This is a genomic window from Nocardioides fonticola (assembly GCF_039536805.1).
Lineage (GTDB): Bacteria > Actinomycetota > Actinomycetes > Propionibacteriales > Nocardioidaceae > Nocardioides > Nocardioides fonticola.
On record NZ_BAAAZH010000021.1, the window covers coordinates 1 to 57,671 of the forward strand.

The 57,671-nt window shown below is 71.3% G+C and carries 48 protein-coding genes and 1 tRNA gene (1 of these 49 running past the window's edge); 13 read left to right on the top strand and 36 right to left on the bottom strand.

Annotated elements, in window-relative coordinates; genetic code table 11:
• Positions 1-124: 124 nt before the first annotated feature.
• The 4 genes from ABD671_RS14355 to pdxH form a co-directional block, all read right to left on the bottom strand.
• Positions 125-2,083 carry an ABC transporter ATP-binding protein gene (locus tag ABD671_RS14355; protein WP_344734106.1) on the bottom strand — a complete coding sequence of 653 codons (1,959 nt, stop codon included), beginning with the start codon at positions 2,081-2,083 and terminating at the stop codon, positions 125-127.
• Positions 2,080-3,819 (bottom strand): ABC transporter ATP-binding protein, encoded by a 1,740-nt coding sequence (locus ABD671_RS14360; RefSeq protein ID WP_344734107.1) that lies wholly within the window; start codon positions 3,817-3,819, stop codon positions 2,080-2,082. Before ABD671_RS14360 ends, ABD671_RS14355 begins: the two co-directional genes overlap by 4 nt.
• The gene (locus ABD671_RS14365; protein WP_344734108.1) at positions 3,819-4,427 is read right to left on the bottom strand and encodes a TetR/AcrR family transcriptional regulator; all 609 of its coding nucleotides are present in this window, start codon (positions 4,425-4,427) and stop codon (positions 3,819-3,821) included. Before ABD671_RS14365 ends, ABD671_RS14360 begins: the two co-directional genes overlap by 1 nt.
• 155 nt (positions 4,428-4,582) lie before the next feature.
• Entirely contained in the window at positions 4,583-5,254 is a 672-nt protein-coding gene (gene pdxH, locus ABD671_RS14370) for a pyridoxamine 5'-phosphate oxidase (protein WP_344734109.1), read from the bottom strand.
• Between the two features lie 63 nt (positions 5,255-5,317).
• On the opposite strand from pdxH, the gene ABD671_RS14375 reads away from it, so the two are divergent.
• Positions 5,318-6,421: a citrate synthase 2 gene (locus tag ABD671_RS14375; protein WP_344734110.1), complete on the top strand. Its 1,104-nt coding sequence runs from the start codon at positions 5,318-5,320 to the stop codon at positions 6,419-6,421.
• Between the two features lie 239 nt (positions 6,422-6,660).
• Here ABD671_RS14375 and ABD671_RS14380 read toward each other — a convergent pair whose 3' ends face one another.
• The 3 genes from ABD671_RS14380 to ABD671_RS14390 all read right to left on the bottom strand — a co-directional run bounded on the left by ABD671_RS14380 (position 6,661) and on the right by ABD671_RS14390 (position 8,310).
• Positions 6,661-7,227 (bottom strand): VldE C-terminal domain-containing protein, encoded by a 567-nt coding sequence (locus ABD671_RS14380; RefSeq protein WP_344734111.1) that lies wholly within the window; start codon positions 7,225-7,227, stop codon positions 6,661-6,663.
• Between the two features lie 116 nt (positions 7,228-7,343).
• A complete protein-coding gene (locus tag ABD671_RS14385) occupies positions 7,344-7,880 on the bottom strand; it encodes a GNAT family N-acetyltransferase (protein WP_344734112.1) in 537 nt (178 codons plus the stop codon).
• Positions 7,852-8,310, bottom strand: coding sequence for a zinc-ribbon domain-containing protein (locus ABD671_RS14390; protein WP_344734113.1), 459 nt, complete (start codon positions 8,308-8,310; stop codon positions 7,852-7,854). The genes ABD671_RS14385 and ABD671_RS14390 overlap by 29 nt, the downstream gene beginning before the upstream one ends.
• An 82-nt stretch (positions 8,311-8,392) precedes the next feature.
• On the opposite strand from ABD671_RS14390, the gene serC reads away from it, so the two are divergent.
• A complete protein-coding gene (serC, locus tag ABD671_RS14395; RefSeq protein ID WP_344734114.1) occupies positions 8,393-9,517 on the top strand; it encodes a phosphoserine transaminase in 1,125 nt (374 codons plus the stop codon).
• Between the two features lie 105 nt (positions 9,518-9,622).
• Here the strand turns inward: serC and ABD671_RS14400 are convergent, their stop codons facing one another.
• From ABD671_RS14400 to ABD671_RS14420, 5 genes are all read right to left on the bottom strand, one after another.
• Positions 9,623-10,633, bottom strand: a complete 1,011-nt coding sequence (locus tag ABD671_RS14400) for a DNA topoisomerase IB (RefSeq protein WP_344734115.1) — start codon at positions 10,631-10,633, stop codon at positions 9,623-9,625.
• A gap of 69 nt (positions 10,634-10,702) precedes the next feature.
• The gene (locus tag ABD671_RS14405; protein ID WP_344734116.1) at positions 10,703-11,701 is read right to left on the bottom strand and encodes a hypothetical protein; all 999 of its coding nucleotides are present in this window, start codon (positions 11,699-11,701) and stop codon (positions 10,703-10,705) included.
• A gap of 1 nt (position 11,702) precedes the next feature.
• The gene (locus ABD671_RS14410; RefSeq protein WP_344734117.1) at positions 11,703-12,914 is read right to left on the bottom strand and encodes a class I SAM-dependent methyltransferase; all 1,212 of its coding nucleotides are present in this window, start codon (positions 12,912-12,914) and stop codon (positions 11,703-11,705) included.
• A gap of 116 nt (positions 12,915-13,030) precedes the next feature.
• A complete protein-coding gene (locus tag ABD671_RS14415; RefSeq protein ID WP_344734118.1) occupies positions 13,031-15,934 on the bottom strand; it encodes an FAD-binding and (Fe-S)-binding domain-containing protein in 2,904 nt (967 codons plus the stop codon).
• Between the two features lie 160 nt (positions 15,935-16,094).
• A complete protein-coding gene (locus ABD671_RS14420; RefSeq protein ID WP_344734119.1) occupies positions 16,095-17,375 on the bottom strand; it encodes a hydroxyacid-oxoacid transhydrogenase in 1,281 nt (426 codons plus the stop codon).
• 127 nt (positions 17,376-17,502) lie between these two features.
• Here ABD671_RS14420 and ABD671_RS14425 point away from each other — a divergent pair, with 127 nt between their 5' ends.
• The 8 genes from ABD671_RS14425 to ABD671_RS14460 all read left to right on the top strand — a co-directional run bounded on the left by ABD671_RS14425 (position 17,503) and on the right by ABD671_RS14460 (position 27,138).
• Positions 17,503-18,684 (top strand): glycoside hydrolase family 5 protein, encoded by a 1,182-nt coding sequence (locus ABD671_RS14425; RefSeq protein ID WP_344734120.1) that lies wholly within the window; start codon positions 17,503-17,505, stop codon positions 18,682-18,684.
• A gap of 216 nt (positions 18,685-18,900) precedes the next feature.
• Entirely contained in the window at positions 18,901-19,137 is a 237-nt protein-coding gene (locus ABD671_RS14430) for a hypothetical protein (RefSeq protein ID WP_344734121.1), read from the top strand.
• Positions 19,134-21,083 carry a glycosyltransferase gene (locus tag ABD671_RS14435; protein ID WP_344734122.1) on the top strand — a complete coding sequence of 650 codons (1,950 nt, stop codon included), beginning with the start codon at positions 19,134-19,136 and terminating at the stop codon, positions 21,081-21,083. Before ABD671_RS14430 ends, ABD671_RS14435 begins: the two co-directional genes overlap by 4 nt.
• The gene (locus ABD671_RS14440; RefSeq protein ID WP_344734123.1) at positions 21,080-22,765 is read left to right on the top strand and encodes a hypothetical protein; all 1,686 of its coding nucleotides are present in this window, start codon (positions 21,080-21,082) and stop codon (positions 22,763-22,765) included. Before ABD671_RS14435 ends, ABD671_RS14440 begins: the two co-directional genes overlap by 4 nt.
• Complete coding sequence (locus tag ABD671_RS14445; protein WP_344734124.1) at positions 22,762-23,487, top strand: hypothetical protein; 726 nt, start codon at positions 22,762-22,764, stop codon at positions 23,485-23,487. Before ABD671_RS14440 ends, ABD671_RS14445 begins: the two co-directional genes overlap by 4 nt.
• Positions 23,484-24,605, top strand: a complete 1,122-nt coding sequence (locus ABD671_RS14450; protein ID WP_344734125.1) for a hypothetical protein — start codon at positions 23,484-23,486, stop codon at positions 24,603-24,605. Before ABD671_RS14445 ends, ABD671_RS14450 begins: the two co-directional genes overlap by 4 nt.
• Positions 24,602-26,107 (top strand): PstS family phosphate ABC transporter substrate-binding protein, encoded by a 1,506-nt coding sequence (locus ABD671_RS14455; protein WP_344734126.1) that lies wholly within the window; start codon positions 24,602-24,604, stop codon positions 26,105-26,107. Before ABD671_RS14450 ends, ABD671_RS14455 begins: the two co-directional genes overlap by 4 nt.
• On the top strand, positions 26,104-27,138 hold the full coding sequence (locus tag ABD671_RS14460) for a hypothetical protein (protein ID WP_344734127.1): 1,035 nt from the start codon (positions 26,104-26,106) through the stop codon (positions 27,136-27,138). Before ABD671_RS14455 ends, ABD671_RS14460 begins: the two co-directional genes overlap by 4 nt.
• Before the next feature lie 8 nt (positions 27,139-27,146).
• Here the strand turns inward: ABD671_RS14460 and ABD671_RS14465 are convergent, their stop codons facing one another.
• From ABD671_RS14465 to rplJ, 19 genes are all read right to left on the bottom strand, one after another.
• On the bottom strand, positions 27,147-28,049 hold the full coding sequence (locus ABD671_RS14465; RefSeq protein ID WP_344734128.1) for an NUDIX hydrolase: 903 nt from the start codon (positions 28,047-28,049) through the stop codon (positions 27,147-27,149).
• A 4-nt stretch (positions 28,050-28,053) separates the two neighbouring features.
• Positions 28,054-28,854 (bottom strand): lysophospholipid acyltransferase family protein, encoded by an 801-nt coding sequence (locus tag ABD671_RS14470; RefSeq protein WP_344734129.1) that lies wholly within the window; start codon positions 28,852-28,854, stop codon positions 28,054-28,056.
• 28 nt (positions 28,855-28,882) lie between these two features.
• A complete protein-coding gene (locus tag ABD671_RS14475) occupies positions 28,883-30,154 on the bottom strand; it encodes a geranylgeranyl reductase family protein (RefSeq protein WP_344734130.1) in 1,272 nt (423 codons plus the stop codon).
• Between the two features lie 48 nt (positions 30,155-30,202).
• Positions 30,203-30,787: a DUF4232 domain-containing protein gene (locus tag ABD671_RS14480; RefSeq protein ID WP_344734131.1), complete on the bottom strand. Its 585-nt coding sequence runs from the start codon at positions 30,785-30,787 to the stop codon at positions 30,203-30,205.
• 390 nt (positions 30,788-31,177) lie between these two features.
• Positions 31,178-34,999 (bottom strand): DNA-directed RNA polymerase subunit beta', encoded by a 3,822-nt coding sequence (locus ABD671_RS14485; RefSeq protein ID WP_344734132.1) that lies wholly within the window; start codon positions 34,997-34,999, stop codon positions 31,178-31,180.
• A gap of 135 nt (positions 35,000-35,134) precedes the next feature.
• On the bottom strand, positions 35,135-38,617 hold the full coding sequence (gene rpoB / locus ABD671_RS14490; protein WP_344734133.1) for a DNA-directed RNA polymerase subunit beta: 3,483 nt from the start codon (positions 38,615-38,617) through the stop codon (positions 35,135-35,137).
• A 292-nt stretch (positions 38,618-38,909) separates the two neighbouring features.
• A complete protein-coding gene (locus ABD671_RS14495; RefSeq protein ID WP_344734134.1) occupies positions 38,910-39,737 on the bottom strand; it encodes a DnaJ domain-containing protein in 828 nt (275 codons plus the stop codon).
• Complete coding sequence (locus ABD671_RS14500; protein ID WP_344734135.1) at positions 39,734-40,327, bottom strand: hypothetical protein; 594 nt, start codon at positions 40,325-40,327, stop codon at positions 39,734-39,736. The genes ABD671_RS14495 and ABD671_RS14500 overlap by 4 nt, the downstream gene beginning before the upstream one ends.
• 59 nt (positions 40,328-40,386) lie before the next feature.
• Entirely contained in the window at positions 40,387-41,685 is a 1,299-nt protein-coding gene (locus ABD671_RS14505; protein WP_344734136.1) for an MCE family protein, read from the bottom strand.
• Complete coding sequence (locus ABD671_RS14510; protein ID WP_344734137.1) at positions 41,682-43,142, bottom strand: MCE family protein; 1,461 nt, start codon at positions 43,140-43,142, stop codon at positions 41,682-41,684. Before ABD671_RS14510 ends, ABD671_RS14505 begins: the two co-directional genes overlap by 4 nt.
• Entirely contained in the window at positions 43,139-44,284 is a 1,146-nt protein-coding gene (locus ABD671_RS14515) for an MCE family protein (protein ID WP_344734138.1), read from the bottom strand. Before ABD671_RS14515 ends, ABD671_RS14510 begins: the two co-directional genes overlap by 4 nt.
• The gene (locus ABD671_RS14520) at positions 44,281-45,261 is read right to left on the bottom strand and encodes an MCE family protein (RefSeq protein WP_344734139.1); all 981 of its coding nucleotides are present in this window, start codon (positions 45,259-45,261) and stop codon (positions 44,281-44,283) included. The genes ABD671_RS14515 and ABD671_RS14520 overlap by 4 nt, the downstream gene beginning before the upstream one ends.
• Before the next feature lie 55 nt (positions 45,262-45,316).
• Positions 45,317-46,375, bottom strand: a complete 1,059-nt coding sequence (locus ABD671_RS14525) for an MCE family protein (RefSeq protein ID WP_344734140.1) — start codon at positions 46,373-46,375, stop codon at positions 45,317-45,319.
• Positions 46,376-46,439: 64 nt separating this feature from the next.
• Entirely contained in the window at positions 46,440-47,738 is a 1,299-nt protein-coding gene (locus ABD671_RS14530; RefSeq protein ID WP_344734179.1) for an MCE family protein, read from the bottom strand.
• Positions 47,739-47,740: 2 nt separating this feature from the next.
• Positions 47,741-48,568: an MlaE family ABC transporter permease gene (locus tag ABD671_RS14535; RefSeq protein WP_344734141.1), complete on the bottom strand. Its 828-nt coding sequence runs from the start codon at positions 48,566-48,568 to the stop codon at positions 47,741-47,743.
• Positions 48,569-48,571: 3 nt separating this feature from the next.
• Positions 48,572-49,357: an MlaE family ABC transporter permease gene (locus tag ABD671_RS14540; RefSeq protein WP_344734142.1), complete on the bottom strand. Its 786-nt coding sequence runs from the start codon at positions 49,355-49,357 to the stop codon at positions 48,572-48,574.
• Positions 49,358-49,370: 13 nt separating this feature from the next.
• Positions 49,371-50,327: an ABC transporter ATP-binding protein gene (locus tag ABD671_RS14545; RefSeq protein WP_344734143.1), complete on the bottom strand. Its 957-nt coding sequence runs from the start codon at positions 50,325-50,327 to the stop codon at positions 49,371-49,373.
• A 333-nt stretch (positions 50,328-50,660) separates the two neighbouring features.
• Entirely contained in the window at positions 50,661-51,053 is a 393-nt protein-coding gene (rplL, locus tag ABD671_RS14550) for a 50S ribosomal protein L7/L12 (protein WP_344734144.1), read from the bottom strand.
• Between the two features lie 90 nt (positions 51,054-51,143).
• Positions 51,144-51,830 (bottom strand): 50S ribosomal protein L10, encoded by a 687-nt coding sequence (gene rplJ / locus ABD671_RS14555; RefSeq protein WP_344734145.1) that lies wholly within the window; start codon positions 51,828-51,830, stop codon positions 51,144-51,146.
• A 314-nt stretch (positions 51,831-52,144) separates the two neighbouring features.
• Here rplJ and ABD671_RS14560 point away from each other — a divergent pair, with 314 nt between their 5' ends.
• Positions 52,145-53,431, top strand: a complete 1,287-nt coding sequence (locus ABD671_RS14560; RefSeq protein WP_344734146.1) for an aspartate aminotransferase type Ic — start codon at positions 52,145-52,147, stop codon at positions 53,429-53,431.
• A gap of 125 nt (positions 53,432-53,556) precedes the next feature.
• On the opposite strand, the gene rplA is transcribed toward ABD671_RS14560, so the two are convergent.
• The 5 genes from rplA to ABD671_RS14585 all read right to left on the bottom strand — a co-directional run bounded on the left by rplA (position 53,557) and on the right by ABD671_RS14585 (position 56,312).
• Entirely contained in the window at positions 53,557-54,276 is a 720-nt protein-coding gene (gene rplA, locus ABD671_RS14565; RefSeq protein ID WP_344734147.1) for a 50S ribosomal protein L1, read from the bottom strand.
• An 83-nt stretch (positions 54,277-54,359) separates the two neighbouring features.
• Entirely contained in the window at positions 54,360-54,791 is a 432-nt protein-coding gene (rplK, locus tag ABD671_RS14570; protein ID WP_344734148.1) for a 50S ribosomal protein L11, read from the bottom strand.
• Between the two features lie 189 nt (positions 54,792-54,980).
• Positions 54,981-55,820 carry a transcription termination/antitermination protein NusG gene (nusG, locus tag ABD671_RS14575; protein ID WP_344734149.1) on the bottom strand — a complete coding sequence of 280 codons (840 nt, stop codon included), beginning with the start codon at positions 55,818-55,820 and terminating at the stop codon, positions 54,981-54,983.
• 67 nt (positions 55,821-55,887) lie between these two features.
• Complete coding sequence (secE, locus tag ABD671_RS14580) at positions 55,888-56,142, bottom strand: preprotein translocase subunit SecE (RefSeq protein ID WP_344734150.1); 255 nt, start codon at positions 56,140-56,142, stop codon at positions 55,888-55,890.
• 97 nt (positions 56,143-56,239) lie between these two features.
• Positions 56,240-56,312 (bottom strand) — tRNA-Trp (locus ABD671_RS14585).
• Positions 56,313-56,436: 124 nt separating this feature from the next.
• Between ABD671_RS14585 and ABD671_RS14590 the strand changes: the two genes are divergently transcribed.
• Both ABD671_RS14590 and ABD671_RS14595 read left to right on the top strand, forming a co-directional pair.
• Complete coding sequence (locus tag ABD671_RS14590) at positions 56,437-57,492, top strand: adenosine deaminase (RefSeq protein ID WP_344734151.1); 1,056 nt, start codon at positions 56,437-56,439, stop codon at positions 57,490-57,492.
• Positions 57,489-57,671 carry the 5' portion of a DUF4190 domain-containing protein gene (locus ABD671_RS14595; protein WP_344734152.1) on the top strand. Its footprint extends 396 nt past the window's final position, so 183 of the gene's 579 nt are visible here — the first part of the coding sequence; the start codon lies at positions 57,489-57,491; its stop codon lies beyond the right edge, outside the window. The genes ABD671_RS14590 and ABD671_RS14595 overlap by 4 nt, the downstream gene beginning before the upstream one ends.

Consider the following 57,671-nt stretch of genomic DNA (forward strand, 5'->3'; position numbering starts at 1 on the left):
TACCTTCGACCCTCAGAGGTCATCACCGACCTCCTGTTGCACTGACCGCCCGAAAGCGCCCCGGTGCACCGGTGATTCCTGCAGCCACCCCGGCCCGATCCCGTCCACCCCGCGAGACACCCCGCTACGCGGCCTCCACCGCCGCGAACTGGCTGCGGTAGAGCCGGGCGTAGGCGCCGTCGGCGCGCAGCAGCTCGTCGTGGGTGCCCTGCTCGACGATCGCACCCGACTCCATCACCAGGATGAGGTCGGCGTCGCGGATGGTGGAGAGCCGGTGGGCGATCACGAACGAGGTGCGGTCGGCGCGCAGCGCGGCCATCGCCTGCTGCACCAGCAGCTCGGTGCGGGTGTCGACCGAGGAGGTCGCCTCGTCGAGGATCAGCAGCGCCGGGTCGGTGAGGAACGCCCGGGCGATGGTGAGCAGCTGGCGCTCACCGGCCGAGAGGTTCGAGCCCTCCTCGTCGACGATCGTGTCGTAGCCGTCGGGCAGGGAGTGCACGAACCGGTCGACGAAGGTGGCCCGCGCGGCGGCGCGCACCTCCTCGTCGGTGGCGCCGGGACGTCCGTAGGCGATGTTGTCGCGGATCGTGCCGCCGAAGAGCCAGGTGTCCTGGAGCACCATGCCGATGCGGCTGCGCAGCGCCTCGCGGGAGAGCGTGGCGATGTCGACGCCGTCGAGGGTGATGCGGCCGCCGTCGAGGTCGTAGAAGCGCATCACGAGGTTGACCAGGGTGGTCTTGCCGGCGCCGGTCGGGCCGACGATCGCGACGGTCTGGCCCGGGCGCGCGATCAGCGAGAGATCGGTGATGAGCGGCCGGTCGGGGTCGTAGGAGAAGGCCACATGCTCGAAGGCGACCTCGCCACCGCCGTCCCGCTGGGGCACGTCGAGTCCCGTGACGGGCTCCTCCTCGGCGTCCAGGAGTTCGAAGACCCGCTCGGCCGAGGCGACGCCCGACTGCAGCAGGTTGCTCATCGAGGCCACCGTGGTCAGCGGCTGGTTGAACTGGCGGGTGTACTGCACGAAGGCCTGGACGTCGCCGACCGAGAGCTGGCCCGAGGCGACGCGCAGACCGCCGACGACCGCGACGACGACGTAGTTGAGGTTCCCGATGAACATCATCGTCGGCATGATCAGGCCGCTGATGAACTGCGCCTTGAAGCTGACGCCGTACAGGCCCTGGTTGTGCTCGGCGAAGACGTCCTCGACCTCGCCCTGACGGCCGAAGACCTTGACCAGCGCGTGCCCGGAGAAGGACTCCTCGATGTGGGCGTTGAGCTGGCCGGTGCGCCGCCACTGGGCGACGAACTGACCCTGCGAGCGCTTCATGATGGTGCGCGTGACGACCAGCGAGAGCGGCACCGAGATCAGCGCGATCACGGCCAGCAGCGGGCTGATCCAGAACATCATCGCCAGCACGGCGAAGACGGTCATGATCGAGGTGAGCAGCTGGCTCATCGTCTGCTGCAGGGTCTGGCTGACGTTGTCGATGTCGTTGGTGACCCGGCTCAGCACCTCGCCGCGCGGCGAGCGGTCGAAGTATCCCAGCGGCAGCCGGTGGATCTTCTCCTCCACCTCCTGGCGCATGCGCTGCACCGTGCGCTGGACGACGCCGTTGAGCACGTAACCGGCCAACCAGCCGAAGAACGCCGCCACGACGTAGACGGCCAGCGTCAGCGCCAGCCAGTGGCCGACGGCGGTGAAGTCGACGCCCACGCCCGGCACGACGCCCTGGGCCTTCGCGGCGTCGGGCAGCTGGTCGGACGGGATGTCGGCCAACCGGCGTCCGAGGAAACCCCGGAAGACCAGGTCGGTGGCGTGGCCGAGCAGGCGCGGACCGATGGACATGAGGACGACGCTGATCACCGAGAGCGCGACGACCAGCAGGGCCGGTGCGGCCTCGGGACGCATGCGGCGCACCATCCGCTTCGCCGACGGCCCGAAGGTCATCGCCTTCTGGGCGACCATGCCGCCGACCATCGGGCCGCGGCCGGGGCCGCCTCCCTGCGGGCTCTCGATGCGCTCGGTGGCCGCGAAGCCCTGGGGCTTGGCGGGCGCTCCGGTGCGGGGCTGGGTGTCGGTCATGCCAGGGCCTCCTCGGCGCTGAGCTGGGAGTCGACGATCTCGCGGTAGGTCGGGCAGCCGTCGAGCAGCTCGAGGTGGCTGCCGCGTCCGACGATGCGGCCGTCCTCGAGCACCACGATGAGGTCGGCGTCGCGGATCGTGGAGACGCGTTGGGCGACCACCACGACCGTCGCGTCGGCAGTGACCGGACGCAGCGCGGCGCGCAGCCGCGCGTCGGTGGCCAGGTCGAGGGCGGAGAAGGAGTCGTCGAAGAGGTAGATGCCCGGACGCCGGACGACGGCGCGGGCGATGGCGAGCCGTTGACGCTGGCCGCCGGAGAAGTTGGTGCCGCCCTGGGCGACCGGTGCGTCGAGCCCCTCGGGCAGCGCCTCGACGAAGTCGCGGGCCTGGGCGATCTCCAGCGCCGCCCACATGGCGGCGTCGTCGGCGTCCGGGGCGCCGTGGGCGAGGTTGGAGCGCACGGTGCCGCTGAACAGGTAGGCCTTCTGGGGCACCAGGCCGATCTGCGCCCACAGCAGCTCGGGGTCGAGGTCGCGGACGTCGACGCCGGCGACCCGCACCGTGCCGGCCGTGGCGTCGAAGAGCCGCGGCACGAGGTTGACCAGCGTCGACTTGCCGGCGCCGGTGGAGCCGATGACCGCGATGGTCTGGCCGGGTCGCGCGACGAGGTCGATCTCGTGCAGCACAGGCGACTCGGCGCCCGGGTAGGAGAACGTGACGCCCTCGAGGTCGAGGTGGCCGCGGCGGGCCGGGTCGGGCGCCACCGGTTGCGTGGGCGGGACGACGGAGGACTCGGTGTCGAGCACCTCGGCGATGCGGTCGGCGCAGACCGCCGAGCGCGGCACCTGCATGAGCATGAAGGTCGCCATCATCACCGACATGAGGATCTGCATGAGGTAGGCCAGGAACGCCGTCAGCGCACCCACCTGCATCTGCCCGTCGTCGACGCGGTGCCCGCCGAACCAGATGACCGCGACGCTGGAGACGTTCACGACCAGCATCACCAGCGGGAACATCGTGGCCATCCAGCGGCCCGCGCGCATGGCGACGTCGGTGAGCTCGTCGTTGGCGACGGCGAAGCGCTCCTCCTCGTGGCGCTCGCGCACGAACGCGCGCACCACCCGGATGCCGGTGATCTGCTCGCGCAGCACCCGATTGACCTCGTCGATGCGGGTCTGCATCTGCCGGAAGCTCGGAACCATGCGGCTGATCACGAAGCCCACCGAGACGAACAGGGCGGGGACGACGATCGCGAGGATCCAGCCCAGGCCGACGTCCTCGCGCAGCGCCATCAGCACGCCGCCGACCATCATGATCGGGGAGGAGACGGCGATGAGGCAGGCCATCACCACCAGCATCTGCACCTGCTGGACGTCGTTGGTGGTGCGGGTGATGAGGGACGGCGCCCCGAACTGCTGCACCTCGCGGGTCGAGAAGGTGCCGACCCGATGGAAGAGGTCGCGGCGCAGGTCGCGGCCCAGCGCCATCGCGGTACGCGAACCGAAGTAGGCCGCGCCGAGGCTGCAGACGATCTGGGCGACCGAGACGGCGAGCATGATCGCGCCGAGGCGCCAGATGGTGCCGGTGTCGCCGGTGACCACGCCCTCGTCGATGATGCGCGCGTTGAGGCTGGGCAGGTAGAGCATCGCGATGACGCCGGCGCTCTGGAGCACCAGGACGGCGATCAGCCAGGTGCGGAAGGGCACCAGGCGTTCGCGGAGCAGGCGGAGGAGCATCAGGGGTTCCTTTGCAGTCCGTGCAGCAGGGTCTCGACGATCTCCTCGGGGGTGAGGAGGTGACCGTCGGAGATGTGCGGATGGGTGCCGGCGAAGGTGAGCAGCCGCAGCCGGTGGGCGAACTGCTCGGGACTCACGGCGAGGCGGGCGGCGTCCGGTGCGATGACGCCGACGATGAGGGCGAGGAGTTGGGCGCGGGCGTCGTCGGCGCGGGCCTCGTCGTGGCGGGGCGGACGCACCAACCCGACGCGCTGCATGAGCCAGAAGGTGGCGCGCCAGCGCTGTTGGAGGATCGCGACGAGCGTGAGGAGGCGATCGGCGAGCGGCAGGTCGGGGTCGATCTCGAGGATGCGCTCGACGATCGCGCCGGGTTCGAAGGCCCGGTCGATGGCGAGGTCGACGAGCTCCTCCTTGGACTCCACGACCCGGAAGATCGTGCCCTCGGCGACGCCGGCCGCCTCGGCGATCTGCTTGGTCGTCACCTCGCGCCCGTGCTCGCGCAGCAGCTGGAGGGTGACGTCGATGAGGTGCTTGCGCCGCTCCTCGGGGGCCATCGGCCGCGCCCGGGTGCGGGTGCTCGTGCTGGTGCCGGACGTCGCGGGGGTCACGGGCTCGACTGTAAGTGAGTGAGCACTCACTCACAAGTGGGTTTCGTGGGGTCGTGAAGATTCAGCGGGTACCCGCCGAATCTTTCGCTTCACCGCCGAAGGTTCGGACGCGAACCGAAAGTTTCAGCGGGTACCCGCCGAAACTTTCGGACCCCCTACGGCGCCAACCGCTCCGTCACCCAGCCACCCGACCCGTCGGCCCGGTAGACCAGCCGGTCGTGCAGGCGGCCGGTGCGGCCCTGCCAGAACTCCACGGCCGAGGGACGCACCAGGTAGCCGCCCCACTCCTCGGGCACCGGCACCTCGCCGCCCTCGAAGCGGGCCTCGGCCTCGACGTAGGCGGCCTCGAGATCGGCCCGCGAGCCGACGACCGTCGACTGGTGGGAGGCCCAGGCGCCGAGCTGCGAGGAGCGGGGTCGGACGGCGAAGTACGCGGCGACCGTGTCCCGATCGAGCAGCTCTGCGACGCCGTCCACCCGCACCTGCCGCTCGAGGGGATGCCAGGGGAAGAGCAGCGAGCAGCGCGCCTCGTGCGCCAGGGCCGCACCCTTGCGGGAGCCGTGGTTGGTGTAGAAGACGAAGCCCTCGGGCGTGAGCTCCTTGAGCAGCACGATGCGCGCCGACGGCGCCCCGTCGGGGTCGACCGTGGCGACCACCATCGCGTTCGGTTCGTGGATGCCGCCGGCCACCGCGTCGTCGAACCAGCGGCCGAACATGGCCAGCGGATCGGGGGCCAGATCGGCCTCCGCGAGGCCCGCGCGGGCGTAGTCCTCGCGCAGTCCGGCGAGGTCGCGATGGATCGGATGCGCACTATCAGCGGACGCCATGACGACGACGGTAGAGGGTGGTGCAGAATGCGGCGGACAGCACACTGAGAAGGAGACACGCCCATGGCCGAGGTACACCACGGACTGGAAGGCGTCGTCGCCTTCGAGACGCAGATCGCCGAGCCCGACAAGGAGGGCTCCGCGCTGCGCTACCGAGGTGTCGACATCGAGGACATCGTCGGCCGCGTTCCGTTCGAGAACGTCTGGGGCCTGCTCATCGACGGCTCCTACACCCCCGGCCTGCCGGCCGCCGAGGCCTTCAACCTCCCCGTCCACACCGGCGACGTCCGCGTCGACGTCCAGGCCGCGATCGCGATGCTCGCGCCGGCCTTCGGCTTCGGCCAGACCTACGACATCAGCGACGAGCAGGCGCGTGCCGACCTCGCCCGCGTCGCGGTCATGGTGCTCTCCTACGCCGCCCAGTCGGCCCGCGGCCTGCAGGCGCCCGTCGTCCCGCAGCGCATCGTCGACGAGGGCGCCACCCTGGCCGAGCGCTTCCTCATCCGCTGGAAGGGCGAGGCCGACCCCAAGCACGTCAAGGCGATCGACGCCTACTGGAGCAGCGCGGCCGAGCACGGCATGAACGCCTCCACCTTCACCGCCCGCGTCATCACCTCCACCGGTGCCGACGTCGCCGCGGCCTTCTCCGGCGCCATCGGCGCGATGAGCGGCCCGCTGCACGGCGGCGCGCCCTCGCGCGTGCTCGGCATGATCGAGGACGTCGAGCGCACCGGCGACGCCGAGGCCTACGTCAAGCAGCTCCTCGACTCCGGCGAGCGCCTCATGGGCTTCGGCCACCGCGTCTACCGCGCCGAGGACCCGCGCGCCCGCGTGCTGCGTCGCACCGCGCGCGAGCTCGGCGCCCCGCGCTACGAGGTCGCCGAGGCGCTGGAGAAGGCGGCGCTCGCCGAGCTCCGCGCCCGCCGTCCCGACCGCGTGCTCGAGACCAACGTGGAGTTCTGGGCCGCGATCGTGCTCGACTTCGCCGAGGTGCCGGCCAACATGTTCACCTCGATGTTCACCTGCGCCCGCACCGGCGGCTGGTCGGCGCACATCCTGGAGCAGAAGAAGACCGGGCGCCTGATCCGCCCCTCGGCCATCTACACCGGCCCGGCCGCGCGTCCGGCCGACGCCGTCGAGGGCTGGCAGGCCTCCTGGGCCGACTGACGGGCTCGAGCACCAGCACCGTGCCGTGAGGGACGGCGTCCGATCGGACGCCGTCCCTCATGGCGTTCCGGGGTGTACGACGGGGACGACCGGGGCAGCACCGTCCGCCATGCGAGCCGACTTCTCAGGGGGAACTGGCACTGATCGGGCGAAGTTTTCCCTGAGAAGTGCAGGAGTCACCGGTGCACCGGGGATTCCTGCACGCCCCACCCGCCCGACCCGTCCATCCACCGGACACCTCACAGCCGTCCGACGAACCAGCTGGTCAGTCCCTTGCCCCCCGCCCGGGTGAGCGAGAGGTGCACGTGGTCGCGGTGCCGCAGGGTCGGCGAGCACCGCTTGAGCTTCTTCCCGCGACAGGCGGCGTTGCGGTACTTCTCGGCCTCGAAACCGCGGTAGGAGCTGTAGATGTGGTCGTCCCAGATCACGTACATGACGCCGAGCCGCCGAGCCCGCGCGTCCTCATCGCCGGCGTGGTCGGTCGCGAAGAGCCAGGTGAAGAGCCGATCGGCGGCCGCACGACCGCGCGCGGTGCGGGCGTCGACCATCCAGTCGATCGCGCGGCCCTCGTGGTGCTCGGAGACGGTGCCGTCGCAGCGGGCGCCGATGCGTCCGGGCGCGCCGCCGAAGCGCGCGACGATGAACCGCTGCAGCAGCACCGCGCCGGGCTTGGCGTGCGGGCGGCACTTCGTGGCCGGCTGGTAGGGCGCGTAGTCCTCGATGGGCGCGGGCTGAGCCGCCGCCGGCACCGTGAGCGCGAGGCACAGCAGGGGCAGGGTCAGGCAGAGCAGGGCGATCCGTCGCATGGGTCCTCCGAGAGAGCGGCCCGGGACCTCCGCCCGCGCCGGCCATCGACGCTACGTCGATGCGCGCGACGCCGTCCTGTCGATGCTGACACGCTGACCGAACGGTCAGACCCCGCTCACGGATGGAGCAATTTGGCGAAAGACCGCGACGACGGCGAGTCGGCGTAGTAGCCGAAGCCGGGGATCGGCGTGTACCCCGAGGAGAGGTAGAGCTCGATCGCCTCGGGCTGCTGGTCGCCGGTTTCGAGGACGACGAGCCGCGCGCCGGACGCCGCGGCATCGGCCTCGAGGTGGGACAGCATGCGGCGGGCCAGACCGCGCCGCCAGAATGCCGGACGCACGTACATGCGCTTGATCTCGACCGCCGCACCGCTGCCCGGCTCGACACCCAGGGCTCCAGCCGGGGAGCGCCGCCACGCCCCCGAGGCCGCCGGGACGCCGTCGAGGTACCCGACGAAGAACGAACCCTCGGGCGGGTCGAACATCAGCGGGTCGAGCGGAGTGGCGTCGGGGCCGCCGTAGCGCTCGACGTAGATCTCCTGGACCTCCTCGGTCAGCGCGACGGCGTCCGGGTCGCCGTAGGCGACATGCCGCACGCTCCAGCCCGGTGCCGCCTCGTCGGGCTCAGGCGAGCGATGCCCCACATCGGTCACAGAACCGTGCCTCCTGGTCGTTGCGCGTGCCGCAGGAGCGACAGTACGGCCCGCTCACGGCGGCGGCACCACCGGTGCCGGGAGCGGCGTCGTCGACCGTGCGACCGACGCCCAGGAGGCCTTCGCCGTCGGTGAGGTAGGCGGCCGACTGCTTGAGGGTCGGCATGGTCTCGCCGGCCACGTAGCGGCTCTGCGCGCCGAGGGTGCCGGCGCTCAGCGCGCCCAGGCCGAAGACCACGCAGAATCCGCCGGCGGCCAGGAGCAGGATGGCGCTGAACCCGGAGCCGGCGTCCATCGACTCCGAGGTGGCGCTGCGCACGAAGGAGATGCCGCCGACGATCGAGAGCGCGAGACCGGCCACGAGGAGGACGGCGGCGAGGATCCGCAGCGTCGTGCGGGTGGCGCCGGTATCAGGGAGTTGGTTCGCCATGCCGCCATGCTTCCCGACGGGGCCGGGTCCACACCTCAACCTCGACACCGGTCCAGGCCGGTGCGGCTGGGATGATGACGTCGTGAGCACGCCGGACCTGCACCTCCCCGCCGATCTGCTGCCCCGCGACGGTCGGTTCGGGTCCGGACCCTCGCGCATCCCGGTCGAGCGGCTCGAGCGGCTCGCGGCCAGCGGCGCCTCCCTCATGGGCACCTCCCACCGGCAGGCGCCGGTCAAGGCGCTGGTCGGCCGCATCCGCGCCGGTCTCGCCGACCTGTTCTCCCTGCCCGAGGGCTACGAGATCCTGCTCGGCCTCGGCGGCTCGACGGCCTTCTGGGACGTCGCCACCTACGGCCTGATCGAGCAGCGCAGCCAGCACCTGGTCTTCGGCGAGTTCACCTCGAAGTTCGCCACCGCTGCAGCCGACGCGCCCTGGCTGGCCGAGCCGCAGGTCATCTCCTGCGAGCCGGGGTCGCGGGTCGAGGCGGTGGCCGCGGACGACGTCGACGTCTACGCGTGGGCGCACAACGAGACCTCCACCGGCGTGATGGCGCCCGTCGTGCGTCCGGCCGGCGCACGCCCCGACCAGCTCGTCGTCATCGACGCCACCTCCGGTGCCGGCGGACTCCCCGTCGACATGAGCCAGGCCGACGTCTACTACTTCGCGCCCCAGAAGGGCTTCGCCTCCGACGGCGGCCTGTGGTTCGGCGCCTTCTCGCCGGCCGCGCTCGAACGCATCGCGCGCATCGCCGCGTCGGGGCGCCACATCCCGGCGTTCTTCGACCTCACCACGGCAATCACCCAGTCGCGGCTCGACCAGACCTACAACACCCCGGCCGTGGCCACGCTGTTCCTCATGGCCGAGCAGGTCGAGTGGATGAACGCCGAGGGCGGCCTGGCGGCGATGGTCGCGCGGACGACGGCGTCCAGCACCGCGCTGTACGGCTGGGCCGAGGCCGCCTCCTTCGCGCGCCCCTACGTCGCCGACCCCGCGCACCGCTCGCTCGTCGTAGGCACCGTCGACTTCGACGGCGCCGTTTCAGCCGACACCGTGGCCGCGGTGCTGCGTGCCAACGGCGTCGTCGACACCGAGCCCTACCGCAAGCTGGGCCGCAACCAGCTGCGGGTGGCGATGTTCCCGGCCACCGACCCGGCCGACGTCGAGGCGCTCACCGCGTGCATCGACTGGGTGGTCGAGCGGCTCTGAGCCGGGAGGAGTTTCCCCGGTCAGCCGGGGAAACTCCTCCTGGTCAGGCAATGCTTGCTGTGCCAAGCGGGAGTTTCCCCTGACAAGTCGGCCCCCAGGACGCCGTCAGGAGGCGTGCCGGGCCAGCAGCCGCAGCGTCGCCCGCTCCAGCGCCGCCTGACGCAGGTCGGGGCTGTCGTGACGGCGCCGCGTCGTGCCCGCGATGGTGACGCCGCGCTCGTAGGCCTCGATCACCCGGGGGTCGACGTAGGAGCTGCGGGCGAGGGTGGGGGTGTTGCCGAGGAACGAGGCGACGTCCTTCATCGCCGCTGCCACGGCCCGCTTGCGCGAGGCCGCCGTGCCGCCGTGCTCGGAGGTCTCGGCCAACGCCGTCGCGGCGATGACCGTGGCGTGCCAGGTGCGGAAGTCCTTCGCCGTGGCCTGGAGCCCGGTGCTGTCGCGGATGTACTCGTTGACCAGCTCGGGCAGCATCGACCGCCAGCGCCGCGCCTCCTGGTAGGAGAGCAGGCGGACGTCGTCCCCGCGGCGACGGCGCATCACCTCGATCGCCTCGACCACCACGGCGTCGTCGATCTCGATGCGGTGCGAGACCCCCGACTTCCCGACGAAGGAGAACACCAGCACCTCGCGACGACGCCGCACGTGGCGCCGTTCGAGGGTGGTCAGGCCGAAGGAGCCGTTGGCGTCGGCGTACACGTCGTTGCCGATGCGGAAGTAGCCGAGGTCGAGGAGCCGGACGGCGGCCGCGCACGCGCGTTCGAGGGGCATCCCCGTCGAGCCGAGATCGGCTGCCATCCGCTCCCGCGCGCGGGCGAGGCTGCGGCCGAAGAGCAGCATGCGCTCGAACTTCTCCGCGTCGCGCCGCTCACGCCAGGCGGGGTGGTAGAGGTACTGACGGCGTCCGGCGGCGTCGGTGCCCACCGCCTGGAGGTGCCCGTTGGGGTGCGGCGTGATCCAGACGTCCTGCCAGGCGGGCGGGATCACCAGCGAGCGCACCCGCTCGACGTCCGCCGGCTCCAGCCGATCGCCGTCACCGTCGAGGTAGACGAAGCCGCGGCCCGCGCGGCGTCGCGTCCAGCCCGGCTGATCAGGCGAGGTGCGGCGCAGACGGGGCATGCGCGGAGCCTAGGTCGGCGTCCGACGACCGGCCTCGTCCGAGGGCAGGGTGCAACCGGCCCGCGCGACCTACTTCGGCTTGAGCGCGCGCACCAGCACCACGACCATGCCGGTGAACAGGAAGCCCCAGAACACCCACACCCCCCAGCCGTCGATGCCGAAACCGGGGCTCAGCTCCTGCGGGCCGGACGGCGTCACGGCGGCGTCCTGGACGGCGGGGGTCGCGGCCGAGAAGACCGCGGCGCGCACCGACCGCGGCAGGTCGACGCGCAGGATCGGCGAGACCTGGCCCTCGGAGTCGATGTAGACCCTGCCGGCCTCGTCGACGGCGACGCCCTCGCCCTGCTGCTGGTCGGGCAGGTCGAAGGTGCCGAGCTGGCGCATGGAGGGGAACTCGTAGACGGTCGCGGAGTCGTAGTCGCGCAGGATGAGGTGGCGTCCGTCGGGGAAGAAGGAGCCGTCGGTGACGATGGCCCCGACGTCGGCGATCGGCGTCAGCCGGTTCGACGCATCGGCGCGCAACCGCTGCGGCGCCTCGTAGAGCATGCCGCCGAGGAAGCCCTTGGTGGCCACGTAGAGCCGGCCCGACGTGGGGTCGCTCAGCAGGGTCTCGGCGTCATGGGCGCCGTCGGGATAGACGAGGTCGTAGGTCGTCGGTTCGACCGTGCGGGTGCCGCGTCCGACCGGGATGCGCGCCACCTGCACCGAGGAGCGCACCGACCGGTTGTCGCCGATGTCGCCGACCCACACGTGGCCACGCCCGGCGGGGGCGAGGGCCTCGACGTCGACGGCGTCGGGGTTCCAGTAGGTGACGCCGACGGTGCGCCCCGACCCGTCGACGGTGAAGACGCGGCCGACGTCGCCGGAGTCGTTGGTGGTCTCGAAGAGCCCGTCGCGCACGACGAGCGCGCTCGCCTCGACGATCTGGGGGTCCTGGAAGACCAGCACCTGGTGCCCGGTCGCGGTCGGCGCGAGGCCCGGGCCGATCACCGTGCCCACGACGAACGGCACCACCGAGAGCGCGCCGAGCACCTTGTCGGCGGCCATCGGGAGCAGGGAGCCGAGCACCTCAGGCCTCCAGCAGCGTGGCGAGCCGCGGGGTCAGGGCCCAGGTGTCGACGAGATCGTCGTACTCGGCACGCACGCTGCCGCCGGTGACCGGGCCGCCGGTGCGGATGCACCGCAGCAGGGTGTTGCGCGGCGTGTGCTGGCTCTCGACGAACTGCACGACCTCGACCTTGTAGCCATGCAACCGCATGAGGCCGGCGCGGACGCCGTCGGTGAGGGTGTCGGCCAACCGCTCGCGCAGGATGCCGTGGCGGGTGAGCATCGCGTACGGGGACGGCGTCGGCGAGCGCCGCATCTGGGCGGCGATGTCGTGGTGGCAGCAGGGCGCGGCCAGCACGACCGGTGCACCCCAGCCGACGGCTCGGGCCAGCGCGTCGTCGGTGGCGGTGTCGCAGGCGTGCAGGGCGAGGACGACGTCGGGCGCCGGATCGAGGACGACGTCCTGGATCGACCCGACGACGAACTCCATCGACGCCTCGATGCCCAGACGCTCGGCGACCGCGGTGTTGTGCTCGCGCGACTGCTCCTTCACGTCGGCGCCGATCACGTGCACCGGGAGACCCCGCTCGCCGGTGAGGAAGCGGTGGGCGGCGAAGGTCAGGTAGGCGTTGCCGCAGCCGAGGTCGACGATGCGCAGCGGCTCCTCGGGCGTGGGACGCCGCAGCCGGCCGCGCTCGATCGCGTCGGCGATCGTGGTTTCGAGGTGGCGCAGGAACTCCTCGACCTGACGGAACTTCGCCTGCCGGGACGGCTTGATGCGGCCCTCGGCGTCGCTGATGCCGAGCTCGCGGAAGACCTGGTCGTCGGCTGCCAGCAGCCGCTGCTTGTCGCGGTCGTGACCGCGTTCGATCGCCACCGGCTGGGCGCGTTCGGCGGTGTGGACGACCGCCTCCAGCTTCTTGGTGACCCGCACCTGGTGCGACTCGGTGGTGGTCTCGACGTGCCAGTTGGCGAACGGCTGATCGAGCAGGTCGTCGACGGCATCGCGGGCGGCCTCGCCGACCGCGTGGTTGCTCGTGTGCGCCTGGGTCTGGTCGTAGGCGGTGATCTGCAGGTGCCGACCGCCCTTGAGGTCGACGTAGCGGAACTCGACGCGCCGGTACTGCGGCGTCGTCCCCTTCTGGCGGCCCGACGCGACGGCGCGCACCAGAGCGTCGGGGTCGAGCAGGTGACCGCGCATGCGGGCCAGCACCCGCAGCAGGGGTTCAGACATCGCCGCGCTCCCCCGCCCTCACGAGTGGCTCAGGGCGTTGACGGCCGAGGCGATCAACACGATGAGGAGCAGCATCGTCAGGGCCGCGGGGATGACCCACCGCCGCTGCCGCGGGCTCACGCGCGGCCTCCGCGCTGCTCGAGGAGCTTCTCGGCGAACAGCTCCGCCAGGTGCAGCGCGCGCACGTCGGCGAGGTCGTCGAGCTGGATCTTGCAGCTCATGCCGTCGGCGAGCACCACGGCGTCCGGGTGCGAGCGGACGGCGGGCAGCAGCTGGGTCTCGGCCACCGCGACCGACACCTCGTAGTGGCCCTGCTCGACGCCGAAGTTGCCGGCCAGACCACAGCAGCCGCCGACCTTCACCACGCTCGCACCGGCCCGCTTCAGCAGCGCCTCGTCGGCCGCCCAGCCGAGCACCGAGGCGTGGTGGCAGTGCGGTTGGGCGACCACCTCGACGCCGGTCAGGTCGGGCAGCGGGAGGTCGAGGCGGGTGATGAGCTCGGCGAGGGTGAGCATGCCGCCGGCCACGACGTCGGCGGCCTCACCGAGCAGTTCGCGGGCGTCGGTGCGCAGCGCGGCCAGGCAGGAGGGTTCGATGCCGACGACCGGCACCCCCGAGGCGACGTACGGCGTCAGCGTGGCGACCGCCCTGCCCACGATGCGCTCGGCGGCGTCGAGCTGACCGGTGGTGATCCAGGTCAGGCCGCAGCAGGCCTTCTCGTCGATGACGCGCACTGTGAGCCCGCACGCCTCGAGGTAGCGGATCGCCGCCAGGCCCGAGCCGGTCTGGAAGTGGTCGGTGAAGGAGTCGGCCCAGATCCACACGTCGGGCGTGCCGGTGGAGGCGGTGGCGGCCACCGAGGCCCGCCGCGCCTCCTTGCGCAGCGTGCGCGAGGCGAAGGCGGGGATGCTGCGGCGCTGGTCGATGCCGGCGGTGCGCCGCGCGAGCGAGGCGATCGGCTTGGCCTTCAGCGACGCGTTCGCGACCCCGGCGACCGGCGCCGTGAGGCGCGCCCACATCGGCAGCCGGCCCAGCACGTAGTGACTGCGGGGGCGACGGCGTCCGCGGTAGGTCTGGTGCAGCGCCTCGGACTTGTAGGTGGCCATGTCGATGCCGGTGGGGCAGTCGCGGGCGCAGCCCTTGCAGGCCAGGCAGAGGTCGAGCGCGTCGTGGACGGCGGGATCGGCCAGGCCCTGCACGAGCGAACCGTCGAGGGCCTCCTGGAGCACCCGGGCACGGCCGCGGGTGGCGTCCTTCTCGTCGCGGGTGGCGGCGTAGGAGGGGCACATGACGCCGGGCCCCGGGCCGGCCACGCACTTGCCGACGCCGGTGCACCGGTGCACGGCGTTGGCCATCGAGCCGTCGTCGTGGAGGAAGCGCAGCTTGATCGGCGGCTCGTGGCGCGGCCGGTCGGCACGCAGGTGGGCGTCGAACGGGTCGGGCCGCACCAGCACGCCGGGGTTGAGCAGGTCGTCGGGGTCGCAGATCGCCTTGACCGCCTCGAAGAGCCGCACCGAGGTCTCGTCGTACATGGTGGAGAGCAGCTCCGAGCGGGCCCGACCATCGCCGTGCTCGCCCGACAGCGAACCGCCGTAGGTGGTGAGCGCCTGCGCCGAGGCCTCCATGAACGCCCGGAAGGTGCGCTGCGCGCCGGCCTCGGAGACCAGCGGGAAGTCGATGCGCACGTGCACGCAGCCGTCGCCGAAGTGCCCGTACGGGACGCCGTCGAGGCCGAACTCGCGCAGCAGTGCGTCGAAGTCGCGCAGCCACGCGCCGAGGTGCTCGGGCGGGACGGCGGCGTCCTCCCAACCGCTGTACGCGGGGGTCTTCAGCGAGCGGGCGGCGAGGCCGGCGCCGTCCTCGCGGATGCGCCACAGGGCCGCGGCCTCGCCGGTGTCGAGCACGACGCGGTGCTCGAGCGCGCCGGCGTCGGCGACGATGCGCGCCGCGATCGCCTGGGTCTCGGCGACGCTGGCGCCGGCGACCTCGGCGAAGAGCCATCCGCCGCCGCGCGGCAGGTCGGGCACCGGCTTGCCGGAGGCGCGCACGATGTCGACGATGCGGGCGTCGAGGCCCTCGCAGGCCACGAGCGGATGCGCGAGCAGCGCGGGGACGGCGTCGGCGGCCTGCGCCATGTCGGGGTAGCTCAGCACGATCATGGTGCGGACGGCCGGCTCGCGCACGAGCCGCACCTCGGCCTCGAGGATCAGGCCGAGGGTGCCCTCGGTGCCGGAGAGGAACCGGTCGAGGTGGCGGCCGTTCTCGGGCAGCAGGTGCTCGAGGGAGTAGCCGGAGACCTGGCGCCCGAAGCGGCCGAACGTGGTGCGCACGTGGGCGAGGTGGGCGTCGGTGAGCTCGGCGAGCGCGGTGCCTGCGGCGCCGTACGGCTCGGCTCCGCCGGTGAGGCCGCCGACGATCTCGCCGGTGCCGAGCACCGAGCGCATCGCCACGACGTTGTCGGCGGCCCGGCCGTAGCCCAGGGCCCGCGACCCGCAGGCGTTGTTGCCGATCATGCCGCCGACGGTGCAGCGGGTGTGGGTGGAGGGGTCGGGGCCGTAGCGCAGCCCGTGCGGCGCGGCCGCGGCCTGCAGCCGGGCGTGGACGACGCCGGGCTCGATGCGCGCGGTCTCGCGCTCGGGGTCGATCGCGAGCACCCGGTTGAGGTGCTTGACGGTGTCGACGACGATGCCCGGGCCGACCGCGTTGCCGGCCACCGAGGTGCCCGCACCGCGCATGGTGATCGGGACGCCGGTCTCGCGGGCGACGTCGTGGATCGCCAGGATCTCCTCGGTCGCCCGCGGGCGCACGACGACCTCGGGGAGGATGCGGTAGAGCGAGGCGTCGGTGGAGTACAGCGCCCGCACCAGCGGGGAGTCGTCGACGTCGCTGATGCCGCGTCGGCGCAGCGCGGCGACCAGGTCGGCCCGGCTCGCACCGGCCGCGGCACCGGACGGCGTCCCGCCCGCCTGCGCGGGGTCTGCGGATGCTCGGGTGGTCACCGACGCCGACGAATCAGTCACCGCTCCAGTGTCCCATCCCGCTGGTCGGCCTCCGGCCGGCGTCCGGTGTGACGGATCTTGCGTCGGGGACGGCGCAGCTGTAACGCGGAGTTAGGGGAACTTCCCACCCCTCCTGAAGGGTGCTCAGTGACCGTAACTCCGCGTTACAAGCGAACGCGGCTCACCAGTGCTCGAGCGAATCCGCGAAGATCCGGGCCAGATCGGCGTCGGCGGGGGTCTTGGGGGCGGTGGCGAGCAGGCGCTGCTGCTTGAGCGATCCCTCGACGAGGTCGTCGACGTCGCTGGAGCTGTAGCCGACCTCCGCCAGACCGTTGGGGATGCCGATGTCGCGCATGAGACGGCGCAGGACGTCGGGCAGCGCGTCGTCGCCGCGGGCGGCGTCGGCGCCGGCCGGGTCGAGCAGGCGCGCGGCGGTGAGGTGGCGCTCGGGAGCGGCGTCGAAGGTGAAGCGGAACGCCTCGGGCGCGGTGAGCGAGACGGCCATGCCGTGCGGCACGATCGCCTCGTCCTGCGGGTAGCCGGCGGGCCGGTAGTCGCGCACCCGGCCGGCGATCGGGTAGGCGTTGGCGTGCGGGATGTGGACGCCGGCGTTGCCGAAGCCCAGGCCGGCGAAGGTGGCGGCGAGCGCCATCTGCTCGCGCGCCAGCATGTCGGTGCCGTCGGCCACGGCCTGCCGGAAGGCGCCGGCGAGCAGGCTCATCGCCTTCTCCGACCACAGGTCGGCGATCGGGTTGGAGCCGCAGTAGGGCACCCGCTGCTCGGGTCGCTTGGCGTCGAAGTCGCCGTACCACTTGGCGGTGTAGCTCTCCAGGGCGTGGCAGAGGATGTCCATCCCGGCCGCCGCGGTCACGAGCGCCGGCTGGCCGAGGGTGAGCTGCGGGTCGACGACCGCGAGGGTCGGACGCAGCGCCTGGTGGCTGATGCCGGTCTTCACCTTCAGCGAGAGCACGTCGAGCACGCAGATGGTGGTGCTCTCCGAGCCCGTGCCCGTGGTTGTCGGGACGGCGACCAGCGGCAGCAGCCGGTTGACCGGCGCGAGCGCCCGCCCGACCGGCGCGTTCAGGTAGTCCATCAGGTCGCCGGGGTTGGTGGTGAGCAGGTTGACGGCCTTGGCGGTGTCGATGGCCGACCCGCCGCCGACCGCCACGATGGCGTCGAACGGACCGGCGTCGCGGGCGAAACCGATGGCGTGCTCCATCGAGGCGTCGGTCGGCTCGACGTGGACGCCGTCGAAGACGACGACCTCGATGTCGTAGCCGGCGATCTGCTCGGCGATGCGCGCCGGGTGCCCGGTGGCGGCGACGCCGGGGTCGGTCACCAGCAGCACGCGCCGCGCACCGTAGCCGCGCAGGTCGTGGCCGATCTCGGCGCTGGCGCCCGACCCGAACTTCAGCGCGGGCGCGGCGTAGGTGAACACGGTCTCGGTGGTCGGTGCGGTCACGCGGCCGACAGTAGTCCGCAGCGACCCGTCGAGGGAGGCCGTCCGTACGCTGCTCGGTGTGAGGCTGGGCGGGGGACGACGCGGCACCGCGGCGGCGGGACGATCGGCCGTGCGCGGAACAGGCCGCGTGTCCCGACCGGCCGCGGCACTGGCGGTGGCGGTCCTCCTCCTGCTCGCCGCCTGCGGCGGCGGAGCCGACGACCCGCCGAGCACCGGCGGCGATACGACGGCGTCCGCACGCCCCGAGGGCCCGGCCCCGCAACCGGTGGTCGACGGCGCCCGCCTGCTCGACGCCCGCACCGGGCAGCCGTGGCTGCCGCGCGGGGTGAACTGGAGCGGCTTCGAGTACGCGTGCGCCCAGGGCTGGGGCTACTCCCCGCTGGAGGGCCGCGGCACCGATCCGGCCGCCGCGCAGGCCGCGCTGCTGGCCGCCGCCGGCATCGACGCCGTCCGGCTCCCGCTCAACCAGGACTGCTGGCTGGGCACCCGCGGAGCGCCCGCGGGCATCGCCGCCGACGGGTCCGCCCGCACCCCCGAGGGCTATCGGGCCGAGGTGGCGGCCTTCGTCACGGCGCTGCACGCCCGCGGGATGGCGGTCGTGCTCGACCTCCAGAGCCGCAAGCGCGAGGGGCAGCAGGAGTTCGGCAACGTGGCGATGCCCGACGCCGACAGCCTGCGGTTCTGGTCGCAGGTCGCCGCCGCCTACGCGAACGACCCCTCGGTGCTCTTCGACGCCTTCAACGAGCCCTACGCCCGCTACGACGCCGCCGGCCGCCTGGTCTTCGAGCTCACCTGGTCGTGCTGGCGCGACGGCGGGTGCACCCCGCCGGTGCGCGACGACCGGGAGGCCCCGACCAACGCCACCTACCCGGCGGTGGGCATGGCCGCGGTGGTCGCCGCGATCCGCGACGCCGGCGCCCGGCAGCCGATCGTGCTCGGCGGCCTCGACTACGCGAACGACCTGCGCGGCTGGCTCGAGCACCGACCCGACGACGACCAGCTCGTCGCCGCCGTGCACGCCTACGACTTCAAGCGCTGCGCCGACGAGTCCTGCTGGGACGCCGAGTGGGCGCCGGTGGCCGCGCAGGCTCCGCTGCTGCTCGGGGAGGTCGGGGCCACCGACCCGGCCGCGGGCGACTTCGTGCCGCGGGTGCTGGGCTGGGCCGCCGACCACGGATCGGGGGCACTGCTGTGGGTCTGGTCGGCCACCGACGACCCGATGTCGCTCACCACCGGCCTCGACGGGACGCCGTCCGGCTACGGCCGGGAGGCCGCCGGCTGGCTGCGCACCGGCCGCTGGGAGGGCTGAGCACCACCCGGACGGGCCATGCGCCGGGGGCCGATCGGACCGCTCCGCACGCCGACGCGCGCCTTGTTGCCAAACGGTGGAGCTGCTGTTCCCACCCTGTCTCCGCCTCCCGCTTTGAATCGTCGAGGCGAGCGCGGCGGGGAGGCCGCGCGCCGACGAGGGAGAGGCACGAGCGTGACGGTGCAGGGCAGGTCCGCGAGCGGACGTGAACGGTCGATGGCGGTCAGCATGGCCCGGGTCGTGGTGACGCTGGCGATGTTCGTCGTGATGTTCATCGGGTTCCTCATCGCCCCGCTCATCGCCCTCGGCGCGACCTTCGCCGGGTACGCCGCCACGCGCGGCGGCCGACGCGGACGGCCCGCCGCCGCACCCGCGGCCGGCGGCTCGACGGCCGCCGTCCTGGCACCCGCGGGTTCGCCGCGCGGCGAGTTCGGGTCGGGTGCCGGCCGATGACCTCGCTCCTGCCCGGGGACGACGTCCGTACCCGCCTGCGCACCGTGACGGCGCCGGCCGAGGCGCCCGAGGCGCCCGCCGTCGTCCACGCGACCCCCGACCCCGAGGGCACCCGTCTGGTCACCTTGCTGCTCGCCGCGGAGGCGGTCACCGAGGAGCAGGTCGAGGCCGCCCTCGTCGAGCACCTGCGCACCGGCGACGCCGTCGGCGACATCCTCGTGGCCCACCGCGCCCTCGCCGAGGAGTACCTCGTCGCCGCGCTCTCCCAGCTCCACCAGCTCCAGCGCGTGAGCCTGCGCGGCTACACGCCCGACGCCGCGATCGCGCAGCGCCTGCCCGAGCGGCTCGCCCGGCGCCTGCAGGCGGTCCCGATCGCCGAGGCGGACGGCGTCGTCCTGCTCGCGGTCGCGCGTCCGTTGGACGACGAGGACCTGCTGCGGGTCGAGGAGTCGATCGGCCGGTCGGTGCGCCAACTGCTGGCCGACCGCCGCGAGATCGACCAGCTGCTCCAGCGCGTGCACCGCGACCACTACGCCGACCTGGCCACCCAGCACCTGATGCGCACCCAGCCGCAGATGTCGGCGCACGTCGTCATCACCACCGCGCAGAAGGCCGGGCTGATCGCCGTCCTGCTCGCCGTCGTGGTGTGCGCGGTCGTGCGGCCCGGCGCCACGATGGTCGGCCTCGTCGGCGCGGCCAGCCTGCTCTACCTGGCGGTCTCGGTCTACCGGCTGCGACTGACCCTGCGGGCGCTCGGCGCCTCGCTGGAGACCGACGTCACCGACGCCGAGGTCGCCGCGCTCGACGACCGCGACCTGCCCATGTACACGATCCTCGTGCCGCTCTACAAGGAGGCCGGCATCGTGCGCCGGCTTGTGCGCGACATCGACGACCTCGACTACCCGCGCACCCGCCTGGACGTGAAGCTGCTGTGCGAGGAGGACGACGTCGAGACCATCGAGGTCATCGAGTCCCTCGACCTGCCGCCGCACTTCCACCTGGTCGTCGTCCCCGACAGCCAGCCCAAGACCAAGCCGAAGGCCTGCAACTACGGCCTCCAGCTGGCGACCGGCCGCTACTGCGTCATCTTCGACGCCGAGGACCGGCCCGACCCCGACCAGCTGAAGAAGGCGATCGTGGCCTTCCGCAACGCGCCCGGCAACGTCGCGTGCGTGCAGGCGAAGCTCAACTTCTTCAACCAGGACCAGAACCTGCTCACCGCCTGGTTCGCCGGCGAGTACTCGATGCACTTCGAGCTCGTGCTGCCCGCGATGGGTGCCGCCGAGGCGCCGATCCCGCTGGGCGGCACCTCCAACCACTTCGTCACGGCGACACTGCGCGAGCTCGGCGCCTGGGACCCCTTCAACGTCACCGAGGACGCCGACCTGGGGCTGCGGCTGCACCGCGAGGGCTACCGCACCGCGATGATCGACTCGATCACCCTGGAGGAGGCCAACTCCCAGGTGGGCAACTGGATCCGGCAGCGCAGCCGCTGGAACAAGGGCTACCTGCAGACCTGGCTGGTGCACATGCGGCACCCGCTGCGCCTGATCGGCGAGATCGGCGTCCGCGACTTCGTGAGCTTCAACCTCACCCTCGGCAGTGCCTTCGTGCTGCTGATGAACCCGATCTTCTGGACGCTGACGACGATGTACGCGCTCACCCGCGCCGGCTTCATCGAGCAGCTCTTCCCCGGCGTCGTCTTCTACGCCGCCAGCGCGATGCTCGTCGTCGGCAACTTCGTCTTCACCTACCTCAACGTCGCCGGCAGCCTGCAGCGCGGCCAGTTCGGCATCACCCGCACGGCTCTCATGTCCCCGATCTACTGGGGCCTGATGAGCTGGGCCTGCTGGAAGGGCTTCCTGCAGTTGTTCACGAACCCGTTCTACTGGGAGAAGACCGAGCACGGCCTCGACGCCGGACACGAGGGCGAGGTCGCGGCATGACCGAGGTGATGCCCCAGCCGATCCGCCGCCGCGACCGCGAGGCGCAGGCGGTCCAGGCCGTCGGACGCCGTCCCTCCGACATCGAGCGCCGGCCGTGGGAGAGCGCCGCGGTGTTCGCGCTCTTCGCCCTCGCCTACACCGCGATCGGCGGCTGGCTGGTCGTGCAGCGCCACGTCGTGGGCTTCGAGGCGCTCGATCGCCTCAACCGCACCCTCATGGTCTGGCACAACGACCCGCCCAAGCTGGCCGCGGTCGGCTTCGACCACGCGCCGCTCTCGACGCTGCTGCTCGCACCGCTCACCGTCGTCCCGGCGCTCGCGCGGTCGCTGTGGGTCGTCCCGCTCGCCTCGGCGCTCTTCGCCGCGGGCACGATGACGAGCCTCAACACCCTGCTGCGGCGGGCGCTCCTGCCCGCGCCGCTGCGCGCCGGCGTCCTGCTGGCGCTCGGCGCCAACCCGCTGGTCGTCTGGTACGCCGCCTCGGGTGCGCGCGAGTTCGTCTGGCTCTCCTTCGCCGTCGCCGGCATCGGGGCCCTCGTCGCCTGGTACGTCACCGCCGACGTCCGCTTCGTGATGATCGCGGGCCTGTGCTTCGCGGTCGGCACCCTCACCGGCTACGGCACGCTCGCCTTCTTCGGCATCGGGGTCGCCCTGGTCGCCGGCGTGCTCGGCCGGCTCGGCGCAGGCAGCGACGAGGTCGAGGGCACCACCGTCGGCTTCGCGACGCCCGCGGTCTACGTCGTGGCTCTCTGGACGGCGTTCAACCTGCTGCTGCTCGGCGACCCGATCGCCTGGGTGACCGGGCAGCACCAGAGCACCGGCCTCCCGGCCGGCGAGATCCTCGGAGCCACCCTGCGCCTCGTCGTGGACGGCGCCCCGCTCGCCCTCGTGGTCCTGCCCGCCCTCGTGGTGGTCGGCGTCGCGCGCCGCAACGCGCTGGCCCTCGGTCTGGCCGGCATGCTCGCCGTCGCGATCGCCGCGCCTGCGGTCGCGGCTTGGCTGCACCTGACCGACGAGCCGCTGCACCTGCGCAACGCCGTCGCCGTCCTGCTGCTGGCCGTGGTCGGCGGCGTCTGGCTGGCCCGCGCACTGGAGGAGCAGGGCCGGCTGGTGGCCGGCGGACTGGTCGCGGCGCTGCTCGTCAGCATCCCGTGGACCTTCCACACCATGCGCACCTACCCTTACCAGGACCTCGAGTCGGTCGCGGTCGCCGCCGTCACCGACGGCGATCAGGAGGGCGCGACCGCGATGTCCGGTGCCGCCGTCGGCATCGCCGACGAGCAGGAGATGGCCGCCTGGATCCGGGCGCACGTCACCCGGCGCGGCTCGATCCTCACCGACAACGCCCAGACCTTCGGCGTCATGCTGCTGACGGGTCGGCCCGACCTGTTCGACGACCGCGTCGACGCCGGCGACGCGGCCTGGTCGGCTGCCGCGCACGACCCGGCCGGCCACGTCGACCTCCTGCTGCTCAGCCGCGACACCTCGCGCGACCTGCTCAGCCGCCTCTACCCCGCGGCCGCCGCCGGCACCGACCCGGCGCTCGTCCCGGTGATGACCACCGACCGCTACGTGCTGGTCGGCGTCCCCGCCACCTACGTGCGCCCCGACGACGCACCCGTCCTCGACACCACCGCGGCCGACGCCGCCTCGACCGCATCGACCGCCGGAGCCACCTCATGACCGACCAGCAGCAGCACCCGCAGTTCGCACCCGCGCCGAGCGTGGAGTCGCTCCTCGGCTCGGGCCTGTCCGGACGCGTGCCGTTCCCGACCCCCGACCCGACGCCCGACCCGGCACTGGGCCAGCCCCTGGGCCAGCCCCTGGGCCAGACCCCGGGCCAGACCCCGGGCCCGGCACAGCAGGCCGAGCCGACGGCCGCCGTCCCTCCCGCCGTGCCCTCCGCGGCCCCGGGGGCCGAGGACGCCGCTGCCGAGCTCCCCGAGCCCGTCGAGGTCGTCGAGCCCGTCCAGGCGGTGGAGCCGATCGTCACCGACCTCGGCGTCGCCACCGACCACGAGGTCCCCTTCCTCCAGATGACCGTCGAGGCCGTCGCCGCCTCGCTCATCACCAAGCTGCACGCCGCCGAGGCCGCGGCCCGTGAGCACCTGGCCGCCATGGAGGCCGAGGCGGCGCGGCGCTGCGAGCTGCTGACGGCCCAGGCCGAGCTCGACGCCGAGCTGATCCGCCTCTACGCGCGCCGGGAGTCGCACGCGATCCTCGCCGCCGCGCGCGCGACGATCGCACCCGAGGCGTCCACCCCGGCCGCCGACGCCGAGGCCGGGCTCGAAGCCGTCGGGGAGGCCGTGCTGCGCGGCGTCGAGGCGCTCGACGCCCACCTCCAGCGGTTGCACACCTTCCGCAGCGGCAGCACCGACCTCCCGGGCACCGAGGCGCCGGCATGACCCGCCGTACCCGGCTGATCGCCGGCGGCCTGGGCCTGCTCGCCCTGACCGGGCTCACCGCCTGCGGCAGCGACGCGCCGTCCGGCCGCACCCCCGCCGACGACCTGACCCCGGCCGCCGCCTCGGCCGGCGCGTCCGGCGAGTCCGGGCTGCCGACCGTCGAGGCGCCGCTGTTCAGCGCCGACTCGCCCTGGAACTCCCGCGTCGACGCCCTGCCGGTCGACCCCGACTCCGCCAGCATGCTGCGCCTCGCGCAGCGCTCGGTCGGGGTCGTCGAGCGGGCCGGCGTCGTCCGCACCGAGACCGTCGTGGCCGACGACCCGCTCTACATCAACACCTCCGCATGGACCGTCCCGGTCGTGCAGGGCGGGGAGCCGACCCAGGTCGTGTGCCGCCAGCTGGTGTGCGGCGACGGCGATCAGGCGCATCCGCTGACCCTCGACGTGCCCGCCGACGTCGACCCCGACCCGCGCTACGACGGCTGGTTCACCGTGCTCGACGACGACGGCACCACCGCCTACGACCTGTGGCGCGCGCGCCGCGAGGACGACGGCACCCTCAGCTACCAGTACCTGCGCACGTGGGACCTCTCCGGGCCCGGGTACGGCGAGCCGGGCCAGACCTCGGCGCGCGGCTCCGGCCTGCCGCTCGCGGCCGGCCTGATCCGCCCCGGAGAGCTCCAGAACGGCCTGATCGACCACGCGCTGGCCATCAGCGTGCCCGGACCGGCCGCCGGCAGCTACGTCGAGCCCGCATCGAGCACCGACGGCACCGGCAGCGCCCGCTCCCTGCCCGAGGGTGCTCGCATCCGGCTGCGCGCCGACGTCACCATCCCGGTGCCGCGCGACCCGCGCACCGGCGAGCGGATCCGGCTCACCGCCCAGCAGCAGCGCCTCGCCGACGCGATCGTCGCGGCCCTGCGCACCTACGGCGCGATCGTCGTCGACCGCGCCACCGTGCCGACGCTCTACGCCCAGGCCGGGGTCACCTCCGGCCTGCTGAGCGGCAACGAACTCCAGGGGCTGCACCTCTCGGACTTCGAGGTCGTCACCCTCGGCACCCGGCACCGTGCCGGCGACCCGACCGCAGCCACGCCCGACGCGGAGGCCACCCGATGACGTCCACCCGACCCCACTCCGGCCCGCGCACCGGCTCGCGGCTCGCCCGCTCCGTCGGCGTCCTGACCGCGGTGGCCGCCCTGAGCGGGCTGGCCGCCTGCGGTGCCCAGCAGGCCGGCGACGCCGACGCTCCCGACACCGACGCCCGCACCCTCGTGGCCGCCGCCCAGCAGCAGCAGGCCGCACGCAGCAGCGCGGACGACGCCCGGCGCACCGCCGCCCTCGACGCGCTGCCCCAGCCGGTCGCCGGCACCGTGACGGTCGTCGGCGCGGGCGCCACCGGAGGCGACCTGCTCACCCCGGCCAGCGTCGCCGCGTACCGCCGCGGCGCCTCGACCGACCGCATCGAGACGTCGTTCGCCGGCGAGGACGCCGGCGTCGCCGCCCTGTGCGCCGGCACGGCGGACGTCGTCTCCACGACGCGTCCGCTCACCGCCGATGAGCTGGCGGCCTGCCAGGCCGTCGGGCTCGACGTGGTGACCTTCCGCCTCGGCGCCGACGCCCTCGTGCTCGCGACCCGCGGCGGCACCGACGTGGGCGGCGACTGCCTGGGCACCGACCAGGTGCGCGATCTCTACCGCGCGGGCTCGCCCTACATGCGCTGGAGCCAGCTCGGCGGCGGCTTCGACGACGTCGCCCTGCGCGTGGGCGGCCCGGCCGTCGACGCCAGCAGCTTCGCGACCCTCAGCCGGCTCGTGCTCGGCAGCGCTGCGCCGTCGGCTGCGACGGTGCGCTCGGACTACGTCGCCGCTCCCGACGGCGCCGACGCCGACCGCACCTTCCTGGTGGGCAGCACCCGCGACGCGACCCTCGCAGCCTCGCTCCGCGACCGGCAGCGCACCCAGGCGCAGTGGGCCGACCAGGCCCGCGGCCAGCGGCAGGTGCTCGCCGACGCACGCGCCGAGCAGCGCATCGCCCTGGCCGAGGTGGCCAAGGGCATCCGCACCGGACGTCCCGCCGCCCAACAGGCCGCCGACGCCGCTCGTGCCGACGCCGCCGCGGCCGCCGTCCGCTCGGCCGTCGCGCGCCTGACCCGCTATGAGACCGCCCGCGACCGGGCCACGGTCGCGGTGCGCGACGCCTCGGCGGCCGCGCGGCGGGTCGCCGCCCTCACCGGACGGCTCGGGATCTTCCGCTACAGCTACTACCGGCTCTTCGCCGACCAGCTGCGCGCCTTCGAGATCACCGCGCCCGGCGCCGGGGACTGCGTGTTCCCCAGCGACGCCACCGTCACCAGCGGCGCCTACCCGCTGAGCTCCCCGCTGCTGCTCAGCACCACCACCCGCTCGCTCGACCGCGGCGAGGTGCAGGCCTTCCTCACCGACGCCGTCCAGCACGCCCCGGCCCGCGCCCAGGCCGCCGGCCTGGTCGGCCTGGACGCCGCGACCCGCGCGACCGAACTGGCCTGGCTCGACGGCACGGCCACGCCGGTCATCGTCCGCGCCGCCGCCACGCCGACAGCGGGTGCCGCGACCGAGGCGCCCGCCGCGCCGGCACGGTGAGGACGCCCGCGCGGGCGGCGTCCCTGCTGCCGCTCCTGCTGCTCCTCACCGCACCGGCGAGCCTGCTGACAGCGCCGTCCTCGCTCGCTGCGGGCACGGTCGCGCGCACCGACGACGGCGTCCTCACCCAGCAGGTCACGCTGTCGTGGGACGGCGACCGCCGCCGACGCGTCATGCAGCGCTCGGCCGTCGTCCCGGGCATCGGCACCCTCACCTTGGTGTGCCGCCCCGACAGCACCCTCGTGCGACTGCGGCCCACCGACCGCACCGCCGAGACCCAGCTGTGGATGGCGAAGTACGAGAGCAAGGACGACCGCCCGGTCGTCTCGGTGAAGACGGCGCGGGTCTACCGGTTCGCCACGGCCACCGACACCGGGCGCGGGGGCACCGGTCCGGTGACGCATGAGGGCCTCAACCAGCAGGCCACCATCGAGGACTGGCAGTCGGGCTACCTGCACGGCGTCATCAGCCAGCGACCGGCCCGCAACCGGGCCGGCGCATCGATGGCCGTGCCGCCGACGACGTCCCTCGAGCTCACCTGGTGGTGGACCGGCTTCCGGCACCCCCGTGACTGGCAGTCGTGCCGCATGGACGCCACCCTGCGCACCGACCTCTCCCAGCGACCGCAGCTGACCTGGCACGGCGACGCGGACGCCGCAGGCAACGACACCCGCACGATCGACCTGCCCGGCCTGGGGACCATGACGCTCGCCTGCGCCGCCGACCCCACGACGACCCCCTCGTTGGCCCTCGCGCCGGGCACCGAGGACTCCTCGCTCTACGTCGAGACCATCAGCGGCGAGGGCCTGGTCGACGACCACGTCGACAGCGACGACCTGGTGCGCGACCCGGTGACCGGCCTGCTCGGGCCCGTGCCGCTGCCCGAGAACGGCATGCTGCGCGTCTTCGCCACGGTCGGCGGCGTCGAGCGCGCCTTCACCGTCTCCTCCTACTGGGTGCGCAACGACGCCGAGCACCCCGAGCAGGACCTCTGCGAGGTCGCGGTCGCCGAGGTCGGGGCCCAGGCCTAGGCCGAGGCCTAGGTCGAGGGCTGGCGTCCGTCGGCGGCCAGCGCGACGGTGACGACGTCGGCGACCTCGATCGCACCGGACTCGATCGCACCCACCCGCACCCACGCGGCGGCGTCGGTCGTGCCGCCCTGCTCGACGACCTCGGGCACGGCGTCGTCGGGCAGCCTGACTGCGAAGACCAGCTGCACGGCGTGGTAGTCCTCGTGGCGCCCGCTGGGCGCGGTGCCGTGGAAGTGCGTGTCGGCGACGGTGACCAGTGCCCCGACCTCGCCGGTCAGCCCGGTCTCCTCGGCGAGTTCGCGTGCCACCGTCGCGGCCGGCGTCTCGCCGTGGTCGACGCCGCCGCCGGGCAGGGTCCAGCGTCCGGGGTGGGCGCCGAGCGCGGAGATGCGGGTGAGCAGCACCTCGGCGTCCTCCCCGGTGCCGCGCACCGCCAGCGCGGACGCCGTCAGGCGCTGCACCTGCACCGGCTCGTAGGCCCGCAGCTCCTCGCGGGCCAGCGGCACGAGCGGCACCCGGCCCGCGACGACGTCGGTGAGCGAGATCCAGCGCGCCTCGGCCGTCGTGCCGTCGACCTCGACGACCCGCGGAGCCGGGGCGTCGGCGGCGACGTGACCGTCGTAGACCAGTCGCACGGAGTGGTAGTCCCACAGCCCGTCGCGCTCGAAGTTCTGCTGGTGCACCGAGTGCACCCGGGCGGTCTCGCCGACGCTGACCTGGAGGCCGGTCTCCTCGTAGACCTCGCGCACGACGGCGTCGCGGGGGTGCTCACCGTGCTCGACGCCGCCCCCGGGCAGGGTCCACAGCTCGGTGTCGGCGACGCGCTCGGAGAGCCGGCACAGCAGCACCTGGTGGTCGCGCACCACGACGACGTACGCCGCGAGGCGCTGCGCCCGGGGTGCCGTTGCCATGCCGTCAGGCTATCGGCCACGGACCCCAGGTCGGCGGCACGGCACCGAAGGGCAGGTCCTCCAGCGTGGTGGCGCTGATCACCGGGTCGGGCGCGTGGCCGCCGAGGTGCGCCGGGTACCACCACGCGTGCTCCCCCGGTGCGGGCCGGTGGTGCTCGGTCGACTGCAGACGCTCGAGCATGCCGGTCAGCACATGACCGAGATGCGTCGTGGTCGCGCGGACGTCGGCGTCCGGGGCGACGATGAAGGACTCCCCCACCAGGACGTCGACGCGGCGTCCCGGTGTGAGGTCGGGGCGGGGCAGCCGACCCTCGACCTTCGGCCCGGCCGCCCAGATCCGGTTGCCGCCCCACAGCGCCACCGGCACGATCGGGGCGCCCGTCTCGCGGGCCAGCGCGACCGCACCCGGCATCAGATGGCGCACCGTGGAGGAGAAGGCCACGCCGCCCTCGGGGAAGATGCCGACGGCCTCGCCCTCACGCAGCAGCCGACGTGCCCGCAGGTAGGCGGCGGCCGGTGCCGCGCGGTCGACCGGCACGTGGCGCATCGCGTCCATCGCCGTGCGCACGACCGGCGCGTTCCAGATGTCGTGGCGGGTGAGGAAGCGGACGTAGCGCCCGCGCGTCAGACCGGCCTGCCCGACGAAGAGGAAGTCGAGGAAGGAGGAGTGCGTGCTGGCGAGCACCACGGGGCCGTGCACGGGCACCGCCCGCGCGCCCTCGATGCGCAGATCGAGGTGCAACCGGTCGAAGAGCCGCTCCCCCGCACGGATGCTGCGGTGGTACCAGCGTTCGGGAGGGGCCATGGGCGCGCTGCGATCCGGACCGCGCGGCCTAGGCGAACGGCGGACGGGCGTCGCGGGCGATCGACCGGCGTCCGGCCCATCGCCACACCCGGGCCGCACGGTCGCGGTCGGCGTCGGTGACCAGGTTGCCCATCCAGCGCAGGGCGAGGGTCATCAGGAGGTCCGAGCGCATGCCGGCCGGTCCGAGGGTCGCCAGCAGGCCGGGCACCGTGACCAGGCCGGCCAATCGACGGGCGATGGAGAACGACTCGCCGTAGTGCTCGCGCAGCAGGGCCGGCCAGATCTCGTCGAGCTCCCGGGTCGGCTGGGAGGTCATCAGCTCGGCGATCATGCGGCCGGTCTCGAGGCCGTAGTCGATGCCCTCGCCGTTGAGCGGGTTCACGCAGCCGGCGGCGTCGCCGATGAGCGCCCAGTTGGGGCCGGAGACCCCGGAGACCGCTCCGCCCATCGGCAGCAGCGCGGACGCGGGCGCCCGCAGCTCCCCGGAGAGGCCGAACTCCTCGCGGCGCTGGTCGGCGTAGTGCTGCATGAGCGGCCGGACGGCGATGTCGGCCGGGCGCTTGGCCGTGGCCAGCGTGCCGACACCGAGGTTCACCTCGCCGGTGCCGAGCGGGAAGATCCAGCCGTAGCCGGAGAGGATCTCGCCGTCCTCGCCGCGCAGCTCGAGGTGCGAGCTGATCCAGGGGTCGTCGCTCATCGTGGAGGTGACGTAGGAGCGGCCGGCGACCCCGTAGACGGTGTCGCGGTGCCACTCCCGGCCGAGGACCTTGCCGAGCGGGGAGCGGACGCCGTCGGCGACCACGAGGCGTCGGCAGGCGATCTCGACGGTCTCGGCGTCCTTGCCACGGCGGCCCTCGGCGCGCTGTTCGAAGACGACGGCCTCGACCCGTCCCGCCTTCATGCGCACGTCGACCGCTCGCAGGCCGTCGTGGGCGGTGGCGCCGGACTTGATGGCGGTGGTGCGCAGGTGGTCGTCGAGCTCGGTGCGGGCCACGGCGCTGCCCCACTCCGGCAGCGTGCCGCCCGGCCAGGGCAGCAGCAGGGTCTGGCCGAAGCCGTGGGCCCGCAGGCCCTGGTTGACGGTGTGGGCCCGCAGCCAGTCCTCGAGGCCGAGGCGTCCGAGCTCATGCACGGCCCGGGGCGTCAGACCGTCGCCGCAGGTCTTGTCGCGCGGGAAGACCGCGGCATCGGCCAGTACCACGTCGGCGCCGCCGCGGGCGGCCCAGGCGGCGGCCGCCGAGCCCGCCGGGCCGGCACCGACCACCAGCACGTCGGTCGAGGTCGATGTCACCGGTGTCACGTGGCCATTCTGACACCGGTCACCGAACCCCGACCGGCGTGCCCGGTGTCAGTGGCCGACGACCTTGCGGAACGGCTTGTGCGCCAGCAGGTGCACCGCGTCGTTGCGGCACCCGGTGGTGCGGTGCTTCACGAACTGCGAGGCGGTGGCGCCGGGCACGTAGACGCGGAACCCGTCGACCTTCGTCGGCCGGCACTTCTTCTTCGAGTACGGTCCGGTGCTCGTCTCCTCCACGACGCTCACGGCCTTCTCGCCCGAGGCGAGCACGACGGTGCGGACCTTGCCCGGCGTCCGGTCGGCCGCGGCGCCGATCTGGGTGCCGTCGCCGCCGCCCACGTAGGACAGGCCGCCGTAGCCGTGGATGGAGCAGGCGCCGGCACTGGTGTTGGTGAGCACGAGACGGCCGTAGACGTGGCTCATCCCGGCGTCGGTGACGCGGTAGGACGCCGTCACGTCGTCGTTGCCGCAGGCGGCGACCGACGAGGCGGCGCTCGAGGCCCCCGCGGGGGCGGCCTGGGCGGGCGAGAGCACGGAGGTCGCCGAGGTCGCGGCAGCGGCGGTGAGTCCCGCGGCGGTCACTCCTGCGGCCAGGAAGCGCACGGGGCGGGACACGGTCGGGAACAGGGTGGACATGAGGTGGTTCTCCTCGGTCTGCGAGGGCGCCTCTCGCCCTCGTCGACCCTCAGACGGACGGCGGCCCGACGATGTTGTCGGACTCGTCCTGAGAATCTCCTGACCGTTCCGGCACCCGTGACCCGGCTGCAGCGGAGCCGGAGCGAGCGGTCGAGGCGCGAGCGAAGCGAGCCCGCCCGGTCACTGAGGTGCGAGCGAAGCGAGCCTCGAAGTGCCCGCACCCGAACGCCCACCCGTGCCGACGGACGTCCGGCTCACCGGGCCTCGCGGCTCGTCGCTGGCGCTCCTCGCTCCTCGACCACCGACGAGCACCACCGGGGAACGCCGACGGGGCGGCGACCCGCAGGTCGCCGCCCCGTCAGTGGGACTGCTCGAGGGACTTCCCCGACGTCAGCTCTGGTACGAACCGAAGTCGAAGTCGTCCAGGGCGACGGCCTGGCCGGCCGTGCCGAACTCGTAGTCGTAGCTGTCGTAGCCCGTGACGGCGTACGCCGCGGCGCGCGCCTCCTCGGTGGGCTCGACCCGGATGTTGCGGTACCGCTCGAGGCCGGTGCCCGCCGGGATCAGCTTGCCGATGATCACGTTCTCCTTCAGACCGCGCAGGCTGTCGGAGCGGCCGTTGATGGCGGCGTCGGTGAGCACGCGGGTGGTCTCCTGGAAGGAGGCCGCCGAGAGCCACGACTCGGTCGCCAGCGAGGCCTTCGTGATGCCCATGAGCACCGGACGACCCGAGGCCGGCTTGCCGCCCTCGGAGACGACCCGACGGTTCTCCTCCTCGAAGATCACACGGTCCACGAGGTCGGAGGGCAGCAGGTTGGTGTCACCGGACTCGATGACCGTCACGCGACGCAGCATCTGCCGCACGATGATCTCGATGTGCTTGTCGTGGATCGACACACCCTGCGACCGGTACACGTTCTGCACCTCGTCGACCAGGTGCTCCTGGGCGCGACGCACGCCGAGGATGCGCAGGACGTCCTGGGGGTCCTCGGTACCGACCGTGATCTTCTGGCCGACCTCGATGTGGTCGCCGTCGGCGACCAGCAGGCGCGCACGCTTGGAGACCGGGTACTCCTGGACCTCCGAGCCGTCGTCCGGGGTGACCAGGACCTTGCGGGCCTTGTCGGTCTCCTCGATGGTGACGCGACCGGCGGCCTCCGAGATCGGGGTACGACCCTTCGGCGAGCGAGCCTCGAAGAGCTCGACCACACGGGGCAGACCCTGGGTGATGTCGTCGGCCGAGGCCACACCACCGGTGTGGAAGGTACGCATGGTCAGCTGCGTGCCGGGCTCGCCGATCGACTGGGCGGCGATGATGCCGACGGCCTCGCCGATGTCGACCAGCTTGCCGGTGGCCAGCGAGCGGCCGTAGCACTTCGCGCAGGTACCGGTGCGAGCCTCGCAGGTCAGGACCGAGCGGACCTTGACCTCCTCGATCTCGGCCTCGATGAGCTCGGCGATCTTGACGTCGCCGAGGTCCTCGCCGGCCACGGCCAGCACCTCGCCCGTCTTCGGGTGGACGACGTCGACGGCGGCCGAACGCGCGTACGCGGCGGTCTCGACGTTCTCGTACTTGACGACCGAGCCGTCCTCCTGACGCACCGCGATGCGCTTGGGCAGGCCACGCTCGGTGCCGCAGTCGTCCTCACGGATGATGACGTCCTGCGACACGTCGACCAGACGACGGGTCAGGTAGCCGGAGTCGGCCGTCCGCAGCGCGGTGTCGGCCAGACCCTTGCGGGCACCGTGGGTCGAGATGAAGTACTCCAGCACCGAGAGGCCCTCACGGAAGTTGGCCTTGATCGGACGCGGGATGATCTCGCCCTTCGGGTTGGCCACCAGGCCTCGCATGGCGCCGACCTGACGGATCTGGTTCATGTTTCCGGACGCACCCGAGTCGACCATCATGAAGATCGGGTTGGCGCGGTCGTAGGCCTTCTCCATGGCCTCACCGACCTTGCGGCTGGCGTCGGTCCAGATCTCGACGAGCTCCTGGCGGCGCTCCTCCTCCGTCATCAGACCACGCTCGTAGTCCTTCTGGATCTTGGCGGCCTGCTTCTCGTAGCCCGACAGGATCTCGGCCTTGTCGGCCGGCGTGGTGACGTCGTCGATGGAGACGGTGACGCCGGAGAAGGTCGCCCAGCGGAAGCCGGCGTCCTTCAGCGCGTCGAGCGAGGCGGCGACCTCGACCTTGCCGTAACGCTCGGCGAGGTCGTTGACGATGGCGCCGAGCTGCTTCTTGCCGACCGCGTAGTTCACGAACGGGTAGTCCGCGGGGAGCGTGTCGTTGAAGAGCGTGCGACCCAGGGTGGTCTCGACGAGCTCGCCGTCGAGGCGCACCTTGATGTTGGTCTGGACGCTGATCTCGCCGCGGTCGAAGGCCATGATGGCCTCGGCCTGCGAGGAGAACGCCCGGCCCTCGCCCGGAGCACCCTCGCGCGCGGTGGTGAGGAAGAACAGACCCACGATCATGTCCTGGGTCGGCATCGTCACCGGGCGGCCGTCGGACGGCTTGAGGATGTTGTTGGTCGAGAGCATCAGGATGCGCGCCTCGGCCTGGGCCTCCGCCGACAGGGGCAGGTGGACGGCCATCTGGTCGCCGTCGAAGTCCGCGTTGAACGCGGTGCAGACGAGCGGGTGGATCTGGATGGCCTTGCCCTCGATGAGCTGCGGCTCGAAGGCCTGGATGCCCAGACGGTGCAGGGTGGGAGCACGGTTGAGCAGCACCGGGTGCTCGGTGATGACCTCTTCGAGGACATCCCACACGACCGGACGGGCGCGCTCGACCATGCGCTTGGCCGACTTGATGTTCTGCGCGTGCGAGAGGTCGACGAGGCGCTTCATCACGAACGGCTTGAACAGCTCCAGCGCCATCTGCTTGGGCAGACCGCACTGGTGCAGCTTCAGCTGCGGGCCGGAGACGATGACCGAACGACCCGAGTAGTCGACGCGCTTGCCGAGCAGGTTCTGACGGAAGCGACCCTGCTTGCCCTTGAGCATGTCGGAGAGCGACTTCAGCGGCCGGTTGCCCGGGCCGGTGACGGGGCGACCACGGCGGCCGTTGTCGAACAGCGAGTCGACGGCCTCCTGGAGCATCCGCTTCTCGTTGTTGACGATGATCTCCGGCGCGCCGAGGTCGAGCAGCCGCTTGAGGCGGTTGTTCCGGTTGATGACGCGGCGGTAGAGGTCGTTGAGGTCGGAGGTCGCGAAGCGGCCACCGTCGAGCTGCACCATCGGGCGCAGGTCCGGCGGGATGACCGGGACGGCGTCCAGCACCATGCCCTGCGGCTCGTTGCCGGTCTTGCGGAAGGCGTCGACGACCTTGAGGCGCTTGAGCGCCCGGACCTTCTTCTGGCCCTTGCCGGTCGCGATGGTCTCGCGCAGGCTCTCGACCTCGGCGGCGATGTCGAAGTCCTGGAGGCGCTTCTGGATCGCCGTGGCGCCCATGTGGCCCTCGAAGTACTTGCCGAACCAGTTCTTCATCTCGCGGTAGAGGAGCTCATCGCCCATGAGGTCTTGGACCTTGAGGCTCTTGAAGGTGTCCCAGACCTCCTCGAGACGGTCGATCTCGCGCTGCGAACGGTCGCGCAGCTGCTTCATCTCCCGCTCGGCGGCGTCGCGCACCTTGCGACGGGCGTCGGCCTTGGCGCCCTCGGCCTCGAGGGCGGCGAGGTCCTCCTCGAGCTTCTTGGCACGGTCCTCGACCGCCTGGTCGCGACGACGCTCGAGGCGCTCGCGCTCCAGGCCGACCTTGCCCTCGAGCATCGAGAGGTCGCGGTGACGCGCGTCCTCGTCGACGGAGGTGATCATGTAGGCCGCGAAGTAGATGACCTTCTCGAGGTCCTTCGGGGCCAGGTCGAGCAGGTAGCCCAGCCGGCTGGGCACACCCTTGAAGTACCAGATGTGGGTGACCGGGGCGGCGAGCTCGATGTGGCCCATCCGCTCGCGGCGCACCTTGGAGCGGGTCACCTCGACGCCGCAGCGCTCGCAGATGATGCCCTTGAAGCGCACGCGCTTGTACTTGCCGCAGTAGCACTCCCAGTCCCGCGTGGGGCCGAAGATCTTCTCGCAGAAGAGGCCGTCGCGCTCGGGCTTGAGGGTGCGGTAGTTGATGGTCTCCGGCTTCTTGACCTCGCCGTGGCTCCACTGACGGATGTCGTCAGCGGTGGCGAGACCGATGCGGAGCTGGTCGAAGAAGTTCACGTCGAGCACGGTGGCTTGAGTCCTTCGGTTAGTTCTGAGAGTTCAAAGGCTGTGTGATCCGATCCCCCGACCCGGCGGCATCAGCCACCGGATCGGGGTCCCGGCGAAGTTCTCGAGCGAAGCGATGAGAACTTCGGGGGGTGATCAGACCTCTTCGACCGAGCTGGGCTCGCGGCGGGACAGGTCGATGCCGAGCTCCTCGGCGGCGCGGAAGACGTCCTCCTCCGCGTCGCGCAGCTCGATGCTCGAACCGTCCTGGGAGAGGACCTCCACGTTCAGGCAGAGCGACTGCATCTCCTTGACGAGCACCTTGAACGACTCGGGGATGCCCGAGTCGGGGATGTTCTCGCCCTTGACGATGGCCTCGTAGACCTTGACGCGTCCGGGGACGTCGTCGGACTTGATGGTGAGCAGCTCCTGCAGGGCGTAGGCGGCGCCGTAGGCCTCCATCGCCCACACCTCCATCTCACCGAAGCGCTGGCCACCGAACTGCGCCTTACCGCCCAGCGGCTGCTGGGTGATCATCGAGTACGGGCCGGTGCTGCGGGCGTGGATCTTGTCGTCCACCAGGTGGTGCAGCTTGAGGATGTACATGTAGCCGACCGAGACCGGGTCCGGGAACGGCTCGCCGGAGCGACCGTCGAAGAGCCGGGCCTTGCCGTCCTCGCCGACGACGCGGACGCCGTCGCGGTTCGGGATGGTCGCACCGAGCAGACCGGTGAGCTCGTCCTCGCGGGCGCCGTCGAAGACCGGGGTCGCCACCTTGGTGTCGGGGGCGGCCTTGTCGGCACCGATCTTGATGAGGCGCTGCTTCCACTCGGCGTCGTTCGGGTCGCCGCTGAGGTTGAGGTCCCAGCCCTGCTTGGCCAGCCAGCCCAGGTGCAGCTCGAGGATCTGGCCGATGTTCATGCGTCGCGGCACGCCCAGCGGGTTGAGGATCACGTCGACCGGGGTGCCGTCCTCCATGAACGGCATGTCCTCGATGGGGAGGATCTTGGCGATGACACCCTTGTTGCCGTGGCGGCCGGCGAGCTTGTCGCCCACCGAGATCTTGCGCTTCTGCGCCACGTAGACGCGCACCAGCTGGTTGACGCCCGGCGGCAGCTCGTCGCCGTCCTCGCGGTCGAAGACCCGGACGCCGATGACGGTGCCGGACTCGCCGTGGGGGACCTTCATCGAGGTGTCGCGCACCTCGCGCGCCTTCTCACCGAAGATCGCGCGGAGCAGGCGCTCCTCGGGGGTCAGCTCGGTCTCGCCCTTGGGGGTCACCTTGCCGACGAGGATGTCACCGGTGGTGACCTCGGCGCCGATGCGGATGATGCCGCGCTCGTCGAGGTCGGCCAGCATCTCCTCGGAGACGTTCGGGATGTCCCGGGTGATCTCCTCGGGGCCCAGCTTGGTGTCGCGGGCGTCGACCTCGTGCTCCTCGATGTGGATCGAGGTGAGGATGTCCTCCTGCACCAGGCGCTGGCTGAGGATGATGGCGTCCTCGTAGTTGTGACCCTGCCACGGCATGAACGCCACGAGCAGGTTGGTGCCCAGGGCGATCTCGGCGTCGTCGGTGCACGGGCCGTCGGCGATCGGCGAACCGACCTCGAGACGGTCGCCCTCGCTGACCAGCGGACGCTGGTTGATGCACGTGCCCTGGTTCGACCGGCGGAACTTCGCCAGGCGGTAGGAGGAGTACGTGCCGTCGTCGTTCATCGTCTCCACGACGTCGGCCGAGACCGACTTGACCACACCGGCGGTGTGGGCGACGACGACGTCGCCGGCGTCGACCGCGGCGCGGTACTCGATGCCGGTGCCGACCAGCGGGCTGTCGCTCGTGATGAGCGGGACGGCCTGACGCTGCATGTTCGCGCCCATGAGCGCGCGGTTGGCGTCGTCGTGCTCGAGGAACGGGATGAGGGCGGTGGCCACCGAGACCATCTGGCGCGGCGAGACGTCGATGTAGTCGACCTCGTCGGCCGGGACCTCGGAGACCTCGCCGTCGCGCTGGCGCACCAGCACCCGCTCGTCGGTGAAGTTGCCCTGCTCGTCGACGACCGCGTTGGCCTGCGCGATGACGAAGCGGTCCTCGTCGTCGGCGGTGAGGTAGTCGATCTGGTCGGTGACCCGACCGGCCTCGACCTTGCGGTACGGGGTCTCGATGAAGCCGAACGGGTTGATGCGACCGAAGGAGGCCAGCGAGCCGATCAGACCGATGTTCGGGCCTTCGGGGGTCTCGATGGGGCACATGCGGCCGTAGTGCGACGGGTGGACGTCGCGGACCTCCATGCCGGCGCGGTCGCGGGAGAGACCACCGGGGCCGAGCGCGTTGAGGCGACGCTTGTGCGTCAGACCCGCGATCGGGTTGGTCTGGTCCATGAACTGCGAGAGCTGCGAGGTGCCGAAGAACTCCTTCAGCGCCGCGACGACCGGGCGGATGTTGATCAGGGACTGCGGCGTGATGGCCTCGACGTCCTGGGTCGTCATGCGCTCGCGGACGACACGCTCCATGCGGGCCAGACCCGTGCGGAGCTGGTTCTGGATCAGCTCGCCCACCGTGCGGATGCGACGGTTGCCGAAGTGGTCGATGTCGTCGGCCAGGATCGGGTGCATCGCGTCGACGGCCTCGGCGGCCGCCAGGGGCAGCTCCTCGCGACCGTCGTGCAGCGCCACGATGTACTTGATCGCCGCGACGATGTCGTCGACGGTCAGCGTCTGCTGGTCGAAGGGCTGGGCCAGGCCCAGCTTCTTGTTGATCTTGTGGCGACCGACCTTGGCGAGGTCGTAGCGCTTGGGGTTGAAGTAGTAGTTGTTCAGCAGCGTCTGCGCGGCCTCGCGCGTGGGCGGCTCGCCCGGGCGCAGCTTGCGGTAGATGTCGAGCAGCGCGTCGTCCTGGCCCTGGGTGTGGTCCTTCTCCAGGGTCAGCATCATCGACTCGTACTCGCCGAACTCCTCGCGGATCTGCTCGTTGGTCCAGCCGAGGGCCTTGAGCAGCACGGTGACGTTCTGCTTGCGCTTGCGGTCGAGGCGGACGCCGACCATGTCGCGCTTGTCGATCTCGAACTCCAGCCACGCGCCACGGCTCGGGATGAGCTTGGCGGTGTAGATGTCCTTGTCGGAGGTCTTGTCGGCGGTGCGCTCGAAGTAGACGCCCGGGCTGCGGACCAGCTGGGAGACGACGACGCGCTCGGTGCCGTTGATGACGAAGGTGCCCTTGTCGGTCATGAGCGGGAAGTCGCCCATGAAGACCGTCTGGCCCTTGATCTCGCCGGTGTCGTTGTTGGTGAACTCGGCGGAGACGTAGAGGGGGGCGGAGTAGGTGAAGTCCTTCTCCTTGCACTCCTCCACGGTGTACTTCGGGTCGTAGAAGACCGGGTTCTCGAAGGAGAGCGACATGGTCTCGGAGAAGTCCTCGATCGGGGAGATCTCCTCGAAGATCTCCTGCAGACCGGACTTGTCGGAGACGTCCTCACCCTCGGAGCGACGGCGCTCGACCTCGGCGGCCCAGCGGTCGTTGCCGATCAGCCAGTCGAAACTGGCGGTCTGCAGGGAGAGGAGCTGCGGGAGCTCGAGCGGCTCGGTGATCTTCGCGAACGAGATGCGTCGTGGGTTGTTACCAGGGGCGGTGCGCGCGGCCAAGAGGGATCCTTCGGCGAGTCAGCTCATCGACGGCGTCGCCCCCCACACCGGAGCCACCGGTCGGCTACGGGCATCTGAGGGCAGACGCAAAGCGCCACGGTACCCGAGATCCGGGCACGCATCAACCTCAGCCCCGAAGGGTTGCGACGATGATGACCCCCGGGCGGGCCCGGGTCAAGCACTTCCGCACAGGTGGCGCCCGGGCGGATGTCACACCGGCGCGGGTGCGCGACGGCTCGGCCGCCGCCCGCAGCACGGGCTCAGGCCGGGCCCAGCACCGGCCAGCACGGGTTCAGGAGGTCGCGAGGTCGTCGACGAGCCAGTCGCCGCCCTCGCGGACCATCGTCACCGTGACCTGGTCCTTGAACACCACGGGGGCGCTGGTGCGCTTGTTGGAGGTGGGGCGGTTGACGAAGACGAGCACCTCGACGCGGTCGGGACCGGTGCGCACGATGCCGGCGTCGATCACCTCGGCGCTCACCACCGCCTTCAGGCCGGGGGCGTTCTCCTTGACCACGGCGAAGGTCTGGTCGTACTGCTTCTGGTAGCTCGCCGTCATGTAGGTGCGGGCGGCCGCGGCGTCCTCGTCGAGGTGGCGGTAGTCGTAGCTCAGCACCGGGGCGATGGCGCGGACGGCGGCCTGCTCGGCCTGGTCGGCCGCGGCGTCGTCGATCGTGTTCGAGGAGCCGCCGGTGAAACCGAGGACGACCGCGGTCACGAAGAGGGCGATCGCCGCCACCCCGGCCACGAGCAGGGCCCAGGTGGGGACGCCGCGGCTGCGCACGACCGACGGCGCGTCCGCGCCCGGGTCGTCGATGCCGGTGCCGGCACGCGGGGCGGCGACGGCGACCGGCGGGGCCTCCTTCGCGGGGACGGCGGCGGCGTCCTCGTCGGCCTGGCCCGGCTCGGCAGCAAGGTCGTAAGCGAGGTCCGCAGCGAGGGCGGCGTCGTGCTGCGCGCGTCGGTCGGGGTCGAGGAGCACCTCGGCCGCCTGGTTGAGCGCGCGGAAGCGGCGGTCACCGGGATCGAGGTCGGCGATGGCCGTGCGCCAGGCGGCCCGGATCTCCTCGGCGTCGGCGCTCGGCTCGACGCCCAGGACGTCGTACCAGCTCGGGGTCACTGGCCGGCCCCCTGCGAGGCGGGTGCCGACGAGGCGGGCAGGGACGGGGAGGCGGGCGCCGACGGCGAGGTGCCGGTGGACCCGTCGTCGGCGACCCCGGTCACCGGGGAGAAGTCGTCGACGATCCACTTGCCGCCGATCTTCACGACGCTCACCGCCACCCGGAAGGGCGCCGGCTCGTCGTCCACCGTCTTTCCCTTCTTGTTCTTGTACGAGTTGGTGAAAGAGCCCGCGACCAGCACCGTGGCGGAGTCCTGGTCGAGGTCGGCGACCCCGGTGGCGAAGACGTCGGCGGTGCGGGTGAGCCCCGCCTTGGCCGTCTGCTCCGCGATCGTCACGCTCTGGTCGAAGGAGGCCTGGAACTTCGGCGTGATCAGGGCGGTGACGTCGCTGCGGTACTGCGGCATCTGGCCCTTGTCGTCGAGCAGCGCTGGCCCGTAGTTGTTGATCGCCAGCATGAACCGCCGCGCCACGCTCATCACCTCGTCGCGCTGCGGCTGGCTGACCGTGCCCTCGCCGCGTCCGGCGACGATCGCCGCCAGCGCGCCGCCCGACCCGAGCGCGATCACGATCAGGACGATCAGCAGCACCAGCCGGAACCGCGGCGAACGCGGGCCCCGGGCCGTACCGACGGGAGAGGTCTCCCCGCTCACTTCCGAGCCGTCAGGGGCTGGAGGAACAACCACTTCCACGCATCCTTCCCGAGCGTCGCCGGAGCCACGCTACCGGTGGACGCGTACCGGGCCGTCGTGGGGTCCTGCGCCGGGTCGCCCCAGTGCAGCTTGCCCGTGGCGGGGTCGTAGGAGGCCACCGTCGGCGAGTACCCGGGCGCGACGCGCGGCAGGGTGAGGTTCTGGACGCCGCGCGGGTCGCTCTTGGTGATCGGGTCGGCACACTTCACTGCCGTGTTCATGGGCCGGTTGCTGCCGTCCTGCGGAGGCCGCTTCTTGGTGCTCTCGTACCCGTTCGTGCAGACCGGGTTGTTGGTGATGATCAGACCGAAGTGCGCGTCGTAGAGACCGGTGTCCGGGGACTTCGAGACCACCGTGAAGCTGCCCTCGACCACGTAGGGGTAGATCACGAGGAACTGCTCGATGCCCGGGATGTTCGCCACGACCACCTTGCCGGTGGTGACCAGGTTGTTGATGAGGTCGCCCAACTCCACCTGGTTGTCCTGGAGGAAGGTGCGCAGCTCGATCGCGGCCGTCGAGCCGTTGTCGATCAGGCGGCGCAGATCCGGGTCGGCGCCGGCGAGCACCGCGCTGAACTGGGAGAGCTGGCTGGCGAAGGTCTTGATGGCGCTCGTCTGGTCGACCTGCGTGCGCAGGACGACGTTGCTGTCGCGGATCAGCGCGGCCGTCGTGTCGAAGTTGTCGTTCGCGGTCTGGAGGAACGACGTGCCGGTGTCGATGAGGCGCTGGAGGTCCTTGCCCGTGCCCGCGAACGCCTTGCCGAGCTCGCCGATCGTCGTGCTCAACGCGTCGCGGTCGACCGAGGAGACGGTCGTGCTGATGTCGGCGAGCAGCTTCTCGGTCGGCAACGGCGTCCGGGTGTCGGCGACGGCGATCTCGGAGTCGTTCTCGAGGTACGGCTTCTCGTCGGTCTGCGGCTGGAGCTCGAGGTACTGCTCGCCGACCGCCGAACGGTTGCCGACGACCGCGAGGGTGTCGGCCGGGATGGTGTCGTAGCTGTTCTCGATGTCGAGGTAGGCGTCGACGCCGTCGTCGGTGAGGACCAGCTTGGAGACCCGGCCGATCTCGACGCCGCGGTAGGTGACCTCGCCACCGGCGAAGAGACCGCCGGAGCTGGCGAGGTGGACGACCACGGTGTAGCTGGGGTCGTAGACGAGTCGGGTCAGCCGGGCGTACTTCGCGCCGACGTAGCTCACGCCGAGCAGCGTGATGACCAGGAAGACCAGGAGCTGGATCTTCGTGCGCCGCGTGATCACTTGACCACCATCCCCGGGACGAGCAGCTTGACGAGGGCCGGGTCGTAGACCTGGGTGAGCTGACGCAGGGTCGGCCCCTTCTTCGGATCGACGTAGCCCATGCCGGGTCGGCCGAGGCCGAGTCCGCCGAGCGCTCCCCCGATGAGGTTGCCCAGACCGCCGAGCGAGAGGCCGTCGCCGGAGGCGTTGGCGCCCAGTCCCGGGAGACCCGGGATGCCGGGCAGACCCGGGATCTGGTTGATGATCGTGCAGACGACCGCGTTCGCGTTGGAGGGCTTCGCGCACTCCTTCTTCAGGTTCAGCAGGCCCTGCACGTTGCCGAGCACCTTCACGCACGCGGCGCTGGCGATGTTGCCGCTGGCGATGCACTGCAGCACGTTGTTGAGCACCACGGTCGGCGCCAGGGACGTCGGCAGCAGCGTGGGCAGGCTGGTCGGGATGCCGGTGATGCCGCCCGACAGGTCGAGGTCGAGCTCGACGGACAGGTTCGTGTAGTCGCCCATGTGCAGGTTGCGGGCGACCTGCGGGTCGCGGCCGACGACCTCGTCGACGAACGGGAAGGTCAGGAAGGTGCTGAAGGCCTTCACGAAGGAGTCGCCCGCGTTCGCCAGCTCGGTGAGCGTCGGCTGCAGCTGGCGGATGGTCTCGATCGTGGAGTCCTTGGCCGCCGAGATGACCCGGACACCGACGTCGCCGAGACGGTTGAGCGACTGGAGCATCTTGACGAGGTCGTCGCGCTGCCGGTCGAGCGAGCGCAGGGCGCTGGGCAGCTCATCGAGCGCGCTGTTGATCGAGCCCTGCTGCTGCTTGGCCGAGACCGAGAGCCGGTTGAGCGACTCGATCGCGTCGACGATGTCGGCCTTGTTGTCGTCGAGCGTGCGGGTGAAGCCCTCGATCTGGTTGAGCACCGAGCGGGCGGAGTCCTCACGGCCGTCGAGGGTCTTGTTGAGCTCCTGGACGATCGTCTTCAGCTGGGCGACGCCGCCGCCGTTGAGGACCAGGCTGAGCGCGCCGAAGACCTCCTCGACCTCCGGGTTGCGACCCGTCCGCTCGAGCGGGATGTTGTCGCCGTCGGAGAGCCGGTTGTCGTCGGCACCCGCGAGCGGCGGCGAGAGCGAGACGAACTTCTCGCCGAGCAGGCTGGTCTGGCGGATGTCCGCGATCGCGTTGTCCGGCAGGTCGACGGAGTTGCGCAGCTTCATCGTGACCTTGGCCAGGTAGCCGTCGAGGTCGACCGAGGTGACCTCGCCGACCGTGACGTCGTCGACCTTGACCGTCGACTTCGGCACCAGGTCGAGGACGTCGCGGAACTCCGCGGTCACCGTGATCGGGTTCGAGCCGACGTCGGCGCCGCCCGGAAGCGGAAGGTCGTAGACGTCGGCCTTGCAGCCGCTGAGCAGGAACGCGCCGACGACGGCGGCGGTCACGACGCGCGCGAGGCGCCGGGTGCGGGTCATCGGGTCGCCTCCACGAGTCCACCGAGCGTGGGGTCGAACCGGTCGCGAGCCGCGGCCGCGGAGCCGCCGAGCGCGCCCGGGCGACCGAGCACGCCCTGCGCGAGCTTGCACAGGGAGCCGGTCTTGTCGATCTGGCCGAGGATGGTGCACAGGACCAGCGAGGGGTCGCTGACGGCCTGGTTGCCGAGCTGGGTGACGTTCGCGTTGGTATCGAGCGTGCCGGACTCGGGGTTGTAGGTCAGGGCCAGGTTGTTCAGGGCGAGCGGACCGGCCTTGAGAGCCTCGTCGAGCTCGCCGCGACGCTTGACCAGCACCTTGGCCACGCGGTTGAGCGCGGTGATGTCACGGCCCAGCACCGCCCGGTTGTCCGAGACGAAGCCGGAGACCTGCTCGAGGGCGACGCCGAGGTTCTTCAGCGCGGCGGCCAGCTCCTGACGCTCACCCGACAGCTCGGTGCTGACGCCGGCGAGGGAGTCGCTGAACCTCCGCACGGTGGTGTCGTTGTCGGCGAGCGTCTTGACGAACCGACCGAGAGCCGCGGTGGAGCCGAAGAGCTCCTCCTTGTTGTCGTTCAAGGTGGCCGAGAGCTGGGAGAAGTTCTTGATCGTCTGGTTGACCTTCTCGCCCTGGCCGCCGAAGTTGCGGGCCGTGGTCTCGAGCAGGTCGGTCAGCGCGCCCGTGGAGTTCGCACCGTTGGGGCCCAGCGCGACCGTCAGGTTGTCGAGGCTCGAGTAGATGTCGTCGAGCTCGAGCGGGACCGCGGTGCGGTCCTCGCCGAGGACGGTGCCGTTGGCGAGCTGGTCGCCCTCGCGGTAGACCGGGGTGAGCTGCACGTAGCGGTCGCCGACGATCGAGGGCGCGATGATGACGGCCTTGGCGTCCGCCGGCACCTTGACGTCCGAGCGGTAGCTCATCTTCACCACGACGTCGGTGCCGGACGGCGTCACGGAGTCGACCGTGCCGACCGGCACGCCGAGCACCCGGACGTCGCTGCCGACGTAGATCGAGACCGTGCGCGGGAAGAGGGCGGTCAGGGTCTTGGTGTCCTGGCCTCCGAAGACGGTGACGGCGGCGCCGACGACGAGCGCCAGCACCACGATCGGGACGGCGGCCGAGCGCAGCAGGGCGAGCGCGCGGGTCATCCGATACCACCTCCGTTGGCGAGGTCGGGGATCGCGGCGAGGTTCTGGATGTAGGTGTCGAACCAGGGGCCGTTGCCCAGCGTGCTGGCGAAGACCCGGTAGAAGGGCGCCAGGAGTCGCAGGGAGTTGTCGAGGTTGTCCTCGTTCTTGTTCAGCACGGCCAGCACCCGCTCGAAGTTCTCCAGCGCCGGCTTGATGTCGGCCTTGGTGCCCTTGACGAGCGCCGTGAGCTCGGTCGAGATCTGCGAGGTCGACACGAGCAGGCGGTGCACCGCCTCGCGACGGGCGATCAGCGCCCGGAAGAGGACGTCGGAGTCCTTCATCAGGCCGATGATGTCCTGGTCGCGGGCGTCGAGGACGCCGCTCACCTTCTGCAGGTTCTTCAGCAGCGTGTTGATCTGGTCGTTCTTCGCGGCGATGTTCGAGGACAGCGCCGAGACGCCCTGGAGGGCCGACTGGAAGGCCTGCGGGGTGTTGCGGGTGAGGTCGGCCAGCGTGGTCAGCGACTTCGCGAGCTGGTCGGTGTCGATCTTCGAGGAGGTCTCGGCCAGTCCGCTGAAGGCGTCGACGACGTCGTAGGGCGAGCTGGTGCGCTCGACCGGGATCTCGGCCCCCTTCGCCAGCTGGCCACTGCCGCCCGGGTCGAGGGAGACGTACATCGAGCCGAGGAGGGTGGCGACCTTGATGTCGGCGCGGGTCTCGTCGCCGAAGTCGGCGTCGGTCTTGATGCGCATGCCGACCTTCACGGTCTCGCCGTCGAGTTCGATGCTCGACACCTTGCCCACGCGGACGCCGGCGATGCGCACCGGGTCGTCGACCTTGAGGCCGCCGGCCTCGGAGAAGGCCGCGTAGTAGACGTCGCCACCGCCGATGAGCGGGAGGTCCTGGGCCTTGAAGGCGGTGAGCATGAGCAGCGCGATGACGGCGAAGCTCGCCGCGCCCACCTTGATCGGGTTGCGTTCCCGGAACGGCTTCATCGGTCCACCCCCTCGTGCCTGGTCTCGTGCCTGGTCTCGGTCGCGATGCGCTCGGTCATGACAGATCGCACCGCGCTCCCCCGACGTTGTAGGTGAGCGGGATGGAGGCGCCTCCGGGCAGTCGCACACGGCCCTGGAAGTGGCACAGGTAGAAGTTGAACCACGAGCCGTAGGTGGCGGTGCCGCCGATCTTGTTGAGCTTGATCGGCAGGACCTGCAGGGCCCGGTCGATCTCACCGCGGTTGCGGTAGAGGTTGTCGCTCAGGCGGCGCAGCTGCTTGATGTCCTCGATGAAGGGGTTGCGGATGCCCTTGACGAGGTCGGCGGTCTGGGTCGAGAGCGCGGAGATCTGGTCGAGGCTGTCGAGGATCGGCTGACGGTCGGCCTTCAGGCCCGCGACCAGCTTGCGGAAGCTGAGGATCAGATCCGACAGCTGGTCGTCGCGACGGCCGAGGTTGTCGAGGACGTCGTTGAGGTTGGTGATGAGCGCGCTGATCACCTCGTCGCGGTCGGCGAGGGTGTTGGTCACCGACGCCGTGTTCGCCAGGAGGTCCTGCAGCGTGCCGCCCTCGCCCTGGAAGACCTGGACGACCTCGTAGGACAGCTTGTTGATGTCGGCCGGGCTGAGGGCCTGGAACAGCGGCTTGAATCCGTTGAACAGCACCGTGAGGTCGAGCGCCGGCCGCGTCTTGTCGACGCCGATGACGGTGTCGGGCTTGATCGGCGTGGAGTCCGATCCCTCCTGGGTCAGCGCGATGTAGCGCTGACCGACGAGGTTGCGGTAGCGGATCGTGGCATGCGTGGCCTGGGTCAGCGGCGTCGAGCGCTGGACGCTGATCGTCAGCATCGCCCGGTCGTCGTCGACGATCTTGATGTCCTTCACGCTGCCGACCTTCACGCCGGCGATGCGGACGTCGTCGCCCTTGACCACGCCGGCCGCGTCGACGAACTCCACGCGGTAGTCGTTGCTGCGCTGGAAGGTGAAGTTGCCGATGATCACCACGAGCAGGCTCGTCGCCAGCGCGGTGACGAGCATGAAGACCACCAGCTTCGCGCCGTCGACCGACGTCTTCCGGTCCAGCAGCTTCGGCCGGCTCCCCCGCCGCCCGGTCATCGCGTCACCTCCGCTGGCGCTCCGGTCGCGACGATGGACCGCATGATGATCTCGCTCCGCTCGCTCATCGCAGACTCACCTTCGCGCCGCGGGCCATGGGGGCGACCAGGAGGACGCCGAGGTCGGGGACATCGGAGGCGCTGACCCCGAAGCCGGGGGCCAGGAGCGAGCGCAGCAGGTCGGACTCCTCGGGGCTGCCGGCGTACCCGTCACCGGGCGTGCCGTCACGGAAGTAGTAGGACGGCGCGATGCGCGACGTGCCCTTGCCCGTCGGGCTGTCGACGCCGTCGTCGAAGTCGGGCTGGGAGAGCACGGGGTTGGACTGGCTCCACGGCGGGTTGGGCAGGTGGAGGCAGTTCGGGCCGCGGTTCTCGCCGAAGTGCGGGCGGTCGTTGGCGTTGTACCCGCGCGGCTGGTTCGGCAGCGTCTCCAGGACGATGTGGAGGGTGAATCCGCGGAAGGCCTCGGCCTCGAGCTTGCCGGCGTTGACGATGCCCTGGGAGAGGCAGCTGAACTCGGGGGCGTACTTGGCGAAGACCCGGAACTGCTGCTGCCCGATGTCGCCGAGCTGGATGAGGTTGTCGCCGTTGACGTCGAGGAAGTTCCGCGCGGTGTCGGAGAAGGCCGAGACGTCGGTGAACAGCGCCTGGAGCTTCTGCTCCCGCGCTTCCAGGGTGCCGGTCGTGGTGACGGTGTCGCGCAGGATCTGGCCCACCTGCGGCAGCACCTGGGCGTAGGTGTCGGAGACCTTCGCGGTCAGGCGCAGGTCGTCGACGAGCTGCGGGATCTGCGGGTTGAGGCGCTTGAGGTAGCTGTCGAGCGTCTCGAGGTTCTTGCCGAGCAGCTCGCCGCGTCCCTCCAGGGCGGTGGCCAGGGCATTGAGCGTCATGTTGAGCTCGGCCGGCTGGACGGTGCGCAGCAGCGGGTAGAGGTCGGCGAGGACCTTCTCGACCTCGGTGCTGACGACCGTCTTCTCGATGGTCGCGCCCGGGGCGATGTGGTCGGCGTCGCCGGTCGTCGAGGCCGGCACGAGCGAGACGTACTTCTCGCCGAAGAGGGTCTTCGGGACGATCGAGCCGGTCACGTCGGCCGGGATCAGGCGCAGGTCGGAGGGGTAGATGCCCAGCGTGATGGTGGCGCCGTCGCCGTCGGTGGTGGCGTCGAGCACCTCGCCCACGATGACGCCGCGGATCTTCACATCGGCGCGGGAGGGCAGCTGGAGGCCGATCGAGTCGGTCTTGAGGTAGACCTCGTCGTAGCTGCTGAACTGCTTGGTGAAGATCGCGTAGGTCAGGTAGACCAGGCCGACCAGCAACGCCAGGAAGACGATGCCGAGGGTCTTGAAGCCGCCGAGGAATCGCATCGTCACCCCGCCAATCTCACGGTCGTGGTCGTGCCCCAGATGGCCATCGAGAGGAACAGGTCGATGACGTTGATGGCGACGATGCTGGTACGGACGGCGCGGCCCACCGCGATCCCCACGCCTGCGGGTCCGCCGGAGGCGTTGTAGCCGTGGTAGCAGTGGATCAGAATCACCGTGATGGCGAAGACCAGCACCTTGCCGAACGACCAGAGGACGTCCTGGGGCGGCAGGAACAGCTGGAAGTAGTGGTTGTAGGTGCCCGCGCTCTGCCCGTAGACCTTCGTGACCGTGATGTAGGTGGCGAAGTAGGAGGAGAGCAGGCCGACCACGTAGAGCGGGATGATCGCGATGAGACCGCCGACGATGCGGGTGGTCACGAGGTAGGGCAGCGACGGGATCGCCATGACCTCGAGCGCGTCGACCTCCTCGGAGATCCGCATAGCGCCGAGCTGGGCGGTGAAGCCGCAGCCGACGGTCGCGGCGAGCGCGATGCCGGCGACCAGGGGCGCGATCTCACGGGTGTTGAAGTAGGCCGAGACGAAGCCGCTGAACGCGGCGGTGCCGATCTGGTTGAGGGCCGCGTAGCCCTGGAGACCGACCTCGGTGCCGGTGAAGAAGCACATGGCGGTGATGACGCCGACCGTGCCGCCGATGACCGCCAGCGACCCCGAGCCGAGGGTGACCTCGGCGAGGATCCGCAGGATCTCCTTGTAGTACCGCGTGACGGCACGCGGGGTCCAGGCGAGGGCGCGCAGGAAGAACGCCAACTCCGAACCGAGGTTGTCGAGTGACTTGAGCGGCTTCTCGTAGGCCGCCTTGATGCTTGCCACGGGTCAGCCTGTCTTCGGCGGGAACAACTGGATGTACACGGCGCTGAGGATGAAGTTCACGAGGAACAGCAGCATGAAGGTGATGACGACCGACTCGTTCACGGCGTCGCCCACGCCCTTGGGGCCTCCCCCGGCGTTCATGCCCTTGTAGCAGGCGACGATCGCGGCGATGAGGCCGAAGATGAGAGCCTTCACCATGCCCTGCCACAGGTCGGGCAGCTGGGCCAGGGCGGTGAAGCTGGCGATGTAGGCGCCTGGTGTGCCGTCCTGGAGGATCACGTTGAAGACGTAGCCGCCGGCGACGCCGACGACGCTCACCAGGCCGTTGAGGAACACCGCGACGAGCATGCAGGCCAGCACGCGGGGCACGACGAGCCGCTGGATGGGGTCGATGCCCAGCACCATCATGGCGTCGAGCTCCTCGCGGATCTTGCGTGCGCCGAGGTCTGCTGCGATCGCCGATCCGCCGGCACCGGCGATGAGCAGGGACGTCGCGATGGGCCCGGCCTCGCGGATGACCGCGAGCACCGAGGCCGAGCCGGTGAACGACTGGGCGCCGAACTGCTTGATCAGGCCGCCGACCTGGAGCGCGATGACCGCGCCGAACGGGATGGCGACGAGCGCCGTGGGGATGATCGTCACCGAGGCGATGAACCACGCCTGCTGGACGAACTCGCGGAACTGGAAGGGGCGGCGGAACAGGCCACGGCCGACGTCGAGGCCGAAGGCGAAGAGCTTGCCTGCGGTCCCGACCGGCGCGAGGACGCGCGTCGCGGAGAGGGGTGCCACGATCTGTCCGGCCTCAGTTCCCGCCGGGGGCCATGGTCATGGCCGGGGCGAAGGAACCCGGCGGCGGGGTCACACCGTTCTCCCGACACCACGCACCCGGCTCTCGCTGGCTACGACGCGAGATCCCATTGCTGGGCTCCAACTGCAACGGGATCGGCGGCAACGGCGGCAACTCCTGCCCCGCCTCAGCCGCCAACTCATCCGCGTCCTTCTCCTCGCTCATGCCGATCGGACCCACCCGCTGCGCGTTCAAGAACTGACGCACCACCGGCTCCTCCGAACTCAGCAGCATCTCCCGAGGACCGAACATCGCCAGATGCCGGTGATACAGCAGACCGATGTTGTCCGGCACCGTCCGCGCCGTGTTGATGTCATGGGTCACGATCAAGAACGTCGCATCGATCTGCGCGTTGAGGTCGACGATCAACTGGTTCAAGAACGCCGTGCGCACCGGGTCCAGACCCGAGTCGGGCTCGTCGAACAACACGATCTCCGGATCCAGCACCAACGCCCGCGCCAGACCCGCGCGCTTGCGCATACCACCGGAGATCTCACCGGGCAGCTTGTCCTCCGCACCCAGCAGACCCACCAGATCCATCTTCTCCATCACGATGCGGCGGATCTCGCTCTCGGACTTCCGCGTGTGCTCCCGCAACGGGAACGCGACATTGTCGTAGAGGTTCATCGACCCGAACATCGCACCGTCCTGGAACAACACCCCGAACAGCTTGCGGATCTCGTACAGCTCCTTCTCGCTGCACGAGGCCAGATCGGTGCCCTCGATCACGATCGACCCCCGGTCGGGCTTGAGCAACCCGATGATCGTCTTCAACAACACCGACTTGCCCGTACCCGACGGACCCAGCATCACGCAGATCTCACCAGCGGGAATCGTCAAGGTGACCCCGCCCCAGATCAACTGCTTGCCGAAGCTCTTCGTCAGGTCATCGACCTTGATCTCAACACCCACGAAAAGCTCCCTCAGCTCTCGATGCTCCACACCCGCCCGCCGGCTCGCCTGTGACGGCGCGCACAGGTGCACTGACGAGTAACAACGGTGATCCGGGCGTGAGGTTACGCAACTTTGTCGCCTGCGTCACTCCGACGCCGACAACCGAGACAGCATCGTTGCGAGCAGCCGCGTACAGCCCCTCGACACGCCGTCGACACGCCGTCGACACGCCGTCCGCAGGTCGGGATCGAGGCCGCCGAAGTGCTCTGCGCACCCGGAGACGGCAGAAGGGCGGCTCGTCCGTGGACGAGCCGCCCTTCCGACGGCGTGGGCGTCAGACGACGCCCGGGGTCACTTGAGGGTGACGGAGGCGCCGGCGGCCTCGAGGGCCTCCTTGGCCTTCTCCGCGACGTCCTTGGCAACCTTCTCGAGGATCGGCTTGGGCGCACCCTCGACGAGGTCCTTGGCCTCCTTCAGGCCGAGGGAGGTCAGGGCGCGCACCTCCTTGATGACGTTGATCTTCTTGTCGCCGGCGGCGTCGAGGATGACGTCGAACTCGTCCTGCTCGGCGGCGGCCTCGCCACCGGCAGCGGCGCCACCGGCGGCCGGGGCGGCGGCCACGGCGACGGGAGCGGCGGCGGTGACGCCGAAGGTCTCCTCGAACTGCTTCACGAACTCGGAGAGCTCGATGAGGGTCATCTCCTTGAACGCGTCGAGGAGCTCGTCGGTGCTGAGCTTCGCCATGATGGCGGTTCCTTCCATTCGGTGGCCCCCTCCCGGGCGGGAGGTCGAGGCCGGGGTTTCAGGTGGTGTGGACCGTGGCTGACCGGTGGGTCAGGCCTCGGTGGTGTCGCCCTCGTCGGAGGTCGCGGCAGCCTCGTCGGCGGCCGGGGCCTCGTCGGCGGGGGCCTCGTCCTGCGCCTCGTCGGCAGCAGGGGCGGAGGCCTCCTCGGCGGCGACCGGCTCGGCCGCAGCCGCACCAGCACCACCTGCGAGGATCGAGGGGTCCTCCTGAGCCTTCGCCTCCAGGGCGCCGGCGAGCCGGGCAGCCTGGGCGAGCGGGGCGTTGAGGAGGTAGACGGCCTGGCTCAGCGAGGCGAGCATCGCGCCCGCCAGCTTGCCCAGGAGCACCTCGCGGGACTCCAGATCGGCCAGCTTGGCGATCTCGGAGGCGTCGAGGATGTTGCCGTCCAGAACGCCACCCTTGATGACCAGGGTGGGGTTGGCCTTGGCAAAGTCACGCAGACCCTTGGCGGCCTCGACGACGTCGCCCTTGATGAAGGCGATGGCGGTCGGGCCGGTCAGCAGGTCGTCGAAGCCGTCGATGCCCACCTCGGTGGCGGCGATCTTGGCCAGCGTGTTCTTGACCACGGCGTAGTTGGCGTTCTCACCGAGCGAGCGACGCAGCTCCTGGAGCTGCTTCACGGTGAGACCGCGGTACTCGGTCAGCACGGCACCGGTCGCGTCGTTGAAGGACTCAACGATCTCCGCGACGGCTGCCTGCCTGTCTGCCCGCGCCATGGGTCTCCTTCCGGACTGGGAGACCGTCGCCCGGTCCGGAGACGACGAACGCCCTGAGCGCGGGCTCAGGGCGTGGGTTCCGCGCCGGGCGCGGGACGTGTTCACTGAACCTGCGCAGGCCGTCCGCAGCTGCGGAACCTTCGATCGGTAACTGGCGCTACCGACAACCGGCGGTCTCTGGTTTCACCGAGGATGTTAGGCGGGGCGCCGTGCACCGACCAAATCGGCGGGACGGACGCACCCGAGCACCACGCGCCGTCCCGCTGCGCGGCGGCGACTCCGGGCCGCAGCCGCCGGGATGCGAGGATCGTGCCATGACCACGCGTGTTCCGCTCAGCACCCTGTCGCCCGAGGACCTCGCTGCGTTCCTCGCCGAGAAGCAGGCCGCCTACACGGCCCTGCAGGAGCGCGGGCTGACGCTGGATCTCACGCGTGGGAAGCCCGCTCCCGAGCAGCTCGACCTCGCCGAGGACCTGCTCCGCCTGCCCACCACCCACCTCGACCGCTCGGGCGCCGACGTGCGCAACTACGGAGGTCTCGAGGGTCTGCTCGAGCTGCGGGAGATCTTCGCCGAGCTGCTCGGCGTCGAGGTCGCCCAGCTCATCTGCCAGGGCAACTCCAGCCTGACCCTCATGCACCAGACCGTCACGAACCTGCTTCTCTGGGGCGGCCCCGGCTCGCCCCGGCCGTGGAAGGACGAGGACGTCGTCCGGTTCGTCTGCCCCGTGCCCGGCTACGACCGCCACTTCTCGATGCTCGCCGACTTCGGCATCGAGATGGTGACGGTGCCGATGCACCACGACGGCCCCGACGTCGAGGCCGTGCGCGCCCTGGTCGAGAACGACCCGACGGTCAAGGGCCTGTGGATCGTGCCGACCTACGCCAACCCCTCGGGTGCGGTCTGCTCCCAGGAGGTCGCGGCGGCGCTGATGGCCATGCCGTCGGCCGCCCCCGACTTCCGCATCTTCTGGGACAACGCCTACGCCCTGCACCACCTCACCGAGGAGGAGGTCAAGAGCGCCGACGCCCTCAGCCTCGCGGCCGCCTCGGGCAACCCCGACCGGCCGATCCTGTTCGCCTCGACCTCCAAGATCACCTTCGCCGGCGCCGGCGTGGCGGTCATGGCCATGTCGGAGGCCAACAAGGCCTGGTTCCTCCAGCACCTCGGCATGGCCTCCATCGGCCCCGACAAGGTCAACCACCTGCGCCACGTCGAGTTCTTCGGCGACGCCGAGGGCGTGCGGGCGCACATGCGCAAGCACCGCGACATCATCGCCCCGAAGTTCGCCGCGGTCGACGACGCCCTGACCGCCGAGCTCGAGGGACTGGACATCGCCGAGTGGACCCGTCCGACCGGCGGCTACTTCGTCAACCTCGACGTCCTCGACGGGACGGCGTCCCGCGTCGTCGAGCTGGCCAAGGCCGCCGGCATCGCGCTGACTCCGGCCGGCTCGTCCTTCCCGCTCGGCCAGGACCCCCGCGACCGCAACATCCGCCTCGCGCCCACCTTCCCGACCCTCGGCGAGGTCGAGACCGCGATGGCCGGCGTCGCCACCTGCGTGGCGCTCGCGGCGGCGGAGAAGCTGAGCGGGCAGGACTGAGGGGTCGGGAGTCTCCCCGGTCAGCCGGGGAGACTCCCGCGGGTCCCCCCGAACGCCACGAGGGGCGGTGACCGGATCAGTCACCGCCCCTCGGGCGTTGTGCAGGAGCCCTGTCGGGCCGGAGGTCAGGCCGTGGCCTCGTCCTCGACCGCGACGTTGCGGGTGCGGTTGGGGTCGACCAGGATGCCCGGGCCCATGGTGGTGGACACGGTGACCTTCTTGACGTAGCGGCCCTTGGAGCTGGCCGGCTTGAGTCGCAGGACCTCCTCGAGCGCCGCGGCGTAGTTCTCCGCGAGCTGGACCTCGGAGAAGGAGGCCTTGCCGATGATGAAGTGCAGGTTCGCGTGCCGGTCGACCCGGAACTCGATCTTGCCGCCCTTGATGTCGGTGACGGCCTTGGCGACGTCGGGGGTGACGGTGCCGGTCTTCGGGTTCGGCATGAGGCCACGGGGGCCGAGGACGCGCGCGACGCGGCCGACCTTGCCCATCATGTCGGGGGTGGCGACGGCGGCGTCGAAGTCGGTCCAGCCGCCGGCGATGCGCTCGATGAGCTCGTCGCCACCGACGATGTCGGCGCCGGCGGCGCGGGCCTCGTCGGCCTTGTCGGCGTTCGCGAACACCAGGACGCGGACGGTCTTGCCGGTGCCGTGCGGCAGGCTGACGGTGCCACGGACGAGCTGGTCGGCCTTGCGGGGGTCGACGCCCAGACGCATGACGACGTCGACGGTCTCGTCGAACTTCTTCTTGCTGACGCTCTTGGCGAGCTTGATCGCGTCGAGCGGCGAGTAGATCTCGTTCTTGTCGAACGCCTCAGCCGCGGCGCGGTAGTTCTTGCTGCGCTGCATGGTGGTTCCTTCGTGTGCTCAGAGGAGAAGTGGTTGCCGGGCCAGCGCGGCCCTCCCACATGCCAGATGGATCCGGGGACGGATCAGGAGTCGACGGTGACGCCCATGGAGCGGGCGGTGCCCTCGACGATCTTCATCGCGGCGTCGACGTCGTTGGCGTTGAGGTCGGGCAGCTTGGTCTGCGCGATCTCACGGACCTGGTCGCGGGTGAGCTTGCCGACCTTGTCCTTGTGCGGAACCGAGGAACCCTTCGAGAGGCCGGCGGCCTTCTTGATCAGCTCCGAGGCCGGCGGGGTCTTGGTGACGAAGGTGAAGGTGCGGTCTTCGTAGATGGTGATCTCGACGGGGATCACGTTGCCGCGCATGGCCTCGGTCTGGGCGTTGTACGCCTTGCAGAAGTCCATGATGTTGACGCCGTGCGGACCCAGAGCGGTACCCACCGGCGGGGCCGGGGTCGCGGCGCCGGCCTGCAGCTGCACCTTGACCAGCGCAGCGATCTTCTTCTTGGGAGGCATGTGCCTGCTCCTCTTTCTTCTCGTGGTCGTCTGCGAGAACGCCGGGCGTTCTCTGCCACCTGATGCCGCCCGGCCGCGCCGGGCAACCTGACTAGTGTGCCGAAGCGCGCCCGTCGGCGCGAATCGGCGACGCGCCTGCTGGACGCCGTCGTCGAGACCAGCGGCCCGCCGGAGCGGGCCTGAGCCCGATCAGACGCGCTGGATCTGGCTGAAGCTCAGCTCGACGGGGGTCTCGCGGCCGAAGATCTCCACGAGCGCCTTGACGCGCTGCGACTCGGGGTTGATCTCGGTGATGGTCGCGTGCAGCGTGGCGAACGGACCGTCGACCACCATGACGCTGTCGCCGGTGGAGAAGTCGGCGACCTCGATCGGCTTCTTCGCCGTGACGGTGCCACCGGCGGGCGCGGTGCCCGCGGCGACGGCCTCGGCCTCGGCGCGCGCGACGACCGCGGGGGCGAGCATGTCCTCGACCTCGGTCATCGTCAGCGGCACCGGCTGGTGGCTGTTGCCGACGAAGCCGGTGACCGACGGCGTGTGCCGCACGGCCGACCAGGACTCGTCGGTGAGGTCCATGCGCACGAGCACGTAGCCGGGCAGGACGGTGCGCTTGACCATCTTGCGCTGACCGTTCTTGATCTCCGCGACCTCCTCGGTGGGGACCACGATCTCGTGGATGTAGTCCTCCATGTTGAGGGAGATGATGCGGTTCTCGAGGTTCTGCTTCACCCGGTTCTCCATGCCGGAGTAGGTGTGCACCACGAACCAGTCGCCGGGCTTGGCCCACAGCTCGCGCCGGAAGGCCTCGAGCGGGTCGTCCGCCTCGGCGTCGTCGGCGTCATCGGCCTCGTCCGCGGCGTCGACCTCGTCGACGGGAGCGTCGTCCGCGTCGTCCGCGTCGTCCGCGTCATCGGCGGGCGCGGCGTCGTCCTCGACGACGTCGGTCGCCTCGTCGGCGTCCTGCGGGGTCTCCTCGTCGAGGACGTCGACCGTCTCGAGGTCGGTCTCGGCGGGCTCGAACTGCTCGGTCACCACTGCTCCATCAAGGTCGTCGGGCGCGTCGTCGCGCCGGGGGCGGTCGGGGACGACCGCCGTCGGATCACTTCTTGCCGCTGCCGTCGAAGATCGCGAACGCCAGCTTGCCGAACCCGAGGTCGAGGGCCGAGACGATCGCCATCATCACGATGACGAAGACCATCACGACGATGAAGTAGGTCGTGAGCTGGTCGCGGGTCGGGTAGACGACCTTGCGGAGCTCGGCGACCACCTGACGGTAGAAGGTGGCCGGGCTCGTGCGCTTCTGCGCCGGGCGCGCGTTCGTGCGATCGCCTCGCACCGCCTTGCTGTCCGCCACGCCGTCACCTCTCTCGGATGGTCATCGTCGACCCGGTCGACCCGGGTGATTCGGTCCTCAGGCCGATCGGCCCGGGCTGGCCGGGCCGATCGATCTGCAGGGCACGAGGGACTTGAACCCCCAACCTTCGGTTTTGGAGACCGATGCTCTGCCAGTTGAGCTAGTGCCCTCCGTTGGTCGTCGCTTCCTGATCGCGGGCATGCCGAGGAAAGGGAGGAAGACCACCGCCGGGGAGTCTACGGGCCGGGGGTGACGCCGTCCAAACGCGGTGCCCGGCGTGCCTACGATGAGGCCATGACGGCCGGGCGCGACGTGCACACCCTGCCCAAGGCCCACCTCCACCTCCACTTCACCGGCTCGATGCGCCACGGGACGCTGCTCGAGCTCGCCGCGCGCGATCGCATCGCGCTGCCGGACTCCCTCGTGGAGGACTGGCCGCCGCAGCTCTCGGCCCACGACGAGAAGGGCTGGTTCCGCTTCCAGCGCCTCTACGACGTCGCCCGGTCGGTGCTGCGCACCGAGGACGACGTGCGGCGGCTGGTGCGCGAGGCGGCCGAGGACGACGTCCGCGACGGTGGCCGGTGGCTGGAGATCCAGGTCGACCCCAGCGGGTACGCCGCCCGCTTCGGCGGCATCTCCGCCTTCACCGATCTCGTGCTGGACGCCGTCGCCGAGGCGTCGCGGGAGACCGGGCTCGGGATGGCCGTCGTCATCGCCGCGAACCGCACGCGGCACCCGCTCGATGCCCGCACGCTCGCCCGGTTGGCCGCTCAGTACGCGGGCCGCGGGGTGGTCGGCTTCGGGCTGAGCAACGACGAGCGGCGTGGCCGCACCGAGGACTTCGCCGGCGCCTTCGCGATCGCCGAACGGGCCGGCCTGCTGCTCACCCCGCACGGCGGCGAGCTGCTCGGCCCCACGTCGGCCGCGACCTGCCTCGATGCGCTGCACGCCGACCGTCTGGGCCACGGCATCCGGGCCAGCGAGGACCCCGCCCTGCTCGAGCGCATCGCGACCGCCGGGGTGGCCCTCGAGGTGTGCCCGGTCTCCAACGTCGCCCTCGGCGTCTACAGCGACCTCACCTCGGTGCCCCTGCCGGTGCTGGTGGAGGCGGGCGTGCAGGTGGCGCTCGGAGCCGACGACCCGCTGCTCTTCGGCTCCCGACTGGCCGGGCAGTACGCCACCATGCGGGCCGCGCACGAGCTCGACGACGCAACGCTCGCCGAGCTGGCCCGCATGTCCATCCGCGCGAGCCGGGCGCCCTCGGACGTCGTCGCCCGCACCCTCGCCGACATCGACTCCTGGCTCGCGGCACCCGCTCCGGGCGCCGATGCTGGGAGGATGGCGCCGTGACGGACCAGCAGCCGCCCTCCCCCATCGACCCGCCGCCCTACGGCGCGCCGCCACCGCCGGGTCCGCCGCCGGGGCAGTCTCCCTACCCGTCCGGACCCGCCGGGCAGTACCCGCCGCCGAACCCGCACGGGTCGAACCCGTACGCACCGAACGCCCACCCCCAGCAGCCCTATCAGCAG

Excerpts from the sequence above, each read along its gene's own strand:
- ABD671_RS14355 (WP_344734106.1), bottom strand. The coding sequence starts at position 2,083 with ATGACCGACACCCAGCCCCGCACCGGAGCGCCCGCCAAGCCCCAGGGC.
- ABD671_RS14360 (WP_344734107.1), bottom strand. The coding sequence starts at position 3,819 with ATGCTCCTCCGCCTGCTCCGCGAACGCCTGGTGCCCTTCCGCACCTGG.
- pdxH (WP_344734109.1), bottom strand. The coding sequence starts at position 5,254 with ATGGCGTCCGCTGATAGTGCGCATCCGATCCATCGCGACCTCGCCGGA.
- ABD671_RS14375 (WP_344734110.1), top strand. The coding sequence starts at position 5,318 with ATGGCCGAGGTACACCACGGACTGGAAGGCGTCGTCGCCTTCGAGACG.
- ABD671_RS14380 (WP_344734111.1), bottom strand. The coding sequence starts at position 7,227 with ATGCGACGGATCGCCCTGCTCTGCCTGACCCTGCCCCTGCTGTGCCTC.
- ABD671_RS14390 (WP_344734113.1), bottom strand. The coding sequence starts at position 8,310 with ATGGCGAACCAACTCCCTGATACCGGCGCCACCCGCACGACGCTGCGG.
- ABD671_RS14400 (WP_344734115.1), bottom strand. The coding sequence starts at position 10,633 with ATGCCCCGTCTGCGCCGCACCTCGCCTGATCAGCCGGGCTGGACGCGA.
- ABD671_RS14410 (WP_344734117.1), bottom strand. The coding sequence starts at position 12,914 with ATGTCTGAACCCCTGCTGCGGGTGCTGGCCCGCATGCGCGGTCACCTG.
- ABD671_RS14430 (WP_344734121.1), top strand. The coding sequence starts at position 18,901 with ATGGCGGTCAGCATGGCCCGGGTCGTGGTGACGCTGGCGATGTTCGTC.
- ABD671_RS14435 (WP_344734122.1), top strand. The coding sequence starts at position 19,134 with ATGACCTCGCTCCTGCCCGGGGACGACGTCCGTACCCGCCTGCGCACC.
- ABD671_RS14440 (WP_344734123.1), top strand. The coding sequence starts at position 21,080 with ATGACCGAGGTGATGCCCCAGCCGATCCGCCGCCGCGACCGCGAGGCG.
- ABD671_RS14445 (WP_344734124.1), top strand. The coding sequence starts at position 22,762 with ATGACCGACCAGCAGCAGCACCCGCAGTTCGCACCCGCGCCGAGCGTG.
- ABD671_RS14450 (WP_344734125.1), top strand. The coding sequence starts at position 23,484 with ATGACCCGCCGTACCCGGCTGATCGCCGGCGGCCTGGGCCTGCTCGCC.
- ABD671_RS14455 (WP_344734126.1), top strand. The coding sequence starts at position 24,602 with ATGACGTCCACCCGACCCCACTCCGGCCCGCGCACCGGCTCGCGGCTC.
- ABD671_RS14465 (WP_344734128.1), bottom strand. The coding sequence starts at position 28,049 with ATGGCAACGGCACCCCGGGCGCAGCGCCTCGCGGCGTACGTCGTCGTG.
- ABD671_RS14470 (WP_344734129.1), bottom strand. The coding sequence starts at position 28,854 with ATGGCCCCTCCCGAACGCTGGTACCACCGCAGCATCCGTGCGGGGGAG.
- ABD671_RS14480 (WP_344734131.1), bottom strand. The coding sequence starts at position 30,787 with ATGTCCACCCTGTTCCCGACCGTGTCCCGCCCCGTGCGCTTCCTGGCC.
- ABD671_RS14510 (WP_344734137.1), bottom strand. The coding sequence starts at position 43,142 with ATGACCCGCACCCGGCGCCTCGCGCGCGTCGTGACCGCCGCCGTCGTC.
- ABD671_RS14515 (WP_344734138.1), bottom strand. The coding sequence starts at position 44,284 with ATGACCCGCGCGCTCGCCCTGCTGCGCTCGGCCGCCGTCCCGATCGTG.
- ABD671_RS14520 (WP_344734139.1), bottom strand. The coding sequence starts at position 45,261 with ATGAAGCCGTTCCGGGAACGCAACCCGATCAAGGTGGGCGCGGCGAGC.
- ABD671_RS14525 (WP_344734140.1), bottom strand. The coding sequence starts at position 46,375 with ATGACCGGGCGGCGGGGGAGCCGGCCGAAGCTGCTGGACCGGAAGACG.
- ABD671_RS14530 (WP_344734179.1), bottom strand. The coding sequence starts at position 47,738 with ATGCGATTCCTCGGCGGCTTCAAGACCCTCGGCATCGTCTTCCTGGCG.
- rplL (WP_344734144.1), bottom strand. The coding sequence starts at position 51,053 with ATGGCGAAGCTCAGCACCGACGAGCTCCTCGACGCGTTCAAGGAGATG.
- rplJ (WP_344734145.1), bottom strand. The coding sequence starts at position 51,830 with ATGGCGCGGGCAGACAGGCAGGCAGCCGTCGCGGAGATCGTTGAGTCC.
- ABD671_RS14560 (WP_344734146.1), top strand. The coding sequence starts at position 52,145 with ATGACCACGCGTGTTCCGCTCAGCACCCTGTCGCCCGAGGACCTCGCT.
- rplA (WP_344734147.1), bottom strand. The coding sequence starts at position 54,276 with ATGCAGCGCAGCAAGAACTACCGCGCCGCGGCTGAGGCGTTCGACAAG.
- rplK (WP_344734148.1), bottom strand. The coding sequence starts at position 54,791 with ATGCCTCCCAAGAAGAAGATCGCTGCGCTGGTCAAGGTGCAGCTGCAG.
- ABD671_RS14590 (WP_344734151.1), top strand. The coding sequence starts at position 56,437 with ATGACGGCCGGGCGCGACGTGCACACCCTGCCCAAGGCCCACCTCCAC.